This is a genomic window from Acidovorax sp. FW305-C-20-28, from assembly GCF_058783375.1.
Genome location: NZ_JBYSYM010000034.1, coordinates 1 through 56,771 on the forward strand (window position 1 = coordinate 1; position 56,771 = coordinate 56,771).

Annotated in this window: 49 protein-coding genes (1 of these 49 running past the window's edge); 18 read left to right on the forward strand and 31 right to left on the reverse strand. The window is 67.4% G+C overall.

Annotated elements, in window-relative coordinates:
- Window positions 1-178: 178 nt before the first annotated feature.
- Window positions 179-940, forward strand: coding sequence for an acetyltransferase domain-containing protein (locus AC3WOH_RS28530; RefSeq protein ID WP_492232682.1), 762 nt, complete (start codon window positions 179-181; stop codon window positions 938-940).
- An 83-nt stretch (window positions 941-1,023) separates the two neighbouring features.
- Here AC3WOH_RS28530 and AC3WOH_RS28535 read toward each other — a convergent pair whose 3' ends face one another.
- From AC3WOH_RS28535 to AC3WOH_RS28555, 5 genes are all read right to left on the reverse strand, one after another.
- Window positions 1,024-1,809 carry a peptidylprolyl isomerase gene (locus AC3WOH_RS28535; protein WP_184865490.1) on the reverse strand — a complete coding sequence of 262 codons (786 nt, stop codon included), beginning with the start codon at window positions 1,807-1,809 and terminating at the stop codon, window positions 1,024-1,026.
- Window positions 1,810-1,876: 67 nt separating this feature from the next.
- Entirely contained in the window at window positions 1,877-2,137 is a 261-nt protein-coding gene (locus tag AC3WOH_RS28540) for a BolA family protein (RefSeq protein WP_492232734.1), read from the reverse strand.
- A 29-nt stretch (window positions 2,138-2,166) separates the two neighbouring features.
- Window positions 2,167-2,706 carry a septation protein A gene (locus AC3WOH_RS28545; RefSeq protein ID WP_492232683.1) on the reverse strand — a complete coding sequence of 180 codons (540 nt, stop codon included), beginning with the start codon at window positions 2,704-2,706 and terminating at the stop codon, window positions 2,167-2,169.
- A gap of 150 nt (window positions 2,707-2,856) precedes the next feature.
- Window positions 2,857-3,264: a peptide-methionine (R)-S-oxide reductase MsrB gene (msrB, locus tag AC3WOH_RS28550; protein WP_184865495.1), complete on the reverse strand. Its 408-nt coding sequence runs from the start codon at window positions 3,262-3,264 to the stop codon at window positions 2,857-2,859.
- A complete protein-coding gene (locus AC3WOH_RS28555; protein WP_492232684.1) occupies window positions 3,261-4,745 on the reverse strand; it encodes a protein adenylyltransferase SelO in 1,485 nt (494 codons plus the stop codon). Before AC3WOH_RS28555 ends, msrB begins: the two co-directional genes overlap by 4 nt.
- Before the next feature lie 423 nt (window positions 4,746-5,168).
- Between AC3WOH_RS28555 and AC3WOH_RS28560 the strand changes: the two genes are divergently transcribed.
- From AC3WOH_RS28560 to AC3WOH_RS28570, 3 genes are all read left to right on the forward strand, one after another.
- The gene (locus AC3WOH_RS28560) at window positions 5,169-5,462 is read left to right on the forward strand and encodes a DUF4148 domain-containing protein (RefSeq protein WP_492232685.1); all 294 of its coding nucleotides are present in this window, start codon (window positions 5,169-5,171) and stop codon (window positions 5,460-5,462) included.
- Window positions 5,463-5,514: 52 nt separating this feature from the next.
- Complete coding sequence (locus AC3WOH_RS28565; protein WP_492232686.1) at window positions 5,515-5,808, forward strand: DUF4148 domain-containing protein; 294 nt, start codon at window positions 5,515-5,517, stop codon at window positions 5,806-5,808.
- Between the two features lie 189 nt (window positions 5,809-5,997).
- The gene (locus AC3WOH_RS28570) at window positions 5,998-7,881 is read left to right on the forward strand and encodes a DUF1963 domain-containing protein (RefSeq protein ID WP_492232687.1); all 1,884 of its coding nucleotides are present in this window, start codon (window positions 5,998-6,000) and stop codon (window positions 7,879-7,881) included.
- Between the two features lie 188 nt (window positions 7,882-8,069).
- Here the strand turns inward: AC3WOH_RS28570 and AC3WOH_RS28575 are convergent, their stop codons facing one another.
- Genes AC3WOH_RS28575 through AC3WOH_RS28585 form a run of 3 tightly spaced genes read right to left on the reverse strand, consistent with a single transcriptional unit; the run spans window position 8,070 to window position 12,140 of the window.
- Complete coding sequence (locus AC3WOH_RS28575; RefSeq protein ID WP_094290671.1) at window positions 8,070-8,825, reverse strand: GntR family transcriptional regulator; 756 nt, start codon at window positions 8,823-8,825, stop codon at window positions 8,070-8,072.
- A gap of 1 nt (window position 8,826) precedes the next feature.
- A complete protein-coding gene (locus tag AC3WOH_RS28580; RefSeq protein WP_492232688.1) occupies window positions 8,827-10,599 on the reverse strand; it encodes a glycerol-3-phosphate dehydrogenase/oxidase in 1,773 nt (590 codons plus the stop codon).
- The gene (locus tag AC3WOH_RS28585) at window positions 10,596-12,140 is read right to left on the reverse strand and encodes an FGGY family carbohydrate kinase (RefSeq protein ID WP_492232689.1); all 1,545 of its coding nucleotides are present in this window, start codon (window positions 12,138-12,140) and stop codon (window positions 10,596-10,598) included. The genes AC3WOH_RS28580 and AC3WOH_RS28585 overlap by 4 nt, the downstream gene beginning before the upstream one ends.
- Before the next feature lie 181 nt (window positions 12,141-12,321).
- Between AC3WOH_RS28585 and AC3WOH_RS28590 the strand changes: the two genes are divergently transcribed.
- The 9 genes from AC3WOH_RS28590 (at window position 12,322) to AC3WOH_RS28630 (ending at window position 24,858) form a co-directional block, all read left to right on the forward strand.
- The gene (locus AC3WOH_RS28590; protein WP_184865503.1) at window positions 12,322-13,368 is read left to right on the forward strand and encodes a substrate-binding domain-containing protein; all 1,047 of its coding nucleotides are present in this window, start codon (window positions 12,322-12,324) and stop codon (window positions 13,366-13,368) included.
- An 11-nt stretch (window positions 13,369-13,379) separates the two neighbouring features.
- A complete protein-coding gene (locus AC3WOH_RS28595) occupies window positions 13,380-14,900 on the forward strand; it encodes a sugar ABC transporter ATP-binding protein (protein WP_492232735.1) in 1,521 nt (506 codons plus the stop codon).
- Window positions 14,897-15,937: an ABC transporter permease gene (locus AC3WOH_RS28600; RefSeq protein ID WP_492232690.1), complete on the forward strand. Its 1,041-nt coding sequence runs from the start codon at window positions 14,897-14,899 to the stop codon at window positions 15,935-15,937. The genes AC3WOH_RS28595 and AC3WOH_RS28600 overlap by 4 nt, the downstream gene beginning before the upstream one ends.
- Window positions 15,934-16,941: an aldo/keto reductase gene (locus AC3WOH_RS28605; RefSeq protein WP_492232691.1), complete on the forward strand. Its 1,008-nt coding sequence runs from the start codon at window positions 15,934-15,936 to the stop codon at window positions 16,939-16,941. The genes AC3WOH_RS28600 and AC3WOH_RS28605 overlap by 4 nt, the downstream gene beginning before the upstream one ends.
- A gap of 42 nt (window positions 16,942-16,983) precedes the next feature.
- Window positions 16,984-17,832 carry a class I fructose-bisphosphate aldolase gene (locus AC3WOH_RS28610; protein WP_492232692.1) on the forward strand — a complete coding sequence of 283 codons (849 nt, stop codon included), beginning with the start codon at window positions 16,984-16,986 and terminating at the stop codon, window positions 17,830-17,832.
- 6 nt (window positions 17,833-17,838) lie between these two features.
- Window positions 17,839-19,020, forward strand: coding sequence for an ABC transporter substrate-binding protein (locus AC3WOH_RS28615; RefSeq protein ID WP_492232693.1), 1,182 nt, complete (start codon window positions 17,839-17,841; stop codon window positions 19,018-19,020).
- Window positions 19,021-19,291: 271 nt separating this feature from the next.
- Window positions 19,292-23,971, forward strand: coding sequence for an Ig-like domain-containing protein (locus AC3WOH_RS28620; protein ID WP_492232694.1), 4,680 nt, complete (start codon window positions 19,292-19,294; stop codon window positions 23,969-23,971).
- A gap of 243 nt (window positions 23,972-24,214) precedes the next feature.
- Window positions 24,215-24,508, forward strand: a complete 294-nt coding sequence (locus tag AC3WOH_RS28625; RefSeq protein ID WP_492232695.1) for a DUF4148 domain-containing protein — start codon at window positions 24,215-24,217, stop codon at window positions 24,506-24,508.
- A gap of 56 nt (window positions 24,509-24,564) precedes the next feature.
- On the forward strand, window positions 24,565-24,858 hold the full coding sequence (locus tag AC3WOH_RS28630; RefSeq protein ID WP_492232696.1) for a DUF4148 domain-containing protein: 294 nt from the start codon (window positions 24,565-24,567) through the stop codon (window positions 24,856-24,858).
- A 102-nt stretch (window positions 24,859-24,960) separates the two neighbouring features.
- On the opposite strand, the gene AC3WOH_RS28635 is transcribed toward AC3WOH_RS28630, so the two are convergent.
- Together AC3WOH_RS28635 and AC3WOH_RS28640 are read right to left on the reverse strand one after the other, a co-directional pair.
- Window positions 24,961-25,599, reverse strand: coding sequence for a 3-oxoacid CoA-transferase subunit B (locus AC3WOH_RS28635; protein WP_492232697.1), 639 nt, complete (start codon window positions 25,597-25,599; stop codon window positions 24,961-24,963).
- Window positions 25,600-25,601: 2 nt separating this feature from the next.
- Window positions 25,602-26,309, reverse strand: a complete 708-nt coding sequence (locus AC3WOH_RS28640) for a CoA transferase subunit A (protein ID WP_492232698.1) — start codon at window positions 26,307-26,309, stop codon at window positions 25,602-25,604.
- 77 nt (window positions 26,310-26,386) lie between these two features.
- On the opposite strand from AC3WOH_RS28640, the gene AC3WOH_RS28645 reads away from it, so the two are divergent.
- Window positions 26,387-26,932 (forward strand): LuxR C-terminal-related transcriptional regulator, encoded by a 546-nt coding sequence (locus tag AC3WOH_RS28645; RefSeq protein ID WP_492232699.1) that lies wholly within the window; start codon window positions 26,387-26,389, stop codon window positions 26,930-26,932.
- Window positions 26,933-26,945: 13 nt separating this feature from the next.
- Here AC3WOH_RS28645 and AC3WOH_RS28650 read toward each other — a convergent pair whose 3' ends face one another.
- The 12 genes from AC3WOH_RS28650 to AC3WOH_RS28705 all read right to left on the reverse strand — a co-directional run bounded on the left by AC3WOH_RS28650 (window position 26,946) and on the right by AC3WOH_RS28705 (window position 39,307).
- Window positions 26,946-27,341 carry a carboxymuconolactone decarboxylase family protein gene (locus tag AC3WOH_RS28650; protein ID WP_492232700.1) on the reverse strand — a complete coding sequence of 132 codons (396 nt, stop codon included), beginning with the start codon at window positions 27,339-27,341 and terminating at the stop codon, window positions 26,946-26,948.
- 104 nt (window positions 27,342-27,445) lie between these two features.
- Window positions 27,446-29,635, reverse strand: a complete 2,190-nt coding sequence (gene katG / locus AC3WOH_RS28655) for a catalase/peroxidase HPI (RefSeq protein ID WP_492232701.1) — start codon at window positions 29,633-29,635, stop codon at window positions 27,446-27,448.
- 146 nt (window positions 29,636-29,781) lie between these two features.
- A complete protein-coding gene (locus AC3WOH_RS28660) occupies window positions 29,782-30,699 on the reverse strand; it encodes an SMP-30/gluconolactonase/LRE family protein (protein ID WP_492232702.1) in 918 nt (305 codons plus the stop codon).
- Between the two features lie 29 nt (window positions 30,700-30,728).
- Window positions 30,729-31,613 carry an amidohydrolase family protein gene (locus AC3WOH_RS28665; protein ID WP_492232736.1) on the reverse strand — a complete coding sequence of 295 codons (885 nt, stop codon included), beginning with the start codon at window positions 31,611-31,613 and terminating at the stop codon, window positions 30,729-30,731.
- A gap of 6 nt (window positions 31,614-31,619) precedes the next feature.
- Entirely contained in the window at window positions 31,620-32,576 is a 957-nt protein-coding gene (locus AC3WOH_RS28670; protein ID WP_492232703.1) for a tripartite tricarboxylate transporter substrate binding protein, read from the reverse strand.
- Window positions 32,577-32,600: 24 nt separating this feature from the next.
- Window positions 32,601-33,581 carry a Bug family tripartite tricarboxylate transporter substrate binding protein gene (locus AC3WOH_RS28675; RefSeq protein ID WP_492232704.1) on the reverse strand — a complete coding sequence of 327 codons (981 nt, stop codon included), beginning with the start codon at window positions 33,579-33,581 and terminating at the stop codon, window positions 32,601-32,603.
- 23 nt (window positions 33,582-33,604) lie between these two features.
- Window positions 33,605-34,555, reverse strand: coding sequence for a tripartite tricarboxylate transporter substrate binding protein (locus AC3WOH_RS28680; protein WP_492232737.1), 951 nt, complete (start codon window positions 34,553-34,555; stop codon window positions 33,605-33,607).
- Between the two features lie 107 nt (window positions 34,556-34,662).
- Window positions 34,663-35,598, reverse strand: a complete 936-nt coding sequence (locus tag AC3WOH_RS28685) for an NAD(P)-dependent oxidoreductase (RefSeq protein WP_492232705.1) — start codon at window positions 35,596-35,598, stop codon at window positions 34,663-34,665.
- The gene (locus AC3WOH_RS28690; RefSeq protein WP_492232706.1) at window positions 35,595-36,281 is read right to left on the reverse strand and encodes an RraA family protein; all 687 of its coding nucleotides are present in this window, start codon (window positions 36,279-36,281) and stop codon (window positions 35,595-35,597) included. The genes AC3WOH_RS28685 and AC3WOH_RS28690 overlap by 4 nt, the downstream gene beginning before the upstream one ends.
- A 51-nt stretch (window positions 36,282-36,332) precedes the next feature.
- Complete coding sequence (locus AC3WOH_RS28695) at window positions 36,333-37,328, reverse strand: Bug family tripartite tricarboxylate transporter substrate binding protein (protein WP_492232707.1); 996 nt, start codon at window positions 37,326-37,328, stop codon at window positions 36,333-36,335.
- Window positions 37,325-38,266, reverse strand: coding sequence for an amidohydrolase family protein (locus AC3WOH_RS28700; protein ID WP_492232708.1), 942 nt, complete (start codon window positions 38,264-38,266; stop codon window positions 37,325-37,327). Before AC3WOH_RS28700 ends, AC3WOH_RS28695 begins: the two co-directional genes overlap by 4 nt.
- Before the next feature lie 45 nt (window positions 38,267-38,311).
- Window positions 38,312-39,307 carry a Bug family tripartite tricarboxylate transporter substrate binding protein gene (locus tag AC3WOH_RS28705; RefSeq protein WP_492232709.1) on the reverse strand — a complete coding sequence of 332 codons (996 nt, stop codon included), beginning with the start codon at window positions 39,305-39,307 and terminating at the stop codon, window positions 38,312-38,314.
- A 122-nt stretch (window positions 39,308-39,429) separates the two neighbouring features.
- Here AC3WOH_RS28705 and AC3WOH_RS28710 point away from each other — a divergent pair, with 122 nt between their 5' ends.
- Genes AC3WOH_RS28710 through AC3WOH_RS28720 form a run of 3 tightly spaced genes read left to right on the forward strand, consistent with a single transcriptional unit; the run spans window position 39,430 to window position 41,567 of the window.
- The gene (locus tag AC3WOH_RS28710; protein ID WP_492232710.1) at window positions 39,430-40,218 is read left to right on the forward strand and encodes an IclR family transcriptional regulator; all 789 of its coding nucleotides are present in this window, start codon (window positions 39,430-39,432) and stop codon (window positions 40,216-40,218) included.
- Window positions 40,219-40,249: 31 nt separating this feature from the next.
- Window positions 40,250-40,831 (forward strand): peroxidase-related enzyme, encoded by a 582-nt coding sequence (locus AC3WOH_RS28715; RefSeq protein ID WP_492232711.1) that lies wholly within the window; start codon window positions 40,250-40,252, stop codon window positions 40,829-40,831.
- 7 nt (window positions 40,832-40,838) lie between these two features.
- Window positions 40,839-41,567: a hypothetical protein gene (locus AC3WOH_RS28720; protein WP_492232712.1), complete on the forward strand. Its 729-nt coding sequence runs from the start codon at window positions 40,839-40,841 to the stop codon at window positions 41,565-41,567.
- A gap of 2 nt (window positions 41,568-41,569) precedes the next feature.
- On the opposite strand, the gene AC3WOH_RS28725 is transcribed toward AC3WOH_RS28720, so the two are convergent.
- From AC3WOH_RS28725 to AC3WOH_RS28740, 4 genes are all read right to left on the reverse strand, one after another.
- On the reverse strand, window positions 41,570-44,662 hold the full coding sequence (locus AC3WOH_RS28725) for a bifunctional diguanylate cyclase/phosphodiesterase (protein WP_492232713.1): 3,093 nt from the start codon (window positions 44,660-44,662) through the stop codon (window positions 41,570-41,572).
- A 431-nt stretch (window positions 44,663-45,093) separates the two neighbouring features.
- Window positions 45,094-45,516: an acyl-CoA thioesterase gene (locus tag AC3WOH_RS28730; RefSeq protein WP_492232714.1), complete on the reverse strand. Its 423-nt coding sequence runs from the start codon at window positions 45,514-45,516 to the stop codon at window positions 45,094-45,096.
- Window positions 45,513-46,409 carry a DMT family transporter gene (locus tag AC3WOH_RS28735; RefSeq protein ID WP_492232715.1) on the reverse strand — a complete coding sequence of 299 codons (897 nt, stop codon included), beginning with the start codon at window positions 46,407-46,409 and terminating at the stop codon, window positions 45,513-45,515. Before AC3WOH_RS28735 ends, AC3WOH_RS28730 begins: the two co-directional genes overlap by 4 nt.
- An 18-nt stretch (window positions 46,410-46,427) precedes the next feature.
- Window positions 46,428-47,210 (reverse strand): SDR family oxidoreductase, encoded by a 783-nt coding sequence (locus AC3WOH_RS28740; RefSeq protein WP_492232716.1) that lies wholly within the window; start codon window positions 47,208-47,210, stop codon window positions 46,428-46,430.
- A 140-nt stretch (window positions 47,211-47,350) separates the two neighbouring features.
- Here AC3WOH_RS28740 and AC3WOH_RS28745 point away from each other — a divergent pair, with 140 nt between their 5' ends.
- Window positions 47,351-49,057, forward strand: coding sequence for an electron transfer flavoprotein-ubiquinone oxidoreductase (locus tag AC3WOH_RS28745; protein WP_492232717.1), 1,707 nt, complete (start codon window positions 47,351-47,353; stop codon window positions 49,055-49,057).
- A 60-nt stretch (window positions 49,058-49,117) separates the two neighbouring features.
- On the opposite strand, the gene AC3WOH_RS28750 is transcribed toward AC3WOH_RS28745, so the two are convergent.
- From AC3WOH_RS28750 to AC3WOH_RS28770, 5 genes are all read right to left on the reverse strand, one after another.
- Window positions 49,118-50,236, reverse strand: a complete 1,119-nt coding sequence (locus tag AC3WOH_RS28750) for an AIR synthase-related protein (RefSeq protein ID WP_492232718.1) — start codon at window positions 50,234-50,236, stop codon at window positions 49,118-49,120.
- A 90-nt stretch (window positions 50,237-50,326) separates the two neighbouring features.
- Window positions 50,327-51,991, reverse strand: coding sequence for a methyl-accepting chemotaxis protein (locus AC3WOH_RS28755; protein ID WP_492232719.1), 1,665 nt, complete (start codon window positions 51,989-51,991; stop codon window positions 50,327-50,329).
- A gap of 111 nt (window positions 51,992-52,102) precedes the next feature.
- Window positions 52,103-55,762 carry a hydantoinase B/oxoprolinase family protein gene (locus AC3WOH_RS28760; RefSeq protein WP_492232720.1) on the reverse strand — a complete coding sequence of 1,220 codons (3,660 nt, stop codon included), beginning with the start codon at window positions 55,760-55,762 and terminating at the stop codon, window positions 52,103-52,105.
- A gap of 40 nt (window positions 55,763-55,802) precedes the next feature.
- The gene (locus AC3WOH_RS28765; protein WP_492232721.1) at window positions 55,803-56,351 is read right to left on the reverse strand and encodes a hypothetical protein; all 549 of its coding nucleotides are present in this window, start codon (window positions 56,349-56,351) and stop codon (window positions 55,803-55,805) included.
- 35 nt (window positions 56,352-56,386) lie between these two features.
- Window positions 56,387-56,771: the final stretch of a TRAP transporter substrate-binding protein gene (locus tag AC3WOH_RS28770; RefSeq protein WP_492232723.1), read on the reverse strand. 581 nt of this gene lie beyond the right edge of the window; the window shows 385 of its 966 coding nt (coding positions 582-966); its start codon lies off the right edge, out of view; it ends in the stop codon at window positions 56,387-56,389.

The window sequence follows — 56,771 nt, forward strand, 5'->3', positions numbered from 1 at the left end:
GGGGTCGCCTTTCTTTTGGGTACTTTTCTTTGGCGAAGCAAAGACAAAGTACCTCGGCCGCCGGGCCGAGACCCGGCTCCCGCCTTCAAAACAAAAGCAGAAGCATCCACAGCCACAAAAGGCAACACGCCCCCACCACGCTACGATCCACCCCAAGCCAACCGCGCTTGCGCCCCGAATGAACCCACTCTCAAAACCAACCCGCTACGAAGCCGTAGACGCCCTGCGCGCAGCAGCCATGGTCTGGATGGCCGCCTTCCACTTCTGCTTCGACCTGGCCCACTTCGGCGTCTGGCCCCAGGACTTCCGCAACGACCCGGTCTGGACCACCCAGCGCACCCTGATCCTGAGCCTGTTCCTGTTCTGCGCCGGCCTGGGCCAGGCCATCGCGCTGCACCAGGGCCAGACCTTCCAGCGATTCACCCGCCGCTGGCTGCAGATCGCCGGCTGCGCCCTGTTGGTGAGCCTGGGCTCGTTCTTCATGTTCCCGCGCAGCTTCATCTACTTCGGCGTGCTGCACGGCATGGCGGTGATGCTGCTGATCGCGCGCTTCACGGCCGGATGGGGGGCCTGGCTGTGGCTGTGCGGCCTCGTGGCGCTGGCCCTGCCCGTGGCCGCCACCCACCTGCTGACGGGCACCTTCAGCGACCTGGCCCCAGCCTTCAATGCGCGCACGCTCAACTGGCTGGGTCTCGTGGCGCGCAAGCCCTTCACCGAGGACTATGTGCCCATCTTCCCCTGGCTGGGTGTGCTCTGGTGGGGGCTGGCTGCGGGCCAATGGGCCCTGCGCAAGGGCGGGGACAGCTGGCTGCAGGCGCCACTGCCCAAGGTGTTCGCCCCTCTGGCGGTGCTGGGCCGCTGGTCCCTGAGCTTTTACATGGTGCACCAGCCGGTGCTCATTCCCATCGCCATGGGGCTGGCCTGGGTCTTCAAGCCATGACGTGATTGGCCAACAAGCAAATCCCATGAAAAAACGCGGCCGAGGCCGCGTTTTTGCTGGGAGGAAGGCTTGTTGGGGATCGATTACTCGACCTTGGCCTTGGAGCGCAGCTCTTCCTGGTACTTGGCCAGCTTTTGCTGTTGCAGTTGCTGAGCGACCTGGGGCTTCACGTCTTCGAGCTTGGGCAGCTCGGCCTGGCGCACGTCGTCCAGGCGGATGATGTGGTAGCCGAACTGGCTCTTGACCGGGGTCTGCGACATCTTGCCCTTTTCGAGCTTGATCATGGCTTCGGTGAATTCCGAGACATAGCTCGAAGGGCTGGCCCAGTCCATGGCGCCGCCGTTGGCACCGGAGCCTGGGTCCTTGGATTGCTTCTTGGCGATCTCTTCGAACTTGGCGCCCTTGTTGATGGCGGCGATGGCGGCCTTGGCGTCGGCTTCCTTCTCGATCAGGATGTGGCTGGCCTTGTATTCCTTGCCGCTGTTGGCGGCCACGAACTTGTCGTACTCGGCCTTGATTTCCTCGTCCGTCACGGGATTGTTCTTCTGGAAGTCCACGAACAGTTCACGGATTAGGATGGTCTGGCGTGCCATTTCCATCTGGACCTTGAAGTCACCCGAGGTTTCCAGGCCGCGCTTTTGCGCTTCCTGCATGAAGACTTCGCGGGTGATCAGTTCGTCCTTGATCTGGCCTTCGACTTCCGGCGTCACGGGGCGGCCCGAGTTGGCCAGCTGGCGCTTGAACACTTCAGCGCGTTCCTTGGGGATGGCCTTGCCATTGACGATGGCGAGATTCTGGGCGGAAACGGGCAGGGCCATCGTGCCCAGCACGGCAGCGGCCACGAGGCCGGACAGGAGCTGTTTCTTCATGCGGAATCCAAAAAATGAGAAGGTAATTTGCCAGCTGAAATCCGGCAGATGGAGATATAAGGCCGGTTCAGAGAATTTCAATGGCAAGGGCGTGAACGCCCTGGTCGATAAATTCCTGCAGCGAATCATACACAAGCCGGTGGCGCGCCACGCGGGCCTTGCCTGTAAACATTGGTGAGGCGATCCGCACGCGAAAGTGGGTGCCAAAGCCGGTCCCATTGGCGCCGGCGTGTCCGGCATGGTCGGCGCTCTCGTCGATCACTTCCAGCGCCGTGGGCGCCAGGCGCTCGGCCAGGCGCTCGTGCATCTGCCGGGCCAGGGAGGGCATGGCGGCTGCATCGGGGGTCGTCATCATGGTCATGCGGCGGGCTCGTCGTTCTTGAGGTGGGGCGCAATGTAGATGCCCTGCGCCACCAGGAAGACCAGCGGAAACGCATAGCCCCAGAGCTTGAACTCCACCCAGGCCTCGGTGCTGAAATTGAGCACCACATAGGCATTGATGGCCGACATGAAGGCGCAGTAGATCACCCAGGCCACGTTCAGGCGCATCCAGACGCCCTCGGGCAGCTCCATCTGGCTGCCCAGCAGCAGCTTGAGGTAGTTCTTCTTGAGAATCCACAGCGCCACCGCCAGCGCCAGCGCCATGGCACCGTAGAGCACCGTCGGCTTCCACTTGATGAAACGGTCATCCTGCAGCACCAGGGTGAGCGTGCCGAACAGCAGGATCAGCACCAGCGTCACCTTGTGCATGGTCTGAAGGCGCCGGTCGATCAGGTAGATCAGGGCCATCTGCACCACCGTGGCCGCCATCAGCACGCCCGTGGCCACATAGATGTTGTAGAACTTGTAGGCGCCGACGAACAGCAGGATGGGGAAAAAGTCGATCAGAATTTTCATTGAATGCGAACGTCAGTTCTTCATGTATTGCGCTGCACCCCACACGGCGCGCTGGCCAGACCAGCGGCCGCCGAGCAAGGGCCGCCCCGCCGCGCTGGCGGCGTCCCCCTTGAGGGGGAAGGCGCGAAGCGACTCAGGGGGTGCTTCATTTCACTTGTCCTCGAAATCGAGAGAGGCCGAATTCATGCAGTAACGCAGGCCGGTGGGCTGGGGGCCATCTTCGAACACATGACCCAGGTGGGCCCCGCATTGTGCACACACCGTCTCGGTGCGCACCATGCCATGGCTGTGGTCCACGATTTCCTGGATGGCGCCGGGCACGGCTTCGGAAAAACTGGGCCAGCCGCAGCCCGCGTCGAACTTGGTGTGCGAATCGAACAGCTTGGCGCCGCAGCAGATGCAGTGGTAGCTGCCGTCGGCCCAGTGGGCCTCGTACTTGCCGGTGAAGGGGCGTTCGGTGGCAGCGTAGCGCGTCACCTGCAGGGCCGCCGGTTCGGCGCCCTTTTCCTGGAGCACGGCCTGCCATTGGGCATCGGTCTTGTGGACGGGATAGGTCATGATGAACAGCTGATCTCGATGGTGGAAGCCCAGGCGGGCGGGAAGGCAGCATAGGATTCGTGCCCCGGATGCTCCTCACATGGGCTCGCCAGCAGCCGCTGCAAGGTTTGGAGTGCGCTGAAGTCGCCAAATTTCGCCGCACGGATGGCTTCTTCGCACAAATGGTTGCGCAGCACGAACTTGGGGTTCACGGCCAGCATGGCCTCCGATGCACGGGCCCGGTCGGCCAGCCGGGGCTCGGCCAGGTAGCGGGCAAGCCAGGCGTCCCAGCCCTCCTGGTCGGGAATCATGCCGCGCACGGGCTCGAATTCGCCCGTGCCGACGGCACGCGACAGGCGGCGCCAGAAGATGGGGTAGTCCACACCGCCCTTGGCCAGCAGCACCAGCAGGCCATCGACCAGTTCGGCATCGCCCTCACCGGCCGCTTCGCCCAGCCCCAGCTTGGCGCGCATGCGGGCCATGAACTCGGCAGGGAAGACGGCCTTGTACGATTCCAGCGCCGCCATGGCCAGTTCCTGGTCGCCGATCAGCGGCAGCAGCGCCTGCGCCAGACAGAACACGTTCCAGTACGCCACATTGGGCTGGCGGTTGTAGGCATAGCGGCCCTGGGTGTCGCTGTGGTTGCAGACATGGCCAGGCACGAAGGAGTCGAGGAACTGGAACGGGCCGTAGTCGATGGTCAGGCCCAGGATGCTCATGTTGTCGGTGTTCATCACCCCGTGGCAGAAACCCACGGCCTGCCACTGGGCCATGAGCACCGCCGTGCGCTCGCTCACCGCCTGCAGCAGCGCCGCATAGGGGTTGCCCGCCAACTCGCTGCGCCCCCGGCATTCAGGGTAATAGCGGTCGATCACATAGTCGGCCAGGGCCTTGAGCTCCGCCTCCATGCCATTGGCCGAGAAATGCTCGAAGTGCCCGAAGCGGATGAAGCTGGGCGCCACGCGGGTCACCACGGCCGCCGTCTCGACCTCTTCACGGCGCACCGGCGCTGGCGAACCCGTGATGCACAGCGCCCGCGTGGTCGGCACGCCCAGGGCGTGCATGGCTTCGCTGCACAGGAACTCGCGGATGCTCGAGCGCAGCACGGCACGGCCATCGCCCATGCGGGAGTACGGCGTGCGGCCAGCCCCTTTGAGCTGGATCTCGTAGCCTCCGGCCGTTTCACCCAGCAAGATGGCCCGGCCATCACCCAGTTGGCCCGCCCAGATACCGAACTGGTGCCCGCTGTAGACGCTGGCCAGCGGGCGTGAGCCCGGCAGCACGGCATTGCCGGTGAAGGCCTGCAAGGCCGCGTCGCTGCGCAGCCACGCCTCGCTGATGCCCAACAGGCCTGCCACGTCGGCGCTGGACCCCACCCAATGGGGGCTGGGCAAGGGCGTGGGCTGCAGCTCGGTGAAAAACGCCGGGCCCAGGCCCGCAAACCCGTGGCGCCAGGCCAGGCCGGATGCCGATGCGGCCTCGCTGTCGATGGACATGTTCATGCCCTGATTGTCCCTGAGCCGCGAGGCCCCGCTCCCAGTCGGGGCTTGCGATGGCCCGCACTCTGTTTTGTCACCAATCGTTTCCAGACCGGCAACGATCCCCATGTTGATCGACGGGACTCCGTTGGCCCTCAGAAATCAAAAAATCCAATTCAAATCAATTACTTAAAAGACCATTTGGAATCCATCCAAGACGCATTCCAGCAGAAAAATTCAGGGTAAACCCACCTCTTCTACCTCAGCAATTATTCCTAAAACTGAAATAGATAGTTCGCGACTGAGTGGTTTTTTCCTGGACACCATCGGCGTACAGTTCAACCCATCGATGAGCCGAACCCGCAAGGCGACTCACCGAACCCGGTTCAGGAATGGTTTCTGTCCCGGTTTTATTGAGACGCTTCTTTTTCTTCCAAGGATTTCATCATGAACACGACCGCACGTTTCCTCTCCATCGCCGCTGTGGCTGCTTTCGCTTCTTTCGGCGCCCACGCCGACGAAGCCGATGCTTCGCAATTCGCCACGAAGTTCGAAACCAACCGCACCCGCGCCGAAGTGGCTGCCGAAGCCGCCACCGTCGCCCAGACCCGCAGCATCGAGCCTGCTGGTTCGCGTGTGGTGACCTACAAATCGACGGCTGACCGCGCTGCCGTGCGTGCCCAGGCTGCTGACGCTGTGCGCACCGGCCAGATCTCTTCCGGCGAGATCGGCGCCCTGTAATCAGCGCCCCGAACTGACACCAGACCAACCCTATTCAAGAATCGAGATCACCATGAACAAGACCGCTCGCATCCTCTCCATCGCCGCTGTGGCTGCTTTCTCTGCCTTTGGCGCCCACGCTGACGAAGCCGATTCCTCGCAGTTCGCCCTGAAGTTCGACACCAACCGCACCCGTGCCGAAGTGGCTGCCGAAGCTGCTACGGTTGCACAGACCCGCAGTATCGAGCCTGCTGGCTCGCGCGTCGTGACCTACAAGTCCACCGCCGACCGTGCTGCCGTGCGTGCTGCCGCCGCTGAAGCCGTGCGCCTGGGCCAGATCCCTTCGGGCGAAATCAGCGCCTTCTGAACACCCAGCCTGACAAGGCTCGCCAGTTGCGGGCCTTCCCATGGTGGTGGCATTTCACGGTCGTGGGTGCCGCCACCATGTGGAAGTGTTTCCCCACCCCCCAGCAAAAAGGGCTCCCATGCGGGAGCCCTTTTTCGTGGTGCGGGTTTGCCACAATCGGTCGTGACGCTCTGCCGATCCGACCGCAACATGCCCTCCACTTCCCTCACCCCGCCCCAGGACGTTTTCCAGATCGGCTCCACCTCGTTCTCATTCTCCGCAGAGTCCAAGGTGGTGTTCGAAGACGGTGGCATGCGTTTCGATTTCAAGGCCAACCCTGTGCCCGTGCGCGGTACGCTGCGCGAGGAAGCCCTGCGCGCCTGGGATGGCACCCCTGCACCGCACCTGTGGTCCAGCGGCCTGTTCCATTTCGACGACCGCGCGGGGGAACCGCATCGCGTGTTTTCCTACCCGAACACCGACCCGGGCTCCCCATTCCATCTCTACGTCCAGGGTGTGGCGTACGGCCTGCGCTTTTTCGGCCAGGTCGAGCTGGCCCCTGACCGCATTGCCCTGCACGGCGTGCTGCGCCAGGAGCACCACGATAATTCAGAAGGCACGCCATTGCATCTGGTGCGCCACTTTCCGCGGGGCGAAGTACGCCCCAAGCCACGCGACTTCCACAGCCTGAAAGCCGCACAGGGCGTGCCCGCCGACACAGTGCGCCACCTGACCTTGCGCCAGCAATGGCGACCGGAGACCCCCCGGACGGACCGGTTTCCCGAAGAAGTGCTGGCGTTCACCGCCATCGAGTCGCTGATCATGGACTACGCCTCCACCGACCACGCCCGTTTCACGGAACTGCCCGCAGCCATTGGCACGCTGCGACAGCTGACCCGGCTGGACCTGTCCAATACCAGCGTGCGCCATTTGCCCGACGCCATAGGGCAGCTCAGACAATTGCGCCACCTGGCCATGTCCCCAGGGATGCTCACCAGCGTGTCCGAGCAGATCGCCCAACTGCCCCACCTCGAACGGCTGGACCTGGCCTACAACCAGCTCACGTCACTGCCCGAAGCCATAGGCCACATGCCCTCGCTCAAGGCACTGAAGCTGAGCGGCAATGCCTTCACCTCCCTGCCCGCGTCGATCGACCGCATCGAGAACCTGCAGGTGGACGTGCGCTACCTGCCGCTGTTCCGCGACATGCGCTACCGCCCCGAAATCGAGGTGGCCACGGGCGCCGAGCCGTTTCTGGCGCGCAGCAGCCCGGCGCATGCCGCCATGCTGCATGACGGCCTGGCCCGGCACGGGCTTCTGGACCACGAACCCCTTTTGCTGCGCCACGCGCGCCAGGCGCTGCGCTGGCGCACCACCGAGCCCGACGCGCCGCCGGTGCTGGGCGGCACCCGGTTTGGCGGTGCGCCGGATCTGCCGCCCGGCCAGCCCTACCCCACCACCGATGGCAAGCCCTGGCACTTCTATGCGCAGCTGGACCTCGATGCCATCGCGGCGCTGCAAAGCTGGCTGCCGCGCACCGGGCGGCTGTATTTCTTTGCCGAGAGCCAGGACCCGTCCGACGGCGTGCGCGTGTTGCACGACACGTCCCCGCGTGCGTCCCTCGCACCCCATGTCTGGGGGCCAGAGGTCGATTCGGTGGACGACATCGATGTGTCGCGGGCCTACAAGGGCTACCGCGCCGTGGTGGACGCCACCGTGTCCCTGCCCATCCTCTACAACGGCCATGATCGCTACACGGGCGAGGATGCCGGACTCATGGAGATCTATGGGGATGACGCACTGAGCGACACCTATGCAGAGCTGGCCGACGAACTGGCATCCAGCCCGGACAACCAGCATGGCGTGCACCTGCAGAACGCCTTTGTCTTCACCCAGCACGAAAACCCCGAGGAGCAATCCGTGGCGCTGCAACGCGGCAGCCCTGGAGAGTGGGTGGTCCTGTTGCGCCTGGGTTCGGACCAGCACCCGGGCTTCGAATTCTGGGATGCCGGCACGCTGACCTTCACCATCCACCGCAAGGACCTGGCCCTGGGTGACTTCTCGCGCGTGCTGGCCTTCATCGAGAGCAGTTGACGCAGTCGCACCTGCTCATATGGATTTGCATTGCGCTGCACGCCACCCGCGACACATGAAACTGGCGCGGCCAAGGCCAGCGCCCCCGCGCAAGGGCCGCCCCGCCGCGCTGGGGGCGTCCCCCTCCCGACTCGCGTAGCGAGGAGAGAGAGGGGGAAGGCGCGAAGCGCCTCAGGGGGTGTTTCATTTCAGGTCGTGGTTTGCACATGCAGGCGGCTCGACTTGCAGCGGTGCAAGGCGTTGTAGTACTCCAGGCGCCGGCCATTGGCGCCATAGGCGATGGACTCGATGCGCAGCAGCGGCTCGGGGGTTTCCAGCTGCAGCAGGCCGCAGGTCTCGGCATCGGGCAGCACGGCGTCGATCCAGCGCTCGGCGCGCACCAGGCGCACGCCGTACTGGCGGCGCAGCACGTCGTAGAGTGAGCGGTCGTCCAGGCGCATGCGGTGCAGGCCGGGCGCCAGGTCGGCGGGCACCACGGTCTCCACCAGCAGGCGCAGTTCGCCGTCCACGCTACGCAGCCGCTTCAGGGCCACGACCTGGGTGTCGTCGGTGAGGCCCAGCGCGCTGATCTCCTGCGGCGTGGGGTCGCGCAGTTGCTGCGACAGGATCTGCGTGCGCACCGAGCGACCCTTGCGCTCCATTTCGTCGGAGAAGCCGAGCACGGTGGAGACAAAATCCTCATCGCGTTCACGCGCCGCGACAAAGGCGCCGCGGCCCTTGATCTTGTAGATCAGGTTGTTGCGCACCAGGTCGGCCAGGGCCTCGCGCACCACGATGCGCGAGATGCCGAACTGCTCGCCCAGTTCGGCCTCGGAGGGCAGCTTGGCGCCGATGGCCAGGTCACCCTGCAGGATCTGCAGGCGCAGGGCATCGCGGAACTGCGCCCACAGGGGCGATTCGGAATTGCGGTCGAGCAGCGGCTGGAGTTCGTTCGGAGAATTCACGTCATGTCGGGCTCAGGGCCGGATGGGTGGTCAAAGGTGCATGAAAAGCCGGCACGGCATCGGAATCGGGGGCTGCGGGGGCCAGGCGCACGCCATGGCGCTCGCGCAGTGCAGTGGTGCAATTGTGCAACTCCTGCCGCTCGCGCCCTGCATCCCAGCCCAAAGCCTCTGCGGCAATGCCGGCCATCTCGGCCAGCGCAGCATCGGTGACCAGGCCGCGAATGGCCAGCAGCGTGCGGCGGATCACGAGGTCGTCGAGGTGGATCACCCCGGTTTCGGTGCACAGCCAGGCCACCTCGGCCGCCGAGTAGTCGGGTGCATGCTGCAGCGGCACGTCGCCCGCCACCTTGAAATGCGGGGCCATGCGCAGGGCCTCGGAGCCGTAGCGGCGCAGCAGCGCCTGGGCGCGCTCGCGTGCCAGGCCCGCATCCCGGGCAATGCGCTCGATGAAATGCTCGGTCGCCTGCCCGCCCTGCGGCATGCCCGAGCCCCCGCCAATCGGCAATTGCCGCGTGGAGGCCGTGCGCTCGCGACCCAACAGGTGCAGCACCTCGTTGGTGGCCTCTTCGGCCAGCGCACGGAAGGTGGTCCACTTGCCGCCCACCAGGCCCACGACCGGAATGTCGCGCGAAGGAGACGGCGGGTCGATCACCACCGAATGGTCGCGCGAGATCTGCCCGGGCTTGTCCGCGTCCGAGCGCGCCAGGGGCCGCACACCCACATAGGTGTAGACCACATCCTTGCGCCCGAACGACAGGTTGGGGAAGACCTCGCCCAGCACCTCCAGCAGGTAGTCCACCTCGGCCGGCTCGGTGGCGATCTGGTCGGGGTCGTCCACCGGGATGTCGGTGGAACCCACGAGCACGCGGTCCAGGAAGGGGTAGACGATGCACACGCGGCCATCCAGCGCCTCGAAGTACGCCATGCGGCCCTGCAGGGCATCGCGCAGCGCCGGGTGGTCGAGCACCAGGTGCGAGCCCTTGGTGCCCATCACGCGCGGCACGGCGCCGCCAAGCAGTGCCGTGCTGCGGTCCAGCCAGGCACCGCTGGCATTGACCACCGCATCGGCCGTCACCTGCACCACCTCCCCCGTGGTCTCGTCGCGCAGCGTGAGGGTCTTGCCCGCGCAGCCCATCACCCGGCAGTGGTTGGCCGCTGCAGAGCGGGGCTGGTCGCGGCAGGCATCGCGCACCAGCTCCAGCACCAGCCATTCGGGGTGGCTGATCCAGGCGTCGAAGAAGGTCGCGGTCCAGCGCACGGCAGCGCGGAACAGCTGGCGGTCGGCCGGCTGCACGCGGCTGATGCGGTGGTTGGGCATCACGCGCTGGCGCCGGCCCAAGAGGTCGTACAGGCGCAGGCCCGTGGCCACGGCCAGCAGGCCACGCGTGCGCTGGGGCGGCGTGCGGCCCAGGAACTTGAGCGCACTGCTCATCAGCCCGCCGAAGAAGCTCGACAGCGGCACCACGGTCTTGAGCGGCTGCACCAGGTGCGGCGCATTGCGCAGCAGCAGGTTGCGCTCGCGCGTGGCCTCGGCCACCAGCGAGAAGCTGCCACTTTCCAGGTAGCGCAGGCCGCCGTGGATCATGCGCGAGGGCGCGCTGCTGGCACCGGCGCTGAAATCGCCCTTGTCGACGATGAGGCAGTCCACCCCCTGCAGCGACAGGTCGCGGAACACGCCCACGCCGTTGATGCCCGCGCCCACGATCACCGTGGAGAAGTGGCGGCCGGCCACGGCGGCCGGGCGCACGAAGGGCAGTGCCGACGTGGTGCTCATGGCAATGCCTCCACCTGCTGCGCAGGAACAGGCGCCGGGATCGGCGTGGCGGGTGCGGGCGCGCGCTCTGGCGCATGGCCGGCCAGGTGGCCGAAGACAGGGGACATGGTGGTGATCAGCTCGTTGAAATCGGCGTTGAAATCCGCATGGGCCCGTGCCTGGCCGGCATCGGGCTCGACCGTGTCGCACGGTGCGCACAAGGGGGCCGCGTCGATGCCCTGCGACATCGCGGCGTAGATCGCAGCTCCCCGCGCACCGGTCTCATCGTCGGCGCAGCGCTCCACCGGGTGCCCTAGCAGGCCGGCCAGCAGGCGCACCAGGCGCGTATCGCTGGCGCCGCCGCCCAGCACGGTGGAGGCCGAAACCGGCAAGCCCCCGGCGGCCAGCCGGGCGGTGTGGCGCGCATGCAGCGCCGCCACTGCATCGACCACGGCCCGCGCCATGTCACCGCGCGTGTGGTGGCTCTTGAGGCCCACGAAGCCCGCGGTGACGCCGCCGCCACCGTTTACGAAGGGCAAGAAGCGCAGGCCGCCGGCCCCCAGCGGCACCGACATCGCCAGATCGACCACCGCGCGCGCATCGGGCAAGCCCAGCACGCCGGCCAGCCAGGCGATGTTGGCCATCGACGAAGGGCTGTTTTCCATGTACAGGCGCCGGTCGTGCGGGCCGAAATTGACGGTGGAGGCCACGTCCGGCCCGGGCGACAGCACCGGGCCGATGACGGCGTTCACGCACCAGGTTCCCAGCACGGAGACCGCACGGCCCCGCTCCTCGGCCCGCACCGCCGTCATCGCGGCCAGGAGGTCGATGGCGCCCATGGCCACCGGAATGCCGGCTGGCAGGCCATAGGCGGACGCTGCTGCGGGCTGCACCGTGCCGATGACTTCGCCACTGCGCACCAGCGGCCCGAAGGCCTGAGACGCCAGGCCGGCAATGCCGGACGCGGCAAAGGCCAGTGGCGACCAGGTGCCCGTGGCCACCGATAGCAGGCCTGCCGTGCTGGCATCGCTGGCGTCGGTGGCGATCTCGCCGCTGAGCAGAAAGCCCACGTAGTCCTTGGCAAACATCAGCCGCTGCAGGGCGCCGCGGCGCACCGCATCGCTGCCCAGCAGCTCGGCGGCAATCACGGTCGGCTGGCCCGGCCAGGGCTGGCAGCCCACCTCGGCCAGGAGCTCGGGCCCGCGGCTGGCGGCAAGCGACTGGGCCCGCGCCGCGGCGCGCTGGTCGGTCGAGGCCACGGCACGGCCGCCGGCCAGTTCATGGCGTGCATCCAGCGCGTACAGGCCGGCGCCGTGCCCGGTGCAGCCGATGGCGCGGACATCGTCCACCCGGTTGCCCAGCTGGTGCGCCACATCGCGCAACACGCTGGACAGAGCCGAGCGGATCATGGGCGCCCCCACTTCGCAGCCACCGCCGGGCAGGCGGTCGTGCTGCAGGGGCATGCGGGACAGGGCCACGGTGCGGCCGCTCGCGGCCTCCAGGGCCAGGGCTTTGAGGCTGCTCGACCCGAGGTCGATGCCGATCAGTAGTTGGGTCTTCATGTCATAACAGCTTCCGTCGAACCAGCGGGCTTATCCAGTAGTGTTTCCCCTAACTATCTGGCGATTCGATCCACGCTTACATTCTACCTGTCATAACAACTGTCGTGACAACAAGCACCCCATCCCAGCCCTGGAGAAAGCAGCACCATGTGCTGCCCCGTTCAACAAGAGGAGACAAAAAATGAGGCGTAATTTCCTGAAGTCCGCAGCAGCCGCCGGCATCGGCCTGGCCGGTACCAGCGCATTCGCGCAGCAGCCCGCAGCAGCCCCCGCCGCGGCGGGAGGGCTGCGTGGCAACCCCAGCGACGTCTACGTGATGAACGTGATGGTCTCGGGTGTGGAGTACTGGTTCCCGGTCTACGAAATGATGAAGCAGCTCGGCCGCACCCTGGGCGTGCGCACCCGCTACACCGGCACGCCCGAATACGACGTGAACAAGCAGTTGGCCTCGTTCGAGCAGGAGCTGGCACGCAAGCCCGCCGGCATCCTGCTGCACCCCATGAACCCCGATCCGTTCATCGAGCCCATCAACCGCGCCGCGGCCATGGGGATCCCGGTGGTCACCTTCGCGGCCGACTCGCCCAACTCCAAGCGCACCTCTTTCATCACCTCGGACAACGAGCGCGAAGGCGCGCAGGCGGCCGACGCCATCGCCGCGTCGATGAACGGCAAGGGCGAGTTCGCCGTGCTGGAGAACCCCGGCCAGGACAACCACGACCGCCGCATCGCCGCCTTCATCAACCGCATGAAGACCAAGCACCCCGGCATGAAGCTGGTGGGCCGCGCCGCCAGCAACCAGGACCCAAACAAGGCCTACCAGGCCGTGCAGAGCCTGGCGCAGGCCAACCCCAACCTGGGCGCCCTGTTCATGCCCGAGGCCAATTCGGCCCTGGGTGCCGCCCAGGCCAAGGTCGAGAGCAAGAAGAACATCAAGGTGATGTGCTGCGACGTGAACGCCAAGATCCTGGACATGATCAAATCCGGCGACGTGTTCGGCGCCATCAACCCCAACCAGGGCATGCAGGGCTACATGGGCATGATGATGCTGTTCCTGGCCAAGAACCCCGGTCTCATCGATCCGATGAACGATGCCAAGCGCAACGGCACCAACCCCATGGCCGTGCCCTTCCTGGACAACGGTCTGGCCGTGGTCAGCAAGGCCAACGCCGACGACTTCTACTGGGACAAGTACCTCGCGCGCCGCGGCACCAAGGGCATCAGCGAGTGAGCACCACCACCATGGATGCCCCCCTGCTCGCGCTGCGCGGCATCTGCAAGCGCTTCGGTGCTTCGCATGCGCTCTCGGGCGTGGACTTCTCGCTGCAGGCGGGCGAGATCCACGCCCTGTGCGGCGAGAACGGCGCGGGCAAGTCCACGCTGATGAACATCATCGATGGCATCCACCAGCCGGACGCGGGCGAGATAGCGCTCGACGGCCGCGTGGTGGCCATCGGTGGTCCGGCCCAGGCCATGCGCCTGGGCATCGGCCTGGTGCACCAGGAGATCGCCCTGTGCGCCGACGCCACCGTGGCCGAGAACATCTTCATGCCCGAGATCAACGCCGGTCGGCAGGCATGGATGGACTACGCCAGCCTCAACGAGCGCGCGGCCCGGGTGCTGCAGCGGCTGGGCCAGGACATCGACCCCGCGGCCTGCGTGGGCGACCTGCCCATCTCCAGCCAGCAGTTGATCGAGATCGCCAAGGCGCTCACGCTCGACTGCAAGGTGCTGATCCTCGATGAGCCGACCGCCGCGCTCACCGACAACGAGTCGGCCGCCCTCTTTCGCGTGCTGCACGACCTCAAGGACCAGGGCATCGGCATCATCTACATCAGCCACCGCATGGCCGAGATCTTTGCCCACTGCACACGCGTGACCGTGCTGCGCGATGGGCGCAACGTGCATTCGGGCCCACTGGCCGAACTCGACGCCGACGGCCTGGTGCGCCGCATGGTCGGGCGCGACCTGGGCAACTACTACCCGCCCAAGCAGCAGGAGGCCGATGCCACAGCCCCCGTGCTGGAGGTGCAGGACCTGGCCGATGGCGAGCGCGTGCACGGCGTGTCCTTCACCGTACAGCGCGGCGAGGTGCTGGGCATCGCCGGGCTCATGGGTGCCGGGCGCAGCGAGATGGCGCAGACCCTGTGCGGCCTGCGCCCCACCACCGGCGGCAGCGTGCGCCTGAATGGCAAGCCACTGGCGATCCGCAAGTACAGCGACGCGCTGCGCGCCGGCATCGCCTACCTCAGCGAAGACCGCAAGGCCGCGGGCGTCTACCTGGACCTGCCGATCGCGCAGAACATCGCCTCGATGGCACTGGCACGCGTGAGCTCGCGCTTCGGTCTGCTGCAACGCGCCAGCGAACACCGGCTGGCGCAGGAGTTGGGCACGCGCCTGAAGCTCAAGTCCGATGGCGTGCAGATCGAGGTGGCGAGTCTTTCGGGCGGCAACCAGCAGAAGGTGGCGATTGCCAAGCTGCTGGCCACCAACCCCGCCGTGCTGCTGATGGACGAGCCCACGCGCGGCGTGGACGTGGGGGCCAAGTCGGAGATCCACCACATCCTGCGCGACCTGGCCTGCCAGGGCGTGGGCGTGGTGGTCATCTCCTCGGAGCTGCCCGAGATCATCGGGCTGTGCGACCGGGCCCTGGTCATCCGCGACGGCCGCGTCGCGGGCGAGGTGCAAGGCAAGGACATGACGGAAGAGGCCCTGCTGCGGCTGGCCTCGGGATTGGAACGACAACACGAGGAAATGGCATGAATCACCCCGCACAACTGGATGCCGGCAGCGTGGCCGGCCTGCAGCCCCTGCGCGAGACCCAGCAACCGGGAGGGCCCGGAAAGCCGGGCGGAACCAAGCTCACGAGCATGCGCGAGATGGGCCTCCTGGTCATCATCCTGGCGCTGTGCGTGGGCATGAGCTTCGCCTCGCCCTACTTCCTGACCTGGGACAACATCCGCGCCATGCTGCTCTCGTTCTCCATCGAGGGCATCGTGGTGGTGGGCATGACCATTTTGCTCATCGTGGGTGGCATCGACCTGTCGGTGGGCTCCGTCGTCTGCTTTGCCATGGTGGTCACGGGCAAGCTGTTCCTGATGGGCATGGACCCGTGGACGGCCGGCCTCATTGCGATCGCGGCCAGTGCCCTCATCGGCGCCATGATCGGCGGCTGCGTGGTGCGCATCGGGCTGAACCACTTCATCGCCTCGCTGGCCTTCATGGTCATCGTGCGCGGCCTGTGCCTGGCGCTCACCCAGGGCACGCCGCAGTCGCTGTTCTCGCTGCCGGCCTCGTTCAAGTTCATCGGCCAGGGCACGCTGTTCGGCATTCCGGCCGTGATCCTGATCTTCCTTTTCATCGTGGTGGTCAGCGACTTCGTGCTGCGCCGCGCCAGCCTGCTGCGCCGCGTGTTCTACACCGGCAGCAACGAGAAGGCGGCGCTGTACTCGGGCATCCGCGTGGGCCACGTGAAGTTCTGGGTCACGGTGCTGTGCGCGGCCTCGGCCGGCCTGGCCGGCGTGATCTACACCGCGCGCTTCGGTGCGGCCACGCCGACCTTCGGCGTGGGCATGGAGCTCAACGTGATTGCCGCAGCGGTGATCGGCGGCGCCAGCCTCAAGGGCGGCTCGGGCACGGTGCTCGGTGCCGTGCTGGGCCTGGCCCTGCTCTCGGTGGTGACCAGCTCGCTGATCCTGCTGGATGTCTCGCCCTACTGGCAGGACGTGATCAAGGGCCTGATCCTGCTGGCCGCCGTGACCATCGACCACCTCATGAACACCCGAAAGACCAAGCGATGAATGCCGTGATGATGAACGCAGCGATGAAGACCACCACCCTGGGCCCCTCGGGCATCCAGTGCTCGGCCATTGGCCTGGGCACCTGGGCCATGGGCGGCTGGATGTGGGGCGGGCAGGACAGCGCTGCCGCTACGGAGGCGATCCACGCCTCGCTCGATGCCGGGGTGACGCTGGTCGACACCGCGCCGGCCTACGGCCTGGGTGCCTCCGAGCGCCTCGTGGGCGCCGCGCTCAAGGGCCGCCGCCACGAAGCCGTGATCGCCACCAAGTGCGGCCTGGTCTGGCACACGCAGCAGGGCACGCACTTCTTCGACGAAGACGGTCACCCGGTCTACCGCCACCTGGGCCGCGCGTCGATCTTCCACGAAGCCGAGGAGAGCTTGAAGCGCCTGCAGACCGACTACATCGACCTGTACATCACCCACTGGCAGGACAGCACCACGCCCGTGGAAGAGACCATGGACGCCCTGCTCGACCTCAAGAAGCAGGGCAAGATCCGCGCGATCGGCGTGAGCAATGTGGACGCCCCGACGCTGGCCGAGTACCTGCGCCATGGCCCCGTGGACGCCGCGCAGGAGCGCTACAGCCTGATCGACCGCGAGATCGAGCAGACCCTGCTGCCCCTGTGCGGCCGCAACAACGTGGCCATCCTGGGCTATTCCTCGCTGGCGCTGGGCCTGCTGGCCGGCCCCATCGACCCGGCACGCCAGTTCACGGGCGACGACCAGCGCGCCACCAACCCGCGCTTCAGTGCGGCCAACCGCACCCGGCTCCAAGCCTTCTTCGATGAGCTGGAGCCCCTGCGCCGGCAGTTCGGCTGCTCCTTCGGGCAGTTGATGATCGCCTGGACACTGGCCAGCGGCAGCGTGTCGGTGGCGCTGTGCGGTGCGCGCACGCGGGCACAGGCCACCGAGAACGCCACCGCGGGCGCGCTGGACCTGCCCGAGGAGGCCGTGCAGCGCATCGACGATGCCGCGGCCGCCCACCTGAAGGCCCTGGCCTGAACCGTACCCACCCTCCTCCCCCCAACCCAAGGATTTCTTCGTATGTCGAAAGACAAGACCGCACGCCTGAACCGCCTGCTGACCAACGGCCGCTGCCTGGACATCGCGCTCGACCACGGCGTATGCAACGAACCCAGCTTCCTCAATGGCCTGGAAGACATGCCCCAGGTGATGGACAAGCTCGTGGCCGCCGCGCCCGACGCCATCCAGCTCAACTACGGCCAGGCCGACCTGCTGCAGGACCGCCCGGGGCGCAGCAAGCCCGCGCTGGTGATGCGCCTGGACATGGGCAACCCCTACAACGCCACGGCCCACCGCGTGATGTGGGCTGTGCTGCAGAACGAGCACGACCCGGTGCTGCCGGCCGTGCAGCGCGACGCGGCCTGCGTGGTGGTCAACCTGTTCATGTTGCCCAATGAGCCCGACCTGTTCCGCCAGTGCGTGCAGAACATCGCCCGAGTGCGCGCCGACTGCGACCGCTATGGCATGCCGCTGATGATCGAGCCGCTGGTGATGCGCCCGCACAGCGACCAGGGCGGCTACATGGTCGACGGCGATGCAGAGAAGATCGTCACCCTGGTACGCCTGGCGCGCGAGATGGGGGCCGACATCGTGAAGGCCGACCCCACTACCGACCCCGCCGACTTCCACCGCGTGGTGCAGGCCGCGCGCTGCCCGGTGCTGGTGCGCGGCGGCGGCCGCGAGGACCTGCAGCAGGTGTTCGCCCGCTCGCGCGTGCTGCTGGACCAGGGCGCCGTGGGCATGGTCTATGGCCGCAACGTGTACCAGCATGCCAACCCCTCGGCCGTGGTGAATGCGTTGATGTCGATGATCCACCGCGGCGCCAGCGCTGCCGAAGCGTGGCGCCTGTACGAATCCACTCCCGCCTGACCCCCCATGAAAGCGTCCTGGATCCTCGCCGCAGCGCTGTTTTCGGCGGGCGCATTCGCACAGGGTGCTCCAGTGCGTATCGGCGTGATCGGCCCTTTCACCGGCGGATCGGCCGATGTGGGCACGGCCATGCTCAACGGCATCCGCATGGCTGTGGACGAGATCAATGCGGTGGGCGGCTACCTGGGCCGCTCGCTGGAACTCGAAATCAGGGACGACTTCGCCGTTCCTGAGAAGGGACTGGCCGCGGCCAAGGAACTGGTGGAGCAGAGGGTGGTGGCCACCATCGGAGTCTGCGACAACGGCGTGGGCATGAAGGTGGTGGATGTCTTTCAGCAAGCCAAGGTGCCGCTCGTGATCCCGTGCGCCACGGGCACGCCGCTTACAGCAAAGTTCCCCTCGGCGCAGAGTTTCATCTTCCGCACCGCCCCCCGCGATGCGATCCAGGCGGCGTTCATCGTCGACGACATTCTCAAACGCGGCTGGAACCGGGTGGCGGTGTTTGCAGACGCCACGGACTACGGCAGTGCCGGCTTGCACGACGTCGTGCAGGCCCTGGCAAGACAGGGCATCAGACCGGTGTACACAGCGCGCGTCGAAGCCAACGCAAAGGATGTGGTGGCGCAACTGACCGAGGCCAGAGCAGCCCACGCCAACGTCATCCTGAGTTACGCCGCGGGCCCAGAGGCCGCCACCATCGCCAACGGCCGCAAGACCATGGGCTGGAAGGTACCGCAGGTGGGTGCCTGGCCCCTTTCGTTCCCCAACTACATCGATGGCGCCTATGGCGGCGCGGAAGGATCGCTCATGGCGCAGACCTTCATCGCCGAGCCGAGCAACGAGCGCCGCGCCGCCTTCCTCAGCACCTACGCCCGCAAATTCAGCATGTCTCGCATCCGCGTACCCATGGCAGCGGCCCAGGCCTATGACGCGACCTATCTGCTGACATACGCGTTGCTGGGCATCCACAACGGCGACCTGAATGGGTCGGCCGTCAAGCACGCGCTGGAAACCATGCCCCGCGTCTTCTACGGTGTTGTCGCCACCTACGAGAAGCCGTTTTCACTGGAGGACAAGGAGGCCATCAGCCAGAACATGCTGGTGGTGGGACTGGTGCGCAATTCCAGCGTCACCTTCGCCTATCCAGAGGATGCGCGTCGCAACCTGTTCGTGCAAAGAAAGAAGTAAGTCCTGAACGCACCCTGCCGTGTGCTCGTGGATGCCCCACGCGCCCGGTGCCTGGGCAGGCACCGGGCCGACCTGGGCCGCGAGCACCAAGGGTGAGAAGAAAAAAGAAGAGAGTGAGCGAGAGAGAGGGAAAAAAGAGGAGCTCTGAGGTCGGTGGCACACGCACCACTGACCGAGAGCGCCCACGCGTTTTCGTGTGCACTCGACCTGCACAGGCATGACGGAACAACCGAAGAAAAAGTTCGGTGAGCCCCACAACCAGGAGACGACAATGAAGATCCGGTACTACTTGATGGCACTGTTGCTACCGTTCGCCACCTTGCTCACGCATGCGGCGATCACGGGGGTCAGCCCCATGACCACCCTCACCACCATGGCGTCCGCCATCACCCAGGCGGCCGAAGTCCCTCTGCCGCTGCAGGGACCGGGGCTGGGCAATCTCACCTACACCTCTGCCGAGCTGTTCAAGCCGGTCTCCATGATCACCCGCGCCTCGGGCGACGTGCCGGCCACCTACCCCGGCCGCAAGGACTACGGGCTGAACGTGGGCATCATGCTCAACGGCTATTTCCTGACCTCCTTCGCGCCCGACAGCGGCCTGGGCCCGGGGGGCTTTCTGCTCTACGACGTGTCCAACCCGCGCGCCATCGTGCTCGTCAAGAAGATCTACGAGCCCGAAGGGCGCACCAAGGAGTTCCGCGAGGCGCACGCCTTTGGCACGGCCAAGATCGGCGGCAAACAGTACGTGGTGGTGCCCAGCATCAAGGGCATCGAGTTCTGGGACTTCACCGACATCAACAACATCCAGCAGGTCAAGAAGCTCTCGCTGCCCACCGTCAATGGCGGTGACTACACCAACGTGGCCTGGCAACTGTGGTGGCAGGCCCCCTATGTGTACGTGGCCTCGGCCAATGATGGCGTGTACATCGTGGACGCCACCGACCCGGCCAATGCCGTCATCGCCAACCGCGGCACGGGCAAGCCCAACCCGGTGCCCACGGGCGAGCTCGGGGGCTTTCGCGTCGGCCCCATCTTCACCATGGGCAACCACATGGTGCTCTCGTCGATGGACAACACCGATGGCTTTGCCAGCCTCGACATCTCCGACCCACTCAACCCCAAGGTGCTGGACACCGTAGGCTCCAACCCCAACTACTACGCCACCTGCTTCGACGGCCGCAACCTGCATGCCTCGGCCCGCGGCGGCGGCGCCAGGATGTACAGCTACGACCTGCTGGACCGCACGCAGTTCGTGGCGGAGGACAACCGCCTGGTCATCGACGAGCAGCTGTACTGCGGCACCCAGGACCACTACGTCTTCCAGGGCGCGCAGTTCAAGGTGCACAAGGTGGACGTGAGCAACCCGCTCAACCACGTCGAGGTGGGCCAGGGCAGCCTGTTCGCCACCAACGACCCCGAGTACTCGCACTCCGACCACGGCCAGGTCGCCCCCATGGGCAACCTGCTGTTCATCGGCAACGACCATGGCTCGGGCAGCGGCTTCATCGTGCACCAGACGGCCCCCGACACCACACCGCCGGCCGTCAAGCAGACCTCGCCCGCCAACGGCGCCAGGCAGCAGGCGCTGACCTCGCGCATCGGCGTGGGGCTGACGGACAGCATCCGGCCCGAGAGCGTGCATGCCGGCACCTTCATCGTGCGCCCGGTCAACGGCAATGCGCTGGCCGGCACCTACAGCGTGCAGCTGGGCATCATCAACTTCCACCCCACGCAACCCCTGGTGGCCGGCACCAGCTATGAGATCGTGCTCACCGCGGGCGGCGTGAAGGACTATGCGGGCAACGGCATCGCAGCCGAATACAAGGCCGTGTTCCACACCGGCAATGCCACCGACATCAGCCTCATGAACCACTGGCCGCTGTCGACCACCCTGACCGACGAGATCGGCGCCAACAACGGCACGGCCTCGGCGGCCGATCAGTTCGGCAGCATCGGCCTGAACTTCGCCCAGCGCACGGGCGGCGTGCCGCTCAAGAACGATGGCGTGGCCACGGCCCTGGGCGGCACGGCCTCGCTGGCCTTCTACATGAAGACCACGCAGAACGGCTCGGCCAATGCCTGGACGGCACCCGGCCTCTTCGGGCGCGACCAGAGCGGCGGGGCCGACGATGTGTTCTGGGGCTGGATCGACAACACCGGGCGCATGAACCTCTCGGTGGGCAATGTGGCGGCGAACAACCCTGGCACCCGCTCTGCCGCCGCCGTGAACGACGGCAACTGGCACCATGTGGTGATGACGCGCGACGCCGCCTCGGGCGCGCAGACGCTCTACATCGACGGCAACAAGACCAGCTCCACCGGCCTCACGGGCACCAAAGGCCTGTCCAACAAGTTCGCGCTGCTCGGGCAGATCCAGGGCAATACCGACTTCTTCCGCGGCAGCCTGGCCGACGTGCGGGTCTATGGCCGCGTGCTCAGCGATACGGACGTCACGCAGCTGCGCTCGCAGGCCATCATCGGCGATGCTGGCGTGAGCGCCAGCCCTCAGTTGGTGAACGGGCAGCTGAGCTTCGCCCCCACCCGGCTGGGCGGGGACACGGGCGTCACCTACCGCTGGAACTTCGGCAACGGCACACAGACCGCCTTCTCGTCCCAGTCCAACACCACCTACAGCTACAACCGCCCCGGCCACTACACGGTGACGCTGACGGTGCGCAATGCCGCAGGCCAGGAGACCTTCTACACCTACAACGTGACGGTGATCTTCCCGGTGACGGCCACGGCGCCCACGCATTCGAGCAACATCGTGGGCGATGCCAACAGCGTCTATGCGGTGAATCCGGACAGCGGCACGGTCGCCGCCATCGATGCGCAGGCGATGACCAAGCGCTGGGAGACCCGAGTGGGCGACGAGCCCAAGACCCTGGCGCGCGCCCCGGACGGCCGCATCTGGGTCACCGTGCAGGGCGAGGACAAGCTCGTGGCCCTGAACCCAGCCGATGGCAGCATCTCGGCCACGGTGAACCTGGCCTACGGCAGCGGCCCCTACGGCGTGGCCTTCACGCCCAACGGCAGCAAGGGCCTGCTCACGCTGGAGAGCAAGTCCACGCTACTCACCTTCGACCCGGCCAACGGCAACACCACGGGCACGCTGGCGCTGGAGGGCGACCTGCGCGGCATTGCGGTGGCGGCCGATTCGCAGACGGCCTACATCACACGCTTCAAGTCCAAGATGACGGGCGGGCAACTGCACAAGGTGGGCCTCAACACCCTGGGCCTGCTCTCCAGCATCGCCCTGCCGGTGGACACGACGACGATCGACACCGAGAACAGTTCGCGCGGCGTGGCCAACTACCTGAGCCAGGTGGTGATCTCGCCCGACGGCTCGCGCGCGGTGCTGCCGGGCAAGAAGGACAACATCGTGCGCGGGCGCTTCCGCGACGGCAACGACCTGCTGCACGACCAGACGGTGCGCTCCATCCTCTCGCAGGTGGACCTGTCAGCGGCCACGCACCTGCTGCCCGAGCAGATCGACTTCGACGACCGTGCCCCAGCGCGCGCCGCCCTCTTCTCCCCTGCGGGCGATTACCTGTTCGTCGCGCAGATGGAGGGCAACAACATCGCCATCGTCGATGCCTACACCCGCGCCGTGCGCGGCGAGATCAATGCCAGCAGCGCGCCCCACGGCCTGTACCTGGACGCCACGCGCAAGCGCCTGTTCGTGAACAACTTCCTCGCGCGCTCGGTCACCGTGCACGATGTGGCCGACGTGCTGGCCTCGCGCAGCGCGGCCGCCGTGTTCCAGCAGAACATCACCACGGTGGCGCAGGAACCGCTGGCGGTGGCGGCACTGCGCGGCAAGCAGGTGTTCTACAACGCCGCCGATCGGCGCATGAGCAAGGACAACTACATGTCCTGCGCGAGCTGCCACGCCGACGGCGGCGACGACGGCATGGTCTGGGACTTCACCCAGCGCGGCGAGGGCCTGCGCCGCACCATCAGCCTGCAGGGCCGGCGCGGACTGGGCCACGGCAAGCTGCACTGGAGCGCCAACTTCGACGAGGTGCAGGACTTCGAGAACGACATGCGCAGCGCCTTCGGTGGCACCGGCTTCCTCAGCGACGCGGACTTCGCCGCCACCAGCGACCCGCTGGGTGCGCCCAAGGCCGGCCGCAATGCGCAGCTCGACGACCTTGCGGCCTACCTGGCCTCGCTCAACAAGTACATGCGCAGCCCGGCGCGTGCGGCCGATGGCAGCCTCACGGTGGAGGCCGCGCGCGGCCAGACCCTGTTCGCCAACGCCAACTGCGCCAGCTGCCATGCGGGCGGCACCTTCCAGGACGGCCTCAGGCACGATGTGGGAACCATCCAGCCCTCGTCGGGCAAGGGCGCCAACCAGCCGCTGGCCGGCGTGGGCTTCGACACCCCCACCCTGCTGGGCAGCTGGGCCGCCAAGTCCTACCTGCACAACGGCCAGAAGGCCAGCGTGCTGGACGTGATCGCGGGCGGCCACGGCAACGTGGCTGGCCTGCCCGCAGCCGACCGGCAGGCACTGGCCGACTACGTGCGCTCGCTGGACACGGCGGCCGAGTACACCACGCGCCTGCGCTCCAGCCACAGCAGCCTGTGCGTGAACATCCGCGGGGCCTCGGCCGCCAGCGGTGCGGTCGCCATCCAGTGGCCTTGTGGCACGGCAAACAACGAGACCTTCACGGTGCGCAATCTGGCGGGCGGCTACGTGCAGCTGGTGGCCAAGCACAGCAACCTGTGCCTGGCGCAGGACAGTGCGGCCACCAGCGGCGCGGGCGTCGTGCAACTGGCCTGCACGGTGGGCAACACGGCGCAGTGGACGCTGTCGGGATCGACGGTGCGCAACCGCGCCTCGGGCGCCTGCCTGGATGTGCCCAACAACTCCACGGCGCAGGACATCCCCCTGCTGACATGGACCTGCAACGGCGGCAACAACCAAAATTGGACACAGTTGCCCTGAGCACCTGAACCCGCTTGTCCAAAAGCCCGCCGCTGCATCTGCAGCGCGGGCTTTTTTTATGCCCGCAACTGTTTTCAAAACTGGAACAGTCAGTTCGCGACTGGGTGGTTTTTCCTTGGACGACACGGGCGTACAGTTCATCCCATCGATGAGCCGAACCCGCATGGCGACTCACCGAACCCGGTTCAGGAATGGTTTCTGGGCCGGTTTTTCGAGACGCTTTTTGATCCCAAGGATTTCATCATGAACACCACTGCACGTTTCCTCTCCATCGCCGCTGTTGCCGCTTTCGCATCGTTCGGCGCCCAGGCCGATGAGGCCGATGGCTCGCAATTCGCCCTGAAGTTCGAGACCAACCGCACCCGCGCCGAAGTCATCGCCGAAGCCGCCGCGGAAGCCCGCACGCACAGCATGGAGCCCACCGGCTCCCGCGTGCTGAGCTACCAGTCGACGGCCGACCGCGCCACGGTGCGCGCCCAGGCCGCCGAGGCCCTGCGCACCGGCCAGATCTCTTCGGGCGAAGCCGGTTACCTGTAATCAGCCCCTGCAAGAACACCACCCCATTCCAGAATTTGATTGATCGGAGCACTACCATGAACAACACCGCCCGTTTCCTCTCTGTCGCCGCCCTGGCCGTCTTTGCCTCCTTCGGTGCCCATGCCGATGAAGCCGACAGCTCGCAGTTCGCCCTGAAGTTCGAGACCAACCGCACCCGCGCCGAAGTGGCTGCCGAAGCCGCCGTGGAAGCCCGCACGCACAGCATGGAGCCCGCTGGCTCCCGTGTCGTGACCTACCAATCGAAGGCCGACCGCGCCGCCGTGCGTGCCGCCGCCGCCGAAGCCGTGCGCACCGGCCAGATCCCTTCAGGTGAGATCGGCGCCTTGTAATCGGCGCCGGGGCCAGGCTGCAGACCGCAACTGCAGCCCGCATGCAAAAGGCCGGGGCCCCTCGCGGGGCTCCGGCCTTTTTGGTGGCTCGTGCCTTTTTGCTTATTGCAACACGGTCACGCCGGTCTTGGCCTGCAGGGCCTCGAAGCTCACGCCAGGGGCCAGTTCGATCAGCTTGAGGCCTTGGGGCGTCACGTCCAGCACGGCCAGGTCGGTGATGATGCGGTCCACCACGCCCACGCCCGTGAGGGGCAGCGTGCACTGAGGCAGGATCTTCAGGTCTTCGGTGCCGTCCTTCTTCTTGGCCACATGCTCCATGAGCACGATCACGCGCTTGACGCCGGCCACGAGGTCCATGGCGCCGCCCATGCCCTTGACCATCTTGCCCGGGATCATCCAGTTGGCCAGGTCGCCCTTTTCGCTGACCTGCATGGCACCCAGGATGGACAGGTTGATCTTGCCGCCGCGGATCATGGCGAACGACTGATCGCTGCCGAAGATGGACGAGCCCTTGATCGTGGTCACGGTCTGCTTGCCGGCATTGATCAGGTCGGCGTCCACCGCATCTTCGGTCGGGAAGGGGCCGATGCCCAGCATGCCGTTCTCGGACTGCAGCCACACTTCCTTGTCACCCGTGAAGTTGGCCACCAGCGTGGGGATGCCGATGCCCAGGTTCACGTAGAAACCGTCTTCGAGTTCTTGCGCCGCACGGGCGGCCATCTGGTCTTGGGTCCACGGCATGGTCAGGCTCCTGCTTTCTCGGTGATGGTGCGTTTTTCAATGCGTTTTTCGGGGTGGGCGTTGTGCACGATGCGGTGCACGTAGATGCCGGGCAGGTGGATGTGATCGGGCTCGATGGCACCAGTCTCCACGACCTCTTCCACTTCCACGATGCAGATCTTGCCGGCGGTGGCGGCAGCGGGGTTGAAGTTGCGTGCCGTCAGGCGGAACTGCAGGTTGCCGGACTTGTCAGCGCGCCAGGCCTTGACCAGCGAGACGTCGGGCACGAGCGAGCGCTCCATCACATAGGTTTCGCCGTCGAACTCGCGCAGTTCCTTGCCCTCGGCCACGATGGTGCCCACGCCGGTCTTGGTGAAGAAGGCCGGGATGCCTGCACCGCCGGCACGCAGCTTCTCGGCCAGCGTGCCCTGGGGCGTGAACTCGAGCTCCAGTTCGCCCGCCAGGTACTGGCGTTCGAACTCCTTGTTCTCGCCCACGTAGGAGGAGATCATCTTCTTGATCTGGCGCGTCTCGAGCAGCTTGCCCAGGCCGAAGCCGTCGACGCCGGCGTTGTTGGAGATCACGGTGAGGTTCTTCACGGCCGAGTCGCGCAGCGCGTCGATCAAGGCCTCAGGGATGCCGCACAGCCCGAAACCACCGACGGCCAGCAACTGGCCATCTGCCACCACGCCTTCCAGCGCCTTGGCTGCGGAGGGAAAAATCTTGTTCACCACGATCTCCTTGCGAATGTTGGATGCGATACGATACTACGTATAGACATAAGTAGTACCCCGTAAAGACTTGCACTATGGACGTAGATTACCGGCTGGCGTTTGACATGGCCCCTGTGGGGCTGGTGCTGTCGCGCAACCGCACCATGGTGGACTGCAACCGCCACGTCTGCGAGATGTTCGGCGCCTCGCGCGAGGTGCTGATCGGTCAGTCGTTCCAGGTCCTGTACCCCAGCGCCGACGAGTACGAGCGCCTGGGTGCGCACATGGAGCCCATCCTCAACGCCAAGGGCCACTACGCCGACAACCGCATCATGAAGCGCGCCAATGGCGAAGTCTTCTGGTGCCATGTCTCAGGCCGCGCCCTGAACCGCGAAGACCCCCATGCCTCGGGCATCTGGAGCTTCGAGGACCTGAGCTCGCAGCGCCCCGTGAAGGCCGAGCTCACCGGGCGCGAACGCGAGGTCGCCGCCCGCCTGCTGGAGGGCCTGACCTCCAAGGAGATCGGCCGCGCGCTGGAGATCAGCCACCGCACGGTGGAGATCTACCGCGCGCGCCTCATGCGCAAGTACAACGCGTCCACCGCGGCGGACCTGGTGCACAAACTCCTGGCTGGAGAGTAGGCCCTGATTCGGCCTACTTCGGAGTGTCCACCACCTCGGCTGCCGTGCGAAAGGCCTCCACCGCCGCCGGCAGGCCGCAGTAGATGCTGGCGTGCAGCAGCACCTCCTGGATCTCGGCCGCCGTGGCGCCGTTGTTGAGCGCGCCGCGCACATGGCCCTTGAGCTCGTGCTGCTTGCCCAGCGCCGTGAGAAAGGCCACGGTGACCAGGCTGCGCGTCTTCATGTCCAGGCCCGGGCGCTGCCACACATCGCCCCAGGCATTGCGCGTGATGAACTCCTGGATGGGCTGGGTGAACTCGGTGGCATTGCCAAAGGCCTTGGCCACGAAGTCCTCGCCCATGACCTGCTTGCGCGTGGCCAGGCCCTTGTCGAAGTCTTTGCTGCTGGATGGGGGTTGTTGCTGCGTCATGCGGTCTCTCCGGTTGGTTTGAGGCCGCGATGGTAGCCGCATAAAAAAACGCTCCCTGCAGCCCCGTCACCGGGGCATGCAGGGAGCGCTTTCATTCAGTCCGCTCAGGCCTTGAGGTCAAAGCGGTCGAGGTTCATCACCTTGGTCCAGGCCTTCACGAAGTCCTGCACGAACACGGCCTGGGCGTCGCTGCTGCCATAGACCTCGGCCAGCGCACGCAGTTGCGAGTTGGAGCCGAACACCAAATCGGCCACGGTGCCCGTCCACTTCGCGGCGCCGCTGGCGCGGTCCACGCCTTCGAGCACGCCGGCTGCCGATGCCGACTTCTGCCACTTGGTGCGCATGTCCAGCAGGTTCACGAAGAAGTCGTTCGTGAGGGCACCGGGCGTCTTGGTGAAGACGCCATGGCCGCCCTGCCCTGCGTTGGCCCCCAGGGCGCGCAGTCCACCCACCAGCACCGTCATCTCGGGGCCGGTCAGCGTGAGCTGGTTGGCGCGGTCGATCAGCAGCTCGGCCACGGCGCCTTCGAGGCCCGGGCGCACGTAGTTGCGGAACCCATCGGCCAATGGCTCCATGACCTCGAACGAGGGCACATCGGTCTGCTCCTGCGAAGCGTCCATGCGGCCTGGTGCGAAGGGCACCATCACCTCCTGGCCGGCGCTGCGGGCGGCCGATTCGATGGCGGCGGCACCACCGAGCACGATGAGGTCGGCAATGGAGACCTTCTTGCCGCCGGCCTGCGCGGCATTGAACTCACCCTGGATGGCTTCGAGCTTGCCCAGCACCTTGGCCAACTGGGCGGGCTGGTTCACCTCCCAGTCCTTCTGCGGTGCCAGGCGCACACGGGCCCCATTGGCACCGCCGCGCTTGTCGCCACCGCGGTAGGTGGAGGCCGAGGCCCAGGCGGTGGACACCAGCTCCGCAACCGACAGGCCCGACGCCAGGATCTTGGCCTTGAGCACCGTCACGTCCTGCGCGTCCACCAGGGCATGGTCCACCTCGGGAATCGGGTCCTGCCAGATCAGCACCTCGGCCGGAACCTCGGGGCCGAGGTAGCGCACGCGCGGGCCCATGTCGCGGTGGGTCAGCTTGAACCAGGCGCGCGCAAACGCATCGGCGAACTGCTCGGGGTGTGCGAGAAAGCGGCGCGAGATCTTCTCGTAGGCCGGGTCCTGGCGCAGCGACAGGTCGGTGGTGAGCATGGTGGGCACGCGCTTCTTCGAAGGATCGTGCGCATCGGGGATGGTCGCCTCGGCGCCCTTGGCGGTCCACTGGTGGGCGCCGGCCGGGCTCTTGGTCAGCTCCCACTCGAAGCCGAACAGGTTCTCGAAGAAGTTGTTGCTCCACTTGGTGGGCGTGGTGGTCCAGGTCACTTCCAGGCCACTCGTGATGGCGTCACCGCCAAAGCCGCTGCCGTGCTTGCTGATCCAGCCGAAGCCCTGGTCCTCGATGCCGCCGCCCTCGGGCTCCTTGCCCACCAGCGCCGCGTCGCCCGCGCCGTGGGTCTTGCCGAAAGTGTGGCCGCCGGCGATCAGCGCCACGGTCTCTTCATCGTCCATGGCCATGCGGGCAAAGGTGTCGCGGATGTCGCGCGCCGCGGCGATGGGGTCGGGGTTGCCGTTGGGGCCCTCGGGGTTCACGTAGATCAGGCCCATCTGCACGGCGGCCAGGGGCTTGGCCAGGTCGCGCTCGCCGCTGTAGCGCTGGTCGCCGCCCAGCCAGGTGGTCTCTGCGCCCCAGTAGACGTTCTCATCGGGTTCCCACACGTCGGGGCGGCCACCGCCGAAACCGAAGGTCTTGAAGCCCATGGATTCGAGCGCCACATTGCCCGTGAGGATCATCAGGTCGGCCCAGGAGATCTTGCGGCCGTACTTCTGCTTGATGGGCCAGAGCAGGCGCCGCGCCTTGTCCAGGTTGGCGTTGTCGGGCCAGCTGTTGAGCGGCGCAAAGCGCTGCTGCCCGGCCCCTGCACCCCCACGGCCATCGGCCAGGCGGTAGGTGCCGGCGCTGTGCCAGGCCATGCGGATGAACAGCGGGCCGTAGTGGCCGAAATCGGCCGGCCACCAGTCCTGCGAGTCGGTCATCAGCGCATGCAGGTCGGCCTTCACGGCCGCGAGGTCCAGGCTCTTGAACTCCTCGGCGTAGTCGAAGCCGTCGCCCATGGGGTCGACGAGCGGAGAGCTCTGGTTGAGCGGGCGCAGGTTAAGCTGGTTGGGCCACCAGTCGGCATTGCCGCGGCCCTTGGGGGCGGCTGCCTTGGTGTGGTCGAACGGGCATTTGGCTTCGGCTGTCATGGGGTCTCTCCTTGTGTAAGCGGTTCAAGCACTTGGCGAGAGCCATCTTAGGAAGCAATCCATGGGCCGTAAATTGAATCGATTGAATGCCTTCAATAGTCAATATTTATCAAATCAGCAGATCGATTGCCACAAGACAAACACGGTCACCGGCCACGCGCCAATGGCAAACCCGGTGCGTCCATGCGCGCCCTCAGGATCTGGCCGTGCGTGGAGTCGGTCACGAACACCGTCTGCCCACCCTCGCCGCCAAAGGCCAGGTTGGTGGTGGAAGCACCCGCCGGCCCGCGCAGCACCAGCTCCGGCTCGGCCCGGTGGTTGAGCACCCAGACATAGCCCAGGCCCGGGTTGGCCACCAACAGCCGGCCTTTGGCGTCCACGGCCAGCCCGTCTGGCCCGCTCGGACCGTAGGAGGTGAAGAACTGCCCCACCTTGGCCACGCTGCCATCGGGCAGCAGCGGCACGCGCCACACGCAGTTGCCGCGCGTCACGGCCAGGTAGAGCACGCGCCCGTCGGGCGACAGGGCCACGCCGTTGGGGCTGGGCACATTGGCCAGCAGCAGGTCGAGCTGGCCGTTGGGGCGCAGGCGGTACAGGCGCCCGCTCGGGTCATGCAGGCCGCTCTGGCCCTGGTCGGTGAAGTAGAGGTTGCCTTCGGCATCGAACACCAGGTCGTTCACGCCCTTGAAGCGCTCGCTGTTGCGGCGCTCCAGGTAGGGGGTGACTTTGCCGCTCGCTACCTCCAGGCGCATGAGGCCGTTCTTGTAATCGGTGATGAGCAAGGTGCCGGCATCGAGGAACTTCATGCCGTTGGGCTCGCCGTCGTACTCGGCCACCAGGGTCCAGGCGCCCTCAGGGTCGATGCGCAGGATGCGGCCCCAGGGGATGTCGGTCACATAGAGGTTGCCGGCACCGTCGAACACCGGGCCTTCCAGGAAGGAGTCGGTGACGGCACCCGCGCGGTTGGCATCGGCCCAGGCGCTGCGCTCGGGCCGGCGCAGGGCATCGGGCATGGTGGTGAACAGTTCCAGGTCGCGAACCTGGGGGGCTTTCAGCAGAAACATGGGGTGGTGACTTTCATCGGTTCGGGTCTTCACGCTGGAGGAAATCCGTAGAGCTGCGCGGGGTTGTCCACCAGGATACGGTCCATCAGGGCCTCCGTACCGGCCCAGGCCTGCAACAGGTCCACCAGGTCGGCGTCGTTCACGGTGCCCGGCGCCTCGGTGGTGTGCGGCCAGTCGCTCCCCCAGACCAGGCGTTCGGGCGCGGCCTGCACCAGGGCGCGGCCCAGAGGCAGGGTGTCGGCATAGCTGGGGCCGCCTACCGTGGAGCGCATGTAGGCGCCTGAGAGCTTGACCCAGGTGTTACCGCGATCGAGCAGGCGTTGCAGTGTGCCCCAGGCCGGAGCCGATGGCCCCTCGGCCGGGTCGATCCGGCCCAGGTGGTCGATCACCAGCGGCACCGGCAAGGCCTGCAGCACGGGTTCCAGCGCCACGATCTGCTCCGGGTGCGCGAACACCTGGATGTGCCAGCCGCCGCAGTCCGCATGGCGCGCCACCTTGTGCGCCAGCGTGGTCAGCATCTCCGCCGTGGTCGTGCCCCAGGACTGCGGAGAAACGAAGTTCACGCGCAACCCGCGAACGCGCCGCGTTGCCATGCGGGCCAGTTCGGCGCCATCCACCGCTGCCTCAACCACCGCCACGCCGCGGGCTCTGTCGCCCAACTGGTCCAGCGCATCCAGCGTGCAGGCGTTGTCGGTGCCATAGGTCGATGGCGTGACCACCACGGTGCGCGTGGTGCCCAGCCGCTTCTGCAGTTGCCGGTAGGCGGCCACGGGCGCATGGGGCGGAGTGCGCGGCCAGTGCGGCGACGGCGCGAAGCCCGCATCGAAGATGTGCATGTGGCTGTCGCACGCCAGCGGCGGCAGCACGCGCGATGGCCGATGGGTGCCCACCGAATGCGGCACAGGTGCGAACATCAAGGCTCAGTCCAGTTTGATATTGCCCTTGCGCACCACCTCGCCCCACTTGGCATCTTCCTTCTTGAGGAAGGCGGCGAACTCGGCGGGCGTGGAGCCCACGGGCTGGGCGCCGATGTCGGCCAGGCGCTGCTTGACCTCGTCTTCCTTCATCACGTCCTGCACGGCCTGGCGCAGCCTGGCGGCAATGGGTTCGGGCGTTCCTGCGGGCAGGAACATGCCGTTCCACTCGTAGGCCTCGTAGCCGGGCACCACCGTCTCGGCCACGGTGGGCACATCGGGCAGGCGCCTGGAGCGCTCGGGCGCCGACACGGCCAGGGCGCGCAGCTTGCCGCCCGAGACATGGGGATAGGTGGCGGCCACGGTGCCGAACATGAAGTCCACCTGGCCAGCCATCACATCGGTAATGGCGGGGCCGCCGCTCTTGTAGGGCACGTGCACCATGTCCAGGTTGAGCTGCTGGCGCATCAGCTCTGCAGCCAGCCGCTGCACCGTGCCGCTGCCGCCCGAGGCGAAGTTGAGCTTGCCCGGCGTGGCCTTCGCCCGGGCGACCAGGTCGTTGATGCTCTTGAGCGGCGAGTCCGCCTTCACGATGAGCACGTTGGGCGCCAGCAGCACCAGCGACAGTGGCTGCAGCGCAGTCGCGGAGTACGGCATCTTGGGGAACAGGTGCGGGTTGATGGAGTATGGCGTGGCGTCGTACAGCATGGTGTAGCCGTCGGCCTGCGCCTTGGCGACGAAGCTCGCGCCGATGGTGCCACTGGCTCCGGCCTTGTTGTCCACGATGACGCTGGCGCCCAGCTTGGCGCCCAGGCGCGTGGCCAGCACGCGCGCCACTGCATCGGCCGCGCCGCCCGGCGCGTAGGGCACGACGATGGTGATGGGGCGATCGGGGTAGGCGGCGTGGGCCACGCCGGCGGCCAGGGCGCAGGCGGCGATCAGGGGTTTGAGAAAACGCAACATGTCATGTCTCCAGTCGATCATCAATCATTCGACTTTCAGGTCCAGGTCCTTGGCGATCTGGGTGTAGGTGGCGACTTCGCGCTCAACCTGCGTGGCAAAGGCCTTGCCGCAGGTGGAGTCCGCATCGAGCCCGAGGCCGCGCAGCTTCTCTGCCGCCGCGGCGCTCTTCGCAAACTCCGTCGCCACGCGCTCCAGCTTCTGGGCTACGGCGTCGGGCACGCTGGCGGGCGCCAGCACGCCATACCAGGCATCGGCCGAGTAGTTGCCGCCACCCGCCTCGGCAAAGGTGACCACATCGGGCAGCAGCGAAGAGCGCTTGGGCGATGCCACGGCCAGGGCCGTGAGCTTGCCACTGCGGATCTGCGGAAGCACCGAGCCCAGCGTGGCGAACGAGCTCTCGAGCTGACCGCCCATCAGGTCCGTCACCACCGGCGCGGCACCTTTGTAGGGCACGTGGTTGAGCTGCAGGCCATTGGCGCGTGCGAACACCTCGGTGGCGAAGTGCCCCGAGCTGCCCACGCCTGCGGTACCGGCCGTGATGCGACCCGGCTCCTTGCGCGCGCGGGCCATGTAGTCGGCCAGCGACTTCACCGGCAGCCCCGGCCCCACCGCCAGCACCGTGGGGCTGGTGGCCACCGTGCACAGCGGCTTGAACGACTTCACCGCGTCGAACTTGACCCGGTTGCTGTACAGCCCCGGGATCATCGTGTGGTTGGTGGCACCGAACAGCAGCGTGTAGCCGTCGGCTGGCGCGCTGGCCACGGCCTGGGCGGCCAGGATGGTGTTGGCACCAGGCTTGTTGTCGACGATGAAGGGCTGGCCCAGCGCCTGGCTGGCGTGGTCGGCAAAGGCGCGCGCCACCACGTCGGTGGGGCCGCCTGCGGCAAAACCCACGACCAGCTTCACGGGCTTGGCGGGGTAGGCGCCGGACTGCGCAAAGCAGGTGGCGGCTGCGGCAAGGGACAGCGCGGCGACCATGGCTGCAGACATGGTTGGTTTGAACATGCTCAGGAATCCTCTCTCATCATTCAATCGAGGCGGATGCCGCTGGTGCGCACCACCTGCGCCCACTTGACCGACTCGGCTTTCACAAAGGCCTGGAACTCGGCCGCGCTGGAGCCCACGCCCTGCACGCCCAGTTCGGCAAAGCGCTTTTTCATCTCGGGGCTGGCGACGATGGCACGGGTCTCGGCCTCCAGCCGCTGCAGCACAGGCTGCGGCGTGCCGGCGGGTGCGAACAGGCCGTTCCACTCATTGACCTGGAAGCCCGGCACGCCGGATTCGGCCACGGTGGGCACCTGCTCCCAGCCTTCGGTGCGCTGGGCCGAGGTGATGGCCAGCGCGCGCAGCTTGCCCCCTTTGACGAAGGGACCGCTGGCCGTGGTGGCGCTGAACATCACGTCGACCTGGCCGCCGATCAGGTCGGTGAGCGCCGGTGCGCCGCCGCGGTAGGGAATGTGGGTGAGCGAGATCTTCTCGCCCTGCTTGAACAACTCGCCCGCCAGGTGCTGCGCACCGCCGTTGCCAGCCGAGGCGTAGGTGAGCCGCCCCGGCGTGGCGCGCGCTGCCCGGGCGAGGTCGGCCACCGACTGCAGCGGCGACGACGCGGGTACCACCAGCAGCAGCGGCACCTGCAGGACGAGCGAGATGGGTGCGAAGTCCTTGGCCGCGTCGAAAGGCAGCTTGGCAAACAGGCTGGGGTTGACGGTGAAGGCCGTGGCATCGAGCAGCAGCGTGTAGCCATCGGCCGGCGCCTTGGCCACGGCCGCTGCGCCGATGGTGCCGCTGCCGCCGGGCCGGTTGTCCACCACCACCTGCTGGCCCAGCCGGTTCGACAGCTGGGTGGCCAGCAGGCGCGCCGTGTTGTCGGCATTGCCACCGGCCGGGTACGGCACGACGAGCTTGAGGGGCTTGTCGGGCCAGGAGCCCTGCGCCTGTGCGGGCAGCACTGCGGCCATGCAGGCCACGGCACATCCCATGGCGGCCAGCGCCTTTCCGATGCGGGCCGGTGCGAAACAGTTCTTTTGCATTGCGTTGTCTCCTGTGGGCAAGGCATGCAACGCTGGCATGCCCTGCGTTCGTTGGCTCACACGGTTGCTGCGGCGGTGCGTGCCAGCACGTCCAACACGTTCTTCGCTGCGCCCACGCCCATGTTCACGTAGGCATCGCTGGTCACGCCGCCGATGTGCGGCGAGAGGATGACATTCGCCTCGCCCTGGAAGGGGTGGCCCGCCACCATGGGTTCCACCGCGAAGCTGTCCAGGCCCGCGGCCATCACCTGACCGCTGCGCACGGCGGCCAGCAGCGCTGGCTCGTCGATCAGGCCTCCGCGTGCGGTGTTCACCACAACCACGCCGCGCTTGCACTGCGCCAGGGTGGCGGCGTTGAGCATGCCGCGGTTCTCCTCGGTCAGCGGGCAGTGCAGCGAGATCGCATCGGACTCGCGCCAGAGGGTCGCCAGGTCCACGCTCTCGATGTACGCCGGCAGGTTCTTCGCGAAGGGATCGAAGCCGATCACGCGCATGCCCAGCGCATCGGCCATCTTCGCAAAGCGCAGGCCGATGGCGCCCAGGCCGACCACACCCACGGTGCGACCGCAGAGCTCCAGGCTCTTGTGCGTGGCCTTGTCCCAGTGGCCGGCATGCATGCGTGCATCAAGCGCCACGACCGACTTGGCGCAGGCCAGTAGCAAGGCCAGGGCCTGCTCGGCCACCGCCGCGGCATTGGCGCCCACGGCGGCCACCACCTCGATGCCGCGCGCCTTGGCCGCCACCTTGTCGATGGTGTCCGTGCCGCTGCCATGCTTGGAGATGACCTTGAGCGAGGGCGCCGCATCCATCACGGCCGCGCCGACCTTGCCGTAGCGCACGATGATGGCCACAGGGTCGTGGGTGCGGCACAGGGCCACCAGGTCGTCCTCGGTGGGGGCCTTGCCGGCATAGACGATCTCGAAATCCTGGAGCAGCGCCAGGGCCTGGGCCGCCAGGTCGGCGCCGGTCACGATAAGGGTCGCGCGGCTCACAGCGACTCCCCTTCCTTGAGCACACCAGCGGCGCGCAGGGCGGCGGGCAGCCACTTCGATGCCGTATCGCCGCGGGCGATGGCCTCGATGCGCGCGGCCTCGTCGGCCACCTTCTTGTCGGCCAGGGCCATCATCGCGGGGGCCTTGGCGCGCTCGATCACCACCACGCCATCGGCATCGCCCACGACCAGGTCGCCCGGGTTCACCATGGTGCCGCCGGCCGAGATGGGGTGGTTGATGCGGCCCGGCACGTACTTGGTGGGGCCGGCGGGATTGAAGCCTGCGCTGAAGACCGGGAAGCCAAGCTCCAGCAGTTCCAGCTTGTCGCGGATCGCACCATCGACGATGACGCCGGCCAGGCCCAGCTTCTTGCAGGCGCTGAGCATCAGCGTGCCCATGAGCGCCGCCGTCTGGTCGCCCTTGCCGTCGATCACCAGCACATCGCCGGGCTTCGCGAGCGCAATGGCGGCGTGGATCATGAGGTTGTCGCCAGGGCGCACCTCGACCGTGAAGGCCGGGCCTGCGACCTGCATGGCCTGGTGCACCGGGACCACGCGACCATGCATGGTGCCGCGGCGGCCCGCCACGTCGGAGAGGATGGCGGCCTGGAAGGTGGCGGCCTTCTGCACGACCTCGGGGCTGACACGTTCGATGTCACGGATGATTTCAGGAAGCTGGCTCATGGTGCGGTCCTTGTTGGGTGTTGGTATGTGGAGAAAGAGGAATGCGGTGGCTTACTCGGCGGTGATGTTTCCGTCCTTGATAACCTTGGCCCACTTGGCGGAGTCGGCCTTCTGCAGGTCGCCGAGCTGGCGCGGCGTGCCGCCCACCAGGGTGACGCCGAGCTTGTCGGCCAGGGCGAGGACGGCGGGGTCCTTGAGCGCCTTGCCGATCTCTTCGTTCAGGCGCTGCACAACGGGGGCTGGGGTTTTGGCGGGCGCGAACACCGCCTGCCACTGCTCGACTACGAAGTCCTTGAGCCCGACTTCACCCATGGTGGGCACGGCGGGCAAGGCCTTGAGGCGCTGGGCCGAGGTGACGGCCAGCGCACGCAGCTTGCCGGACTGCACATGCGGTAGCGCGGCGGCGGCCGGCGCGAACATGAACTGCACCTGCTCGGCCAGCGTGTCCTGCAGCGCCGGGGTGTCGCCCTTGTAGGGCACATGGATGAAGCGCACGCCGCTTTGCTGCTGCAGCAGCTCGCCCTGCATTTGCAAAATGGTGCCGTTGCCGCCCGAGGCGAAGGCCAGCTTGCCCGGCTGGGCACGGGCCGCGGCCAGCAGCTCGGCCACCGACTGGAAGGGCTGTTTGGCACCCACCACCAGGATGTGCGGAATGGTGCCGATGGTGATCACGGGCTCGAAGCCCGCGATGGGGTCGTAGGGCAGCTTGCCCATGAGGTGCGGCGCGATGGCCTGCGGGCCGATGGAGGTGCCCAGCAGGGTGTAGCCATCGGGCGTGGCCTTGGCCACGAAGGCGGCGCCGATGGTGCCCGTGGCGCCGGCCTTGTTGTCCACGATGACATTGGTGCCCAGCGAGGCCGCCACGCGCAGCGCGATGTTGCGGCCGAGCACGTCGGTGCTGCCGCCCGGCGGATAGGGAACGACCCAGGTGATGAGCTTGCCGGCCGGCCATTCGCCCTGCGCGAAGGCCGGGCCACCGGCCAGCGACGCGGCCAGGGAGGCGAGCACGCTGCGGCGTGTGAAAGAACTAGGGTGCGACAGGGTCATGGCATGGGCCTCTCGGTATCAATGGAAGGAATCGGAAGTTCGTTCTGCGCGAAGCCGTAGAGCGCACGCGGGTTGTCCACCAGCACGCCGTGCAGGCTGGCTGCGCCCTGCCCTGCCCCATCGATCCATTGCGCCAGGCGGTCCACCTGCCGGGCATCGTCGGGCAGGGGCTGCACACCCGCGGTGGCAGTGGCGTGGGGCCAGTCGCTGCCCCAGAGCACGCGGTCGGGCGCACAGCGCAGGTAGCTGTGGGCGAGCGCGTCGAGGGTCGGGTCGTCCACCGTGCGCAGCGGGCTCACGATGTAGCCGCCGGAGAGCTTGACCCAGGCCCGGCCTTCGGCGAGCAGCTCCAGCAGCAATGCATGGGCGGGGTGCGTACCGGCCTGTGCGGGCGCGATGCGCCCGAAGTGGTCGAACACCAGGCCCACCGGCAGGCGGTGCAGCACGGGCGCCAGCGAGGCCAGCAGGTCAGGCGCCATCAGCAATTGCAGGTGCCAGCCCAGGGGCGCGATGCGCGCAGCCAGTGGCTCCAGCAGATCCGCCGTGCCCGAGACACCCAGCGACAGGTTCAGCCGCACACCGCGCACGCCCAGGGCGTGCAGGCGCTGCAGCTCGGCATCGCTCTCGCCACCATCGACCACCGCAACGCCCCGTGCCTGCGCACCGAGGGCAGCCAGCCCTTCGAGCAGGCAGCGGTTGTCGGTGCCATAGGTCGAGGGAGTGACCAGCACGGTGCGTATGGTGCCGATGCGCTGCTGCAATTGCCCATAGTCGTGGGCCGAGGCATCGGGCGGCAGCAGGCGGGCCCCCGGCGCGGCCGGGAAGCGGCTGTCGTACACATGCACATGGCAGTCGCAGGCACCGGCGGGTAAAGCCACCGTGGGCTTTTCGGTGCCGGCCGAGAACGGTACGGGCGTGACAAGGCAATCGCGGCGCATGGCGATGGTCCGGTGGGCGGGGGGATCAGCAGGCGGCCGGCGGGGTCAGTCCAGGCTCGCGCCCGAGTCCTTGACGATCTTTCCCCAGCGCGGCACTTCGGTGCGCAGCAGCTGGCTGAACTGCTCGGGCGTGCCGCCCATCACGTCGCCGCCTTCGCTGCGCAGCTTCTCGGCCACGTCGGGCTGCTGCAGGGCCAGGTTGATGGCCTTGTTGAGCTGGGCCACGATGGGTGCGGGCGTGCCGGCCGGCGCCAGGATCCCGAACCAGGTCACGGCGTCGAAGCCCTTGTAGCCCGACTCGGCCAGCGTGGGCACATCAGGCAGCTGGCTGGCGCGCTTGGCCGAGGTGATGGCGATGACCTTGAGCTTGCCGTTGCGCACCTGGCCCAGCAGCGTGGGCACGGAAGACATGTACAGATCGATCTGCCCGCCCACCAGGTCGGTCATGGCCTGGGCCGCGCCCTTGTAGGGAATGTGGCGCAGCTGGATGCCGGCAGCGTTCTCGGCCAGCTCGCCGGCCAGATGGGCCACCGTGCCGTTGCCCGAATAGCCCAGGGTGATGGTGTCGGACTTGCCCTTGGCAGCGGCCACCACGTCGGCGAAGGTCTTGAAGCGCGAGTTGACGGGCGCAGCCATCACGATGGGCGAAGACGACACCAGCGCCACGGGCACCAGGTCCTTGAGCGGGTCGTAGGGCAGCTTGGGGTAGAGCGTGGGGTTGATGGCCAGGTTGCTGGTCTGGCCCATGACCAGGGTGTAGCCGTCGGGCGCGGACTTGGCGGTGGCGTCCACGCCCAGGTTGCCGCCAGCGCCGGGCCGGTTGTCCACGATCACGTTCCACTTGTTCTGGTCGGTGAGCTTTTGCGCCACGGTGCGCGCGATCATGTCGGTGCCGCCGCCGGGCGGGAACGGCACGATGAGGCGGATCGGCTTGCTCGGGTAGGCGGCTTGCGCCAGCGCAGCCCCCGTGGGCACGGCTGCGGCAGCCAGGCCCAGGAAGGCGGCGCACAGAGAACGCGAAAGCGAAGGAAAGGCTGGCATGGGTTTGTCTCCGTTGTGGTGGTTCGTCACGCCGGCCTGCATGGCCCGGCGCCGTGGGTGCGACTTTACGCAGACGTTTCAACCCATACAATGCAGTTTCATTCCATGAAACACATTGCGCCATGAGCAACCCTTCCCCAACCCGCCCTCTTGCACCACCGGCACCCGACACGGCCAGCGAGGCCAGCGGCGGCGTCATCGCTGTCACCCGGGCCCTGCAGGTGCTGGAAGCATTCGCCCTGGGCGAGTCCAGTCTGCCCCTGGCGGAATTGAGCCGGCGCTGCGGCCTGCACAAGACCACGGTGCTGCGTCTGGCGCGCACGCTGGCGCAATCGGGCTTCATGGTGCAGCGCGAGGACGGTGAGTGGCGCCTGGGCCCGGCCGCGGGCTGGCTGGGCGCGCGCTACCAGGCGGGCTTCGACGTGCAGAACGTGCTGGAACCCGCACTGCGCGAGCTCACCCATGCCACGGGCGAAAGCGCCGCCTTCTATGTGCGCGAAGGCCAAGTGCGCACCTGCCTCGTGCGCGTGGAAGGACCGCAGGCGCTGCGCCACCATGCGCGCATGGGCGAGGGCCTGCCGCTGGACAAGGGCTCGCCGGGCCGCGTGATCCTGGCCTTCTCGGGCGAGCCGGGCAAGGCCTACGAGGAGATCCGCCAGAAAGGCTACCACTGGTCCATCGGCGAGCGCGAACAGGGCGTGGCCACCGTGTCGGCCCCGGTGTTCGGCATGCACTGGCGGCTCATGGGCTCGGTCTGCATCTCGGGCCCGGCCTCGCGCCTGCCAGCAGAAAAACTCGAAGCCCTCGCGCAGACCGTGATGGCCGCCGCCACGCAGCTGTCGTATGCGCTCGCGGGCAACACGGCGGCGCCTTCGCACAGCCCCGTCCGCGCCACGCACTGGCATCCCTGATACTGACGAGAGAAAACCCAAGGAGACCGACGTGACCCGCTACCCCTTCCCCTCGCTCGACAGCCTGCCCGAGGACATCCGCACCCGCATCCTCGAAGTGCAGGAAAAAGCCGGCTTCGTGCCCAATGTGTTCTTGGCCTTTGCGCGCCGCCCGGCCGAGTGGCGCGCCTTCTTCGCCTACCACGATGCGCTGATGCTCAAGGAGGAAGGCAGCCTGACCAAGGGCGAGCGCGAGATGATCGTGACTACCACCAGCGCGGCCAACCAGTGCCTGTACTGCGTGGTGGCGCACGGCGCGATCCTGCGCATCTACGAGAAGAAGTCATTGGTGGCCGACCAGGTGGCCGTGAACTACCGCAAGGCCGAGATCAGCCCGCGCCAGCGCGCCATGCTCGACTTTGCCATGAAGGTCTGCGAGCGCTCCCACGAGATCGAGGACGCCGACTTCACCGCCCTGCACGCGCACGGCTTCGATGACGAGGACATCTGGGACATCGCGGCCATCACCGCCTTCTTCGGGCTGAGCAACCGCATGGCCAGCTTTGCCGGCATGCAGCCCAACCCGGAGTTCTACCTCATGGGCCGCGTGCCCAAGGCCAAACCGGCCGCCTGAGGCACCCATGCAGCCGTCGTGCCTCCTGGCTGTCGGGCTGTACGTAGCCAGCGCCTTCATGGCCTGCGCCGCCGCCAGCGACTTTGCACCGGGCAGCGGCACGCTGGACGTACATCCCCTGCCGGTGCAGGTGCCAGGCGGCACGCTCTCGCCCCTGTCGAGCACCATGCCGCCCCTGCTGCTGCGCCGGGAAGACGGAGTCGGGCCTGTGTACTACCTGGCCGCAGGCCTGGGCGTGCCACGCTACGGCATTGCCGACCTGCCCGGCGCCGCGGCCTGGCGCGTGGTGCCCGATGCCGACTGCGCCAGCCTGGTTCCGGTGGCGCTCGACGAGGTCAAGCAAGCTTCCGTTCAGGTCGTCACGGTGCAGCAGAACCCCTTGCCCATGGCATGCGCCGCCGCTTTTGAAGGCACTTGCACCAGCCGTGACCAGCGGCTGCGCATCGGCACCGCCTTCCAGGGCACACGGCGCACGGCACGCTCCGGTGGCGGCTTCTTCGGCAACGAAGGAAAGATCACCACGACCTTCCACACCGGTGTGCGCACGCTGACCATCGAGCACCTGCCCTCCGGCCGCCAATGGCGCATGGACGAGGCACTGCAGGACTCCACCGCCTACAGCGCACCGCAGACGGCCATCCGCTACCTGCCGGAGTGGCAGCGGGTGCTGCTGCTCGGCGTCAGCACGGGACCCGAGGGCGCGCAGGGCCGCTGCATCGCATTGCCGCCAGGCTGATTTCAGGCCATGTCATCCTGCGGCTGGGTGGCAGCGATCAGCGCCGTCGCGGCCGCCACGGACATCGGCCGGGCATACAGGTAACCCTGCACCTCGTCGCAGCCATGGTCCTTGAGGAAGTCGCGCTGCTCGGCCGTCTCCACGCCTTCGGCGATCACTCGCAGTTTGAGGCTCTTGGCCATGGCGATGACAGCCGAGGCGATGGCCTCTGCCCCCTCGTTCCCGTGTTTGCCCAGGTCCAGCACGAAGGAGCGGTCGATCTTGAGCTTGCTCACCGGAAAACGGCGCAGGTAGCTCAGGCTGGAGTAGCCCGTGCCGAAGTCATCGATGGCGATCTGGATGCCCTTGCCCACCAGTTGGTGCAAGGTCTCCACGGCAGCATCCGTGTTGGCCATCAGCGTGCCTTCGGTCAGCTCCATCTCCAGCGCGCCGGCGGGCAGGTCGAACTCGGACAGGACACGGCCCACCTCGTGCAAAAAGTCGGGTGCCTGGAACTGCACGGCCGAGAGGTTCACGGCGATGGGCAGGGGCACCAGGCCCTCGCTGCGCCAGCGCGACCAGATGCGTGCCGCCTCGCGCAGCACCCAGTTGCCGATCTCCGCGATCATGCCCGAGGATTCGGCAATGGGGATGAAGCGCGCCGGGGACACCGGTCCGCGTGTGCGGTGCGTCCAGCGCAGCAGGGCCTCCATGCCCACGGGCAGGCCCTGTGCCAGGGTGAACTGGGGCTGCAGGTGCAGCTCGAGCTCGCCGACGTCGATGGCCTGGCGCAGGTCCACGGCCAGCAGCATGTCATCGTAGGCCGAGGCGTTCATCTCGGGCGCATACAGGCGCCAGGTGTTGCGCCCGTGCGCCTTGGCGATGCGCATCGCGGCTTCGACGTTGTGCAGCAGGTCCTCGGCATTCTGCGCATGCTCGGGGTAGCTCGCGATGCCGATGCTGGCCGTGGGCGACACCGGGTGCTCCTGAGGCCCCAGGCGGATGGGCGGGGCCAGCAGCGCACGCACCTGGCTGATCAGCAGGGCATGGGTGACGGGGTTGCCTGCGAGCACGAGCATGAATTCATCGCCGCCATAGCGGTACAGGCCCTTGAGGTCGGAACACAGCCCCTGCAGCCGCTCGGCCACCTGGACCAGCAGCGCATCCCCCTGCGCATAGCCGAACGATTCGTTGATGCCCTTGAAGCGGTCCAGGTTGACCAGGGCCAACGACAGGCTGTGGTGCCCCGGCGCAGCCTGGGCCTGCACCGCCGCAAGGTACTGCGGCAGGTCCTGCTCCAGCCGGGCCCGGTTGGGCAGCCCGGTGACCGGGTCATGGATGGCCAGGTACTCGGCCTGGCTCTCGGCCTGCTTGAGGCGGGTCAGGTCGGTGAAGAAGTCCACATGCTGCTCCACCTGGCCATCGGCGCCGCGGTGCGCGCAGACGAGCAGGCGGGCCGGGAACACCGTGCCGTCCTTGCGGCGGATGTGCACCTCCCCCTCCCAGAAGTCTTCTGTCTGGAGGATGGCACGCGCGCGCTCGACCACGACGGGGTCCAGGCCCGCATTGAGCACCACGGTGGGCTGGCCCTGCAGGTCGGCGAGCGTGTAGCCGGTGATCTTCGTCAGATGGGGGTTGATGGAGACGATGCGCTTGTCGCGGTCGCCGACCACGATGGCCGCGGCCGAGCGCTCGAAGAAGCTCGCGGCCACGCGCAGCTGCATGTCCACCTGGGCCTGGCGCGTGACGTCGCGGCCTATGCCCACGAAATAGCGCTTGCCGTCCGACTCGAAACAACCCACGCTGCCTTCGAGCAGAAAGGTGCTGCCATCGGCCCGCAGCCGCGGGATGCGGATGTGCTTGGACTCCCCCGGCTCCATGGCGTCCAGCAGCGCCGCCTGCTCCGCCGCATGGGCCGGTGGCCGCATGCGCTGCGCGCCCATGCCGATGAGCTGCTCGCGCGGGTAGCCGTACACGTCGGCCGCCGCCTGGCTCACGTCCAGGATGGTGCCCTCATGGTCGGTCAGCAGAAAGATGTCGGCCGAGCCGCGCAGCATGTGCTCGTAGTGCCGGCGCAGCCCCGCCTCCCGGGCCGCATGGCGGTGGTGGTCGCCGCGCCGCCACGTCGCATAGAGCAGCGAGCCCAGCAGCAACAGTGCAAGGACCCCCGCGACCAACACATGGGTGCGGTCCTCGATGGCCGCGTAGACCGCCTTCTCGGGCATCTGGCTCACCACCGTCCATCCGGGCAGCAGAATCGCTTCGCGCCGGGCCAGCACCAGGGCCCCGTCCCGGTTGGGCCCCTGCGCCTGAGAAGGCGCACCGGCAGCGGTGAGCAGGCTTTCGACGGACTCCCGGGCCTGGCGCGGGCGTGCGGCCAGGGGCCGCGCGCCGCTTGCCGGGGACAGAAACTGCAGGCCCTGCGCACCGCGGCGCACCAGGAGGGTCTCGCCCCCCCAGTTCGCAGGGCGGGCCTTGGTCAGCGAATCCACCAGCCATCGGGGATCCATCTCCAGGTACAGCGCAAGGCCGGTCTGCTGGACGCCATCGGTGATGTTGCGCACCAGGCCCAGGCGCAGGCCGGTGTCGCTGCCCTCGCCCAGTTCGATCCACTGCGCCCGGCTGCCCGCATCCGTGCGCGCCAGCAGTCCGGTCTGCCCGGCATCGAGAGCGGCCCCGCTGCTGAAGGCGACCGCCCCGGACTGGCGGTCGATGATGGCCACCGTCCGGTAGGCATAGAGGTGCTGCATGCGTTCGACATGCCTGAGCAGCAGGGCCTCGGCATCCGCATGCCCCGCCCCGGCATGCCGCCAGTGCCCGAGCGCCTGTACCAGCAGGGCGCTGGTGCCGATGGCATCCGCGTCGGCGCTGCGCTCGGCCAGCCAGGTATCGAGCGAGTGGGCCGAGAGCTCGGACGTCACGCGCAGGGACTCCCACGCAGACTGCTCGGCAGACCGCTTGGCCTGCAGGTGCAGCGCCAGCCCGAGCGCGATGACGCCCGCGACAAAGGCGGCAAAGACCAGGGGCACCAGCCAGCGGGCCCGCCACGGCGCCGGCGCGGTGTCTGGTGCACCCGCCAGCGCCCCGCCGGACAAGGAAGCTTTGTCAGTTGCCATGGCCAACACCCCCTGTTGCAGCGCGGCAGATGGGCCAGGGATTCACCCGCCGCGCATGTTCTGATCGCGCGCGGCTTCGTTGGCCGCGCGCACTGTGCCTGCCAGGTCCATTTAGTCGGATTCGCACCGGGGTGTCAACGGCAAGACCCCTGGAGTGAAGCCCCCCCTGAGTCGCTTCGCGCCTCGGTGCCACTGCCAGAGGCAGTGGCTCTTCGGGCACGTCCAAGCCTGCGCAGGTAGGCTTGGAGCCGCGGCCCTCAGCCCCTCTCTCGCATTGCTGCGCAATGCGGGAGGGGGACGCTCCCAGTGCACGCAAGCGAAGCGCCGCCTACGCGGCTTGGCGGCCCTTGCACGGGAGCACTGGCTCGGGCCGCGCCAGTTGCATGCGATGGGGATGGCGTACGGCGCCATGGACAACTGAAGTGCGGGCCTCAGCCCGAAACGATGGCCAGCATCCACTCCGGCAGGGCCACGGCCTTCTTCTGGGGGAAATCGACCCAGATCGTGGTGGCCCCTCCGGCTGCGCAGATGACGCCCGGCTGGTCCACCCGCTCCATGGTGCCCCAGGTCTCGAAGGTGGTGCGCCCCGGGTCGCTCACGTAGAACTTGAGCAGCACATCGGCCGGGTACTCGAGTTGCTGGTAGAAGTTGCAGAACGCATTGACGATGACCGGCCCCTGGCCCGAGGGATCGGGGTTGCAGCCCACCGACACCATCCAGTCGATGCGTGCCGTCTCCAGGTAGCGGAAGTACACCGTGTTGTTCACGTGGCCCATGGCGTCCATGTCGCCCCAGCGCACGGGAAAGCGCATTTCGTGCACCAGCTTCTTCTTGTCGGGGATTTCAATCTTCATCGGTGTGCCTTGATGGAAGCGAGGATGCCCAATGTAAACAACACGGCGGCAGCCCATTGCGCCGGGGTGGGCCAGCGGCCATCCCAGGCGAAGGAATAGACGAGCGCGAACAGGGTTTCGCTCACGATGAGCTGTCCGCACAGGCTGGCGGACAGGCGCTGGCTGGCGATGTTCCACAGGATGGTGGCCAGCCAGCTCGCACCGAAGCCGAGCGCCAGGCACACGGCCACGAAGGTGCCGAACCCCGGCTGTGCGGCCAGGGCGGGCAGGCTGGTGCCGCCCGCCAGCCACAGCAGCAGGCCGCCCAGGCCCGTGGCCACGCCCAGCCAGTTGGCCCAATCGGTGGCGCGCACCTCGGGGTGGCGCTTGAGCCAGGCCGAGTTGAGGATGGCAAACGCCGTCCAGAACACCAGCGCCACCAGGGCGATGGCAATGCCGCGCCAGTAGCTGCCGGCACCGGGTGCGGCGCCATCGCCGTGCGGTGCCTGGGCCATCAGCACCAGGCCGGCCACCGTGAGCACCAGCCCTGGCACCAGGGCCGCCCAGCGCAGGCCCTGCGGCTTGCCCAGCAGCATGACCCAGACCGGGATGGTGCCGATGATCAGCGCCGGCATCTCGGCCCCGGCATCGCGGATGGCCCAGACCAGCAGCAGGTAGTAGCCCGTGAAGCCCAGCACCGAGAGCCACAGCGCGGCCCAGGCCTGGGCCCAGGTGGGGCGGCGCGCAGCGCCGCGCAACCCCCACAGCAGCATGGAGAGGGCCACGGCGCCATAGGCCACGAAGCGGCCTGCAGTCAGGTCCACCGAAGCGAATCCGCCCGCCATGTGCGGCGCAACGAACACCAGGCCCCAGAGCGCGCCCGCGGCGAGCCCGGCCAGAATGCCGGTCAGCATCGGGGCGTCAGCCGGCGCTCAGACCGCAAAACCATCGTCCGCCGCGATCACGGCACCGTTGATGAAATGGCTCTGGTCGCTGGCCAGCATGACGATCAGCGCGTCCAGGTTCTCGGGCGCGCCCACGCGCTTGCGCGGCAGCATGTCGATGAGCTTCTTGCCCTGTTCGGTCTGCCAGTGGCGGTGGTTGATCTCGGTGTCGATGTAGCCCGGGCAGATGGCATTGGTGTTGATGCCGAACCTGCCCCACTCCATGGCCATCGCCTTGGTCATCTGCACCACGGCGGCCTTGCTCATGCAGTAGGCGCCGATCTGGGGCAGCACCTTGAGGCCGGCCATCGAGGCGATGTTGATGATGCGCCCGCCCGTGAAGCTGCCCGGCGCCGCGCCGCGCGAACGGGCCAGCATGCGCTTGCCGACCTCCTGGGCCACGAAGAAGGCGCCCTTGACGTTGGTGTCGAAGATGAAGTCGTAGTCCTCGGGCGTCACGTCCTGCAGACGCTGCGTGGTGCTCACGCCCGAGTTGTTGACCAGGATGTCGATGGAGCCCATCTCGGTCTCGGCATGGGCCACGGCGGACTTGATGGAAGCGTGGTCGGTCACATCGAGCTCGATCACGTGGGCGTCGCCGCCCTCGCCTTCGATGCGGGCACGCAGCTCCTTGAGCTTCTCGATGCGGCGGCTGGCCAGCACCACCCCGGCCCCGGCGCGCGCCAGCGTGCGCGCGAACTGCGCCCCCAGCCCGCTGGAGGCGCCGGTGATGAAGGCCACCCGGCCGGAAAGATCGATGCTGTATGCCATTTAGAGAGCCTCCACTGCAGAAAAAAGAACGATCGTTCGATTATTTAAAATAGGGCAATACAATCAGTCTCCAGGCAGACAGAATCCTTGCCTCGCTCCGACGACAATTGACACGATATCAAACGCCCGACGAAACACCCATGACGAACGAAGAAATCCTCGCCCAGTATGGTCCCCGTGAAGCAATGGAATACGACGTGGTCGTCGTGGGCGGTGGCCCCGGCGGCATGGCCACCGCGATCCGGCTCAAGCAATTGGCGGCAGAAAAAGGCCAGGACATCTCGGTCGTGGTGCTCGAAAAAGGCTCCGAGCCTGGCGCGCACATCCTGTCGGGCGCCATCATGGACCCCAAGGCCCTCACGGAGCTGATCCCCGACTGGAAGGCCAAGGGCGCGCCGCTGAACCAGCCCGTGACCGATGACGCGATGATCTTCCTGGGCGAGAAGTCGTCCTTCCGCGTGCCCAACGTCTTTCTGCCGCACAACTTCCAGAACCACGGCAACTACGTGGTGCGCCTGGGCAATGTGGTCAAGTGGCTGGGCGAGCAGGCCGAAGCCCTGGGCGTGGAGATCTTCCCCGGCTTTTCGGCCGCCGAAGTGCTCTACAACGAGAACGGCTCCGTCAAGGGCGTGGCCACCGGCAACATGGGCATCAGCAAGGAAGGCGAGCCCACGGGCGACTTCCAGCTGGGCATGGAACTGCATGCCAAGTACACCATCTTCGCCGAAGGCTCGCGCGGCCACCTGGGCAAGCAGCTGATCTCGCGCTTCAAGCTCGACGCGCATTCCGACCCGCAAAGCTACGCCATCGGCATCAAGGAGCTGTGGGAGATCGACCCGCAGCGCCACCAGCCCGGCTTCGTGATGCACACCGCCGGCTGGCCCATGGAGAACGACACCTACGGTGGCGCCTTCCTGTACCACCTGGACGACAACAAGGTGACCCTGGGCTTCATCACCGGCCTGGGCTATTCCAACCCCTACTTGAGCCCGTTCGAGGAATTCCAGCGCTGGAAGACCCATGCCAACATCCGCTGGTACCTGGAGGGCGACGAGTCCAAGGGCATCAAGCCGGCCAAGCGCATCAGCTACGGCGCGCGCGCCATCACGGCCGGCGGCCTGCTGAGCCTGCCCAAGACCATCTTCCCGGGCGGCGCGCTGATCGGCTGCGACGCGGGCTACCTCAACGTGGGGCGCATCAAGGGCAGCCACGCCGCCATCAAGTCCGGCATGCTGGCCGCCGAGGCCGCCTACGACGCCGTGGTGGCCGGGCGCCAGCACGATGAGCTCAGCGCCTACCCCGAGGCCTTCGAGAAGAGCTGGCTGCACACCGAGCTCAACAAGGACCGCAACTTCAAGAACTGGTTCAAGAAGGGCCTGGTCACCGCCACCATCATGAACGGCATCGAGCAGTTCGTGCTCAAGGGCAACATCCCCTGGACCTTGCACCGCGACAAGCCCGACCACGTGCACTTGAAGCCCGCTTCCGAGTGCAAGCCCATCATCTACCCCAAGCCCGATGGCAAGCTGACCTTCGACCGCCTGTCCAGTGTGTTCATCAGCAACACCAACCACGCCGAGAACCAGCCGGCCCACCTGACGCTCAAGGATGCGAGCGTGCCGGTGAACATCAACCTGGCCAAGTACGCCGGCCCCGAGGCGCGCTACTGCCCGGCCGGTGTGTACGAGTTCGTGCCCGACGTGGCCAAGGGCGGCGACAGCCAGCGCCTGCAGATCAACGCGCAGAACTGCGTGCACTGCAAGACCTGCGACATCAAGGACCCGACACAGAACATCGTCTGGGTGACGCCCGAAGGCGGCGGCGGCCCGAACTACTCGGGCATGTGATCCAAGACAAAGGGCCTGCGATGCAGGCCCTTTTTCATTGGCGTCTCAGGGATGCGGGGGTCAGCGAAGCTGCAGCTCGTCCGCGCCGTACACGACCTGGATCGGCTCGATCAGCACCTGCTTGGGGCCCTCTTCCACATGCCCTGCGACCAGCGCCGGGATGCCGAGGCCTTGCGCCACCTCGACCACCCGGGGCGCATCGGCGGCCGCCACGAACAGGGCGAAACCCGCCCCCATGTTGAGCGTGCCATAGGCCTCGTGGTCGTCGAGCTGGCACTCCTTCTGCATGAAGGCCAGCACCGGGCTCACCGGCGGCACCTGCGCAATGCGGTAGGTCAGCGGCTTGGGGTGGCGCAGCAGCTTGCGCCAGCCGTGGCCGGTAATGTTGGCACAGTAGTGGGGGCGGATGCCCTGAGCCGCCAGGGCCTCGGTCACCGGCGAGTACAGCACGGTGGGCGCCAGCAACGCTTCGCCGAAGGTCTGGCCATTGCCGATGTCCGTGAGGTAGCCCTGCGGCAGCCGCTCGGCCAGCTTGCGCGCCAGGGACACGCCGTTGGCGTGGATGCCGCTGGAAGCCAGCAGCACGATGGCATCGCCGGCCCCCAACTGGTCGCCCACCGACAGCCGATCCTTGGGGCTGATGATGCCGGTGCACGAGGCCGCCAGGTCCACCCGGCCATCTGCCACCACCCCGGCCAGGGCCGGGGTTTCGCCACCGCCCCAGGCCACCTTGCAGATGTCGCAGGCACGCTTCCAGCCGGCCACGAGCGCTTGCGAACGCTGGGCGTCGCCAAACCAGTCGGAGCCGCCGGCGGCCCAGTAGGCCTGCACAACCAGCGGGGTCGCGCCCACGGTGATCAGGTCGTTGACCGCCATGGCGATCGTGTCCTGGGCAATGCCATCGTAGTAGCTCTTGCCCGTGAGCCGGGCCATCTCATCGGCCAGCAGGGCCTTGGTGCCCAGGCATTCGACGATGCTGGCCAGGTACATGGGGCCGACGTCGACCACATAGGCCGACTCCCCACGCGAAGCAGCCACTTCGCTGAAGCCGTGGCCGGACATGTGCGCCCCGGTCTGGGCCGCTGCACGCTGGGCCGCGACCTTCAAGGGGTCGATCAGTTCGTAGTTGACGCCCGTCTGGTCATAGGTCAAGGGGGCGGAGGCGGGGGCAGCAGTCATGGATGGCGTTCTCGGCGGAATCAGGGCCGCTATTATCGCAAGAGCCCCTGGGTGATCCATCCAAGGGCCCGGTGAGCCCGCGAGCAGGCCCTATGCCGTTCCGCCCACGGTCAGGTGGAACTGCCCCATCGCCCCCGCCAGCCGGTTGGCCTGGTCCTTGAGGCTCTGCGCCGCCGCGGCGCCCTCCTCCACCAGCGCGGCGTTCTGCTGCGTCATGTGGTCGAGCTGGTCCACGGCCTGGCTGACCTGGCCGATCTGGCTGCTCTGCTCGCTGCTGGCGGCGTTGATCTCCGACATCAGCGTGGTCACCTGCTGCACGCTGGTGACGATGTCCTGCATGGTGGATCCGGCAGTGACCACCAGGCGCGCACCGTCGCTCACCCGGTCCACGCTGGTGGCGATCAGGGCCTTGATCTCCCGGGCGGCGTTGGCGCTGCGGCCCGCGAGGTTGCGCACTTCGCTGGCCACCACAGCAAAGCCCCGGCCCTGCTCGCCGGCGCGCGCCGCCTCCACCGCCGCATTGAGCGCCAGGATATTGGTCTGGAAGGCGATGCCATCGATGATGCCCACGATATCGGCGATCTTCCTGCTGCTGGCGTTGATCTCGTCCATGGTCTTGACCACCTCGCCAACCACGTCGCCACCCCTCTTCGCCACCTGGGCGGCGCTGTGGGCCAGGGTGTTGGCCTGGCGTGTGCTGTCGGCATTGGCGGCCACGGTCTGCGCCAGTTGGGCGATGCTCGCGGCGGTCTGCTGCAGGCTGCTGGCGGCGTGCTCGGTGCGTGCGCTCAGGTCCGTGTTGCCGGCCGCCACCTCGGAACTGGCCACGTGGATGGATTCGCCCGAATCGCGCACCTCGGCCACCACGTAGTGCAGGGATTCGACCATCTGGTTGAGCGCGGTGAGCAGCTCACCGATCTCGTCGGTGCGCTCAGTGGCCATGCGCACCGTGAGGTCGCCCTGCGCCACCAGGGCGGCCGCGTCCGATGCCTGGCGCAAAGGCAGCACGATGGAGCGGCGCAGCAACCAGCCGAACAAGGCCGAGAGCGCGACCACGAAGGCCACAGCGAGCGCACTGACCCACTGGGCACGCGAGGCATCGGCGATCATCGCCTCCGCGGCCGCCACCGAGGACTTTTCGGACTCGGCCAGCAACTGGTCGATGGCCTTGAGGTACTGGGCCAGGGCCGCCGCGTGGTCCTGCAACTCCTTCTGGCTGATGACCTTGGATTCGAGCGCGTTCTGCACCAGGATGTCACGCAGGGCGGCGTACTGCTGGCGCTGGGCCTGGGCCTGCTTCCAGGCCGGCAGGGCGCTGGCGGCCGACGACGAGGCCGCCAGCGCCTCGTCGATGCGCTTGCGCATGGTCTCCTCGGCAGTGAGCTGCGTGCGCATTTCGGCCACCAGGGGGAACACGTCCTGCGAACTCGTGGAGCGCAGCGCGATCTGGCCAATGTGCACGGACTGCGTCTTGAACTCGCGCACCGCGCGCTCGATGGGCAGTTGCTCCGCCGTGAGCAACGTGGCCTGGCGTGTGGTGCCCTGGCCGGTGAGCCAGGTGGTCGAGCCGAGCAGCGCCACCGCCACGCCCAGCAGGCCGAAAGCCGCGGCCAGCTTCTGGCCCACGGTCAGGGTGCGCTGGGCACGGGGGGTCTGCGCAGCAGATGGCCGGGGTGCCACCCGAGGCGCAGCCGCAGGGGATGCCGTGACGGCGTGGGTGCTTGTGGCGCCGGCCGTGGCGGGAAGGTAGTTCATGGCTCTCTCCGTGGTGTTGCGTGTCGCTCTCTGGCACCCCATCGGGCGATGGGGCGGCATCCCCTGGCAATGCAAGCCCTGTGCCACGAGGCACAGGCCGCGCTCCATCAATCAGTCAGCGGTGGCCATGCATTCGCCAAATCCCCCGCCCCCGGGCGTGGAAATTTCGAACACATCACCCGGCTCCATCAGCGCTGCGCCGATGTGGTCGAGGTCCTCCACCTGGCCATTGGCCCGCAGCACACGGTTGAGCCCGGTCAGACCGGCCTGTCCACCCGCCATGCCGAAGGCCGGCTTGACGCGGCCGTTGGACAGAATGCTCGCCGTCATCTGCTCCAGAAAGCGCACGCGGCGCACGCCGCCATTGCCGCCCGCCCAACGGCCCCGCCCGCCCGAGCCCGCGCGGATCTCATAGCTGTCGAGCACCACGGGGAAGCGGAACTCCAGGATCTCGGGGTCCGTGAGGCGCGAGTTGGTCATGTGCGTCTGCACCACGCTCGTGCCTTCGAAGCCGCGCACCACCTGTCCTTGTGCATCGAGCACCGCGCCTGCACCACTGCCGCCCGCGATGGTCTCGTAGTACTGGTACTGCGCATTGCCGAAGGTGAAGTTGTTCATGGTGGGCTGGCTGCCCGCCATGACGCCCAGGGCGCCGAACAGCGCATTGGTGATGCAGGTGGAGGTCTCCACATTGCCCGCCACCACCGAGGCCGGCGGGTTGGGGTTGAGCATGGAGCCCTGCGGGATGAGGACCTGCAGGGGCTTGAGGCACCCGGCGTTGAGCGGGATGTCGTCGTCCACCAGCGTGCGGAAGACGTAGAGCACCGCCGCCATGCACACCGCGCGCGGGGCGTTGAAGTTGTTGACCTGCTGCGGGCTGGTGCCGGCAAAGTCGATCACCGCACTGCGCTCGGCGACGTTGACCTTGACCGAGACGCTGATCTGCGCGCCGTTGTCCAGCGGCAGGGTGAACTGCCCGTCCTTGAGGTGCGTGATCACGCGGCGCACCGACTCCTCGGCGTTGTCCTGCACATGGCGCATGTAGGCCTGCACGACGTCCAGGCCGAACTGCGCCACCATCTTCGACAGCTCCTGCACCCCTTTCTCGTTGGCGGCGATCTGGGCACGCAGGTCGGCCAGGTTCTGGTGCGGGTTGCGGCTGGGGTATGGCGTGGTGCCGCCCCCCGTGGCCAGCAGGTGGCGCACGGCCTCTTCCTGAAAAGCGCCCTGGTCCACCAGCTTCACGTTGTTGATCTGCACGCCCTCTTCCTCGATGCGCGTGGAGAACGGGGGCATGGAGCCCGGCGTGGTGCCGCCGATATCGGCATGGTGGCCACGCGAGCCGACGTAGAAGGTCGGCTCCTTGCCACCGCCCACGTACACCGGCGTGATTACCGTGACGTCGGGCAGGTGGGTGCCGCCGTGGTAGGGATCGTTGAGCATGTAGACATCGCCCGGTTGCATGCGGCCCGTGTTCTCGCGGATCACGGTCTTGATGCTTTCGCCCATGGAGCCCAGGTGCACGGGCATGTGGGGCGCATTGGCGATCAGGTTGCCCTCGGCATCGAACAGCGCGCAGCTGAAGTCCAGCCGCTCCTTGATGTTCACCGAGTAGGCCGTGTTCTGCAGCTGCAGGCCCATCTGCTCGGCGATGTTCATGAACAGGTTGTTGAACACCTCGAGCAGCACCGGGTCCACCGTGGTGCCGGCGGCGTACTGCACCGAGCGCGCGGTCACGCGGTCGAGCACAAGGTGGTCCAGGTCCGTGAGCCGGGCCAGCCAGCCGGGCTCCACCACCGTGGTGGTGTTCTTCTCGGCGATGATGGCCGGGCCGGGGATCGCATCGCCGGGCTGCAGGTCCTCACGCACCACCAGGGCGGCATCGTGCCACTGGCCGCCAGAGTACATGCGCACCGTTTCGCGGCGCGGGTGCACGCGCTCGGCGTGCAGGGGCAGGCGCGGCTCGGCCGGCGCATCGCCGGGGATCACGGCCTCGACCGACACCGCCTCCACCACCAGGCCCTTGCCCACCATCAGGAAGGCGAAGCGCTGGCGGTAGGCCGCCTCGAAGCCGGCCTGCACGGTGGCGATATCGCCGAACGGAACCACCAGGGCCGAGTCGGTGCCCTCGTAGCGCACATGCACGTTGTGGCGCACCTGCACCGGGTGGCTGCTGACCTGCTGGCGTTCCAGCTCGGCCTGGGCGGCTGCGCCCAGCACCTCCAGGCGCTCGGCGATCAGCGGCAGCGAGGCCGCGGCCAGCGGCAACTCCACCGCCTGCTCGCGGATCACGGTCTGGTCGGCCAGGCCCATGCCGTAGGCGCTGAGCACGCCCGCCAGCGGGTGCACGAAGACGCGCGTCATGCCCAAGGCATCGGCCACCAGGCAGGCATGCTGGCCGCCCGCGCCGCCAAAGCACTGCAGGGTGTAACGCGTCACGTCGTAGCCGCGCGCCACCGAGATCTTCTTGATGGCGTTGGCCATCTGCTGCACGGCGATCTGGATGAAACCCTCGGCCACCTCTTCGGGCTGGCGCTTCGTCTGCACGGCCAGTTCGGCAAAGCGTGCACGCACGGCCTGGGCGTCCAGGGTCTCGTTGGCGGCGGGGCCGAACACGCTGGGGAAGTAGGCGGGCTGCACCTTGCCCACCATGACGTTGGCATCGGTCACGGCCAGCGGGCCGCCGCGGCGGTAGCTCACGGGGCCGGGGTTGGCGCCCGCACTCTCGGGGCCCACGCGGAAACGCGCACCGTCGTAGCTGAGCACCGATCCGCCGCCCGCGGCCACGGTGTGGATGCTCATCATCGGGGCCCGCATGCGCACGCCCGCCACATGGGTCTCGAACTCGCGCTCGAATTCGCCTGCGTAGTGGCTCACGTCGGTGGACGTGCCGCCCATGTCGAAGCCGATCACGCGCTCCTGCCCGGCCAGGCCGGCCGTGCGCGCCATGCCCACGATGCCGCCGGCCGGGCCGGACAGGATCGCGTCCTTGCCCTGGAAGGTGGTCGCGTCCGTCAGCCCGCCCGAAGACTGCATGAAGAACAGCTTGACGCCGGGCATCTCGCTGGCCACCTGCTCCACATAGCGGCGCAGGATGGGCGAGAGGTAGGCATCCACCACCGTGGTATCGCCCCGGCTCACGAACTTCATCATGGGGCTGGTCTCGTGCGAAGTGCTGATCTGCGTGAACCCCACCTCCTTCGCCATGCGGCGCGCCAACTGCTCATGCTCGGTATGGCGGTAGCCGTGCATGAAGACGATGGCCACGCTGCGCAGGCCCCGGCCCCAGGCGGCCAGCAGGTCGCCGCGCAGGCTGGCCTCGTCGAGCGGCTGCATCACGTTGCCGTGGGCACCCACGCGTTCGCGCGCCTCGACCACTTCGGCATAGAGCAGCTCGGGCAGCAGGATGTGGCGGTCGAACAGGCGTGGCCGGTTCTGGTAGGCGATGCGCAGCGCATCGCGAAAGCCGCGCGTGGTGACCAGCAGCGTGGGCTCGCCCTTGCGCTCCAGCAGCGCATTGGTGGCCACCGTGGTGCCCATCTTCACGCATTCCACCAGGGCCGGCGTCACGGCCTCGCCGGGCGCCAGGCCCAGCAGGTGGCGGATGCCGGCCACGGCCGCATCCTTGTACTGCTCGGGGTTCTCGGACAAGAGCTTGTGCGTGACCAGCGTGCCGTCGGGGCGCTTGCCGACGATGTCGGTGAAGGTGCCCCCGCGGTCGATCCAGAACTGCCAGCGGGGAAGGTGTACTTGGGGTGTCATTGCGTTCATGGTGTTTCCGATGGGAGAGATAAACGGGTAAGGGCTGGATTCAGGCGGCATCGGCGCAGGCCGGGGCCAGGCGCTGCAGGAGCTGGCGCACGGCGGGAATGGGCGGCGCACTGGCCAGGGCATGCGCACGCGGGCACCAGGGCCCGCCCAGCGCGGTAGCCCAGGCCATCACGGGCAGGATGTCGGCCGGCGGCAGGGTCTGCATGGCCTCGATCACGATGCGCAGCTCCTGCGCCAGCCGGTTGCCGGGCGCAAAGCGCCAGTGGTACTGGCCGCAGCCCACGCGCACGGCCCGGCTGTCCTTCTCGGTCATGGCCACGAGCCAGTCGCAGTGGAAGTCCGCGCAGTCCGGCCCGGGGGGATCGGCCAGGCAGACGGTGTAGACGTTCTCGAAGCTGCGGTTGAAATTGCGCACCAGGGTCTCGGCGATCGCCTCGCGCCCCTGGGCCGAGGGCGGGAAGACCATGCCGCCCTGGCGCAGCTCCATCTGCAACAGCGCGCCGCCGGCAAAGGCCTGGGCGATCAGGTGCGGGCGGTTGCCGTCCTTGGCGCGCAGATAGGTTTCGATGGAATCCTGGGGCGTATGCATGGTGCTTCTCCGGCAGTGGATGGGAGGAATTCAATTCAACGCTGCGTGTAGTAGGGAATGAAGATCTGGTTGGCCTCACCGCCGACGGAACGCACCCACTCGCGTGAAAAGCGTTCGCCCAGGCGCTTGAGGTCGGCATCGAGCTCGGCGCTCGCACGCTCGACCTTGATGCCCTTGCGCTGCAACTCGCCCACGGACTCCTGGGCGATGGCCTCGCTCAGGGTCCAGCCGCGAGCCTCGGCGTCCGACGCGGCCTTGCTGACGGCCTGGCGCACCGGCGCCGGCAGCGCATCGAAGGCCTGCTGGTTCACGAACACGATGTTCTTGGGAAACCAGGCATTGATGCCGTAGTACTGGCGGATCTGGCCCCAGACCTGGTTCTCCACCCCCGTGAGGGCCGAGGTGATCATGGAGTCGAGC

Coding starts and splice junctions, on each gene's coding strand:
- AC3WOH_RS28675 (WP_492232704.1), bottom strand. CDS start 33,581: ATGTTCAAACCAACCATGTCTGCAGCCATGGTCGCCGCGCTGTCCCTT.
- AC3WOH_RS28745 (WP_492232717.1), top strand. CDS start 47,351: ATGACGAACGAAGAAATCCTCGCCCAGTATGGTCCCCGTGAAGCAATG.
- AC3WOH_RS28695 (WP_492232707.1), bottom strand. CDS start 37,328: ATGACCCTGTCGCACCCTAGTTCTTTCACACGCCGCAGCGTGCTCGCC.
- AC3WOH_RS28690 (WP_492232706.1), bottom strand. CDS start 36,281: ATGAGCCAGCTTCCTGAAATCATCCGTGACATCGAACGTGTCAGCCCC.
- AC3WOH_RS28680 (WP_492232737.1), bottom strand. CDS start 34,555: ATGGGATGTGCCGTGGCCTGCATGGCCGCAGTGCTGCCCGCACAGGCG.
- AC3WOH_RS28765 (WP_492232721.1), bottom strand. CDS start 56,351: ATGCATACGCCCCAGGATTCCATCGAAACCTATCTGCGCGCCAAGGAC.
- msrB (WP_184865495.1), bottom strand. CDS start 3,264: ATGACCTATCCCGTCCACAAGACCGATGCCCAATGGCAGGCCGTGCTC.
- AC3WOH_RS28540 (WP_492232734.1), bottom strand. CDS start 2,137: ATGCCCTCCCTGGCCCGGCAGATGCACGAGCGCCTGGCCGAGCGCCTG.
- AC3WOH_RS28605 (WP_492232691.1), top strand. CDS start 15,934: ATGAATGCCGTGATGATGAACGCAGCGATGAAGACCACCACCCTGGGC.
- AC3WOH_RS28735 (WP_492232715.1), bottom strand. CDS start 46,409: ATGCTGACCGGCATTCTGGCCGGGCTCGCCGCGGGCGCGCTCTGGGGC.
- AC3WOH_RS28585 (WP_492232689.1), bottom strand. CDS start 12,140: ATGAAGACCCAACTACTGATCGGCATCGACCTCGGGTCGAGCAGCCTC.
- AC3WOH_RS28700 (WP_492232708.1), bottom strand. CDS start 38,266: ATGCGCCGCGATTGCCTTGTCACGCCCGTACCGTTCTCGGCCGGCACC.
- AC3WOH_RS28635 (WP_492232697.1), bottom strand. CDS start 25,599: ATGCCGTGGACCCAAGACCAGATGGCCGCCCGTGCGGCGCAAGAACTC.
- AC3WOH_RS28755 (WP_492232719.1), bottom strand. CDS start 51,991: ATGAACTACCTTCCCGCCACGGCCGGCGCCACAAGCACCCACGCCGTC.
- AC3WOH_RS28590 (WP_184865503.1), top strand. CDS start 12,322: ATGAGGCGTAATTTCCTGAAGTCCGCAGCAGCCGCCGGCATCGGCCTG.
- AC3WOH_RS28710 (WP_492232710.1), top strand. CDS start 39,430: ATGAGCAACCCTTCCCCAACCCGCCCTCTTGCACCACCGGCACCCGAC.
- AC3WOH_RS28750 (WP_492232718.1), bottom strand. CDS start 50,236: ATGACTGCTGCCCCCGCCTCCGCCCCCTTGACCTATGACCAGACGGGC.
- AC3WOH_RS28650 (WP_492232700.1), bottom strand. CDS start 27,341: ATGACGCAGCAACAACCCCCATCCAGCAGCAAAGACTTCGACAAGGGC.
- AC3WOH_RS28570 (WP_492232687.1), top strand. CDS start 5,998: ATGCCCTCCACTTCCCTCACCCCGCCCCAGGACGTTTTCCAGATCGGC.
- AC3WOH_RS28760 (WP_492232720.1), bottom strand. CDS start 55,762: ATGAACGCAATGACACCCCAAGTACACCTTCCCCGCTGGCAGTTCTGG.
- AC3WOH_RS28720 (WP_492232712.1), top strand. CDS start 40,839: ATGCAGCCGTCGTGCCTCCTGGCTGTCGGGCTGTACGTAGCCAGCGCC.
- AC3WOH_RS28580 (WP_492232688.1), bottom strand. CDS start 10,599: ATGAGCACCACGTCGGCACTGCCCTTCGTGCGCCCGGCCGCCGTGGCC.
- AC3WOH_RS28600 (WP_492232690.1), top strand. CDS start 14,897: ATGAATCACCCCGCACAACTGGATGCCGGCAGCGTGGCCGGCCTGCAG.
- AC3WOH_RS28560 (WP_492232685.1), top strand. CDS start 5,169: ATGAACACGACCGCACGTTTCCTCTCCATCGCCGCTGTGGCTGCTTTC.
- AC3WOH_RS28595 (WP_492232735.1), top strand. CDS start 13,380: ATGGATGCCCCCCTGCTCGCGCTGCGCGGCATCTGCAAGCGCTTCGGT.
- AC3WOH_RS28610 (WP_492232692.1), top strand. CDS start 16,984: ATGTCGAAAGACAAGACCGCACGCCTGAACCGCCTGCTGACCAACGGC.
- AC3WOH_RS28565 (WP_492232686.1), top strand. CDS start 5,515: ATGAACAAGACCGCTCGCATCCTCTCCATCGCCGCTGTGGCTGCTTTC.
- AC3WOH_RS28665 (WP_492232736.1), bottom strand. CDS start 31,613: ATGTTCGCACCTGTGCCGCATTCGGTGGGCACCCATCGGCCATCGCGC.
- AC3WOH_RS28740 (WP_492232716.1), bottom strand. CDS start 47,210: ATGGCATACAGCATCGATCTTTCCGGCCGGGTGGCCTTCATCACCGGC.
- AC3WOH_RS28730 (WP_492232714.1), bottom strand. CDS start 45,516: ATGAAGATTGAAATCCCCGACAAGAAGAAGCTGGTGCACGAAATGCGC.
- AC3WOH_RS28705 (WP_492232709.1), bottom strand. CDS start 39,307: ATGCCAGCCTTTCCTTCGCTTTCGCGTTCTCTGTGCGCCGCCTTCCTG.
- AC3WOH_RS28555 (WP_492232684.1), bottom strand. CDS start 4,745: ATGAACATGTCCATCGACAGCGAGGCCGCATCGGCATCCGGCCTGGCC.
- AC3WOH_RS28625 (WP_492232695.1), top strand. CDS start 24,215: ATGAACACCACTGCACGTTTCCTCTCCATCGCCGCTGTTGCCGCTTTC.
- AC3WOH_RS28615 (WP_492232693.1), top strand. CDS start 17,839: ATGAAAGCGTCCTGGATCCTCGCCGCAGCGCTGTTTTCGGCGGGCGCA.
- katG (WP_492232701.1), bottom strand. CDS start 29,635: ATGACAGCCGAAGCCAAATGCCCGTTCGACCACACCAAGGCAGCCGCC.
- AC3WOH_RS28660 (WP_492232702.1), bottom strand. CDS start 30,699: ATGTTTCTGCTGAAAGCCCCCCAGGTTCGCGACCTGGAACTGTTCACC.
- AC3WOH_RS28530 (WP_492232682.1), top strand. CDS start 179: ATGAACCCACTCTCAAAACCAACCCGCTACGAAGCCGTAGACGCCCTG.
- AC3WOH_RS28535 (WP_184865490.1), bottom strand. CDS start 1,809: ATGAAGAAACAGCTCCTGTCCGGCCTCGTGGCCGCTGCCGTGCTGGGC.
- AC3WOH_RS28725 (WP_492232713.1), bottom strand. CDS start 44,662: ATGGCAACTGACAAAGCTTCCTTGTCCGGCGGGGCGCTGGCGGGTGCA.
- AC3WOH_RS28645 (WP_492232699.1), top strand. CDS start 26,387: ATGGACGTAGATTACCGGCTGGCGTTTGACATGGCCCCTGTGGGGCTG.
- AC3WOH_RS28670 (WP_492232703.1), bottom strand. CDS start 32,576: ATGTTGCGTTTTCTCAAACCCCTGATCGCCGCCTGCGCCCTGGCCGCC.
- AC3WOH_RS28545 (WP_492232683.1), bottom strand. CDS start 2,706: ATGAAAATTCTGATCGACTTTTTCCCCATCCTGCTGTTCGTCGGCGCC.
- AC3WOH_RS28620 (WP_492232694.1), top strand. CDS start 19,292: ATGAAGATCCGGTACTACTTGATGGCACTGTTGCTACCGTTCGCCACC.
- AC3WOH_RS28630 (WP_492232696.1), top strand. CDS start 24,565: ATGAACAACACCGCCCGTTTCCTCTCTGTCGCCGCCCTGGCCGTCTTT.